The organism is Cupriavidus sp. IK-TO18, assembly GCF_015549295.1.
Taxonomy (GTDB): domain Bacteria; phylum Pseudomonadota; class Gammaproteobacteria; order Burkholderiales; family Burkholderiaceae; genus Cupriavidus; species Cupriavidus oxalaticus_A.
Genome location: NZ_JADGMP010000012.1, coordinates 228,739 through 284,167 on the forward strand (window position 1 = coordinate 228,739; position 55,429 = coordinate 284,167).

Here is a 55,429-nt window from a genome sequence, read left to right on the forward strand (position 1 = left end):
GGCTCCGGGTTGGGTTGGTTGGGGATGCGAGGCTGATTATGAGCGCGCACGCGCCATGACCGCCAGCGGTTTGCTCCCCTACCCCGCGCGCGGGAGAGCGGAGCGTATGCGAGGGGCGGAAGCAAGCTCTGATGACTGCGCAGTCCCGGCGCCCTATCCCTCCTCCCACCGCAATTTCCCCAACGCCGCCACCAGCGATACCACCACATCGTCCTCCAGCGCCTGCCGCCGCCACATCACCCCCACCGGCGGCAAGTCCCAGCTCAGCGCATGCGGCAGGACCGCCGCGCCCCCGCCTTCGACCAGCTCGGCAGCCACCGCGCGCGGCACGATGGTGGTAGCCGCCGCGTGGTTGCGCAGCAGCGTGGCCATGGTCTTGATCGAGTAGGTCTCGACGATCGGCACCGGCTGCGCCACGCCGGCCACCGCGAAGATGGTGTTGATGGTGCGCCGGATCGGCGTGTTCGGCGGCGGCAGGATCCAGTCGCGCTCGGCCAGCCGGCGCCAGTCGAGCGGCCCGCGCCCGAGCCGGCCGGCGGCCGCGGCGGGCACCACCAGCGCGGGCTCTTCGCGGTAGAGCGGCTGCTGGGCGATGTCCGCGCCGGGCGCGTAGAAGGTCCGCGCCACCACGCAATCCAGCTCATGTTCGCGCAGCGCCGCCACCAGCTCGTCGGTGGTGCCCTCGCGCACCAGCACCGAAACCCGCGGCGACTGGGTCAGGCCGAAGCTGCAGGCCGCATCGAGCACGGTGCGGCTGATGAACGGGATCACGCCGATGCGCAGCCGCCCCGACATGCCGGCGCCGATCGCCGCCAGCTCGCGCCCCAGCGCATCGGTATCCGCCAGCGTCAGCCGCGCATGCGCCAGCACCGCGCGGCCCGTGGGCGTGGGCTCCAGGCCGCGCCGGGTGCGGGTGAACAGCGGCACCATGAAGATGTCCTCGATCTCGCGCAGGGTCTTGGTGACGGCGGGCTGCGACAGGTTCAGCTCGGCCGCCACGCGCGACACCGAGCGCTGGCGCTCCAGCGCCAGCAGCAGCGGCAGGTGCCTGAGGCGCAGGCGGGAGACGAGGTTGTGGACCAGCTTGTCGGAGGCGGCTATGGGCACAGGAATCCTGCAACGGGGGCGCTAATGTCGTATTACCAAATGGTAATGCAACGATAACCAATCAGACTCTCGCGGTTATTCCACAATCCTATACTGGCTCGCATCACCGGAGTTGCAACCCATGTTCACTACCCGCCCCGAAATCGTCGGTACCTTTGGCGTTGCCGCCTCCACCCACTGGCTGGCCACGCAAACCGCCATGGGCGTGCTCGAACGCGGCGGCAATGCCTTCGATGCCGCGGCGGCGGCCGGCTTCGTGCTGCAGGTGGTCGAGCCGCACCTGAACGGCCCCGGGGGCGAAGTACCGATCCTGTTCTGGAGCGAGCGCGAGCGCCGCATGCGCACCCTGTGCGGACAGGGCCCGGCACCGGCGCTTGCCGATCCCGCCGCGTTGCGCGCGCAGGGCCTGGAGCTGATGCCGGGCATCGGGCTGGTGCCCGCCGCCGTTCCCGGCGCCTTCGGCGCGTGGCTGACGATGCTGCGCGATCACGGCACGTGGTCGCTGGCCGATGTGCTGGCGCCCGCCATCGGCTACGCGCGCGACGGCTTCCCGCTGGTGCCGCGCATCTCGCGCGCGATCCTGGCGGTGCAGGCGCTGTTCCGCGACGAATGGCACAGCTCGGCGGCCACCTGGCTGCCGGACGGCAAGGTGCCGCGCCCGGGCAGCCTGCACACGTTGCCGGCGCTGGCCGATACCTACACCCGCATCGTCGAGGATGCCCAGCGCCGCAGCGACAGCCGCACCGGCCAGATCGACGCCGCGCTGGATTGCTGGTACCGCGGCTTCGTCGCCGAGGAAATCGACGCCTACTGCCGCAACACGCCGGTGCGCGACACCACCGGCGACAAGCACACCGGCCTGCTGCGCTACGACGACATGGCCGGCTGGAGACCCGGGGACGAGGATCCGGTCACGCTCGACTTCGGCCGCTACACGGTGGCCAAGTGCGGCATCTGGAGCCAGGGTCCGGTGTTCCTGCAGCAGCTCGGCATGCTGCGCCACGCCGGGCTGGCGCAGCATGCGCCCGATTCGCCCGAATTCGTGCACCGCATTGCCGAAGCCACCAAGCTGGCGATGGCCGATCGCCTGGCCTGGTACGGCGATCCCCGCTTCACGCAGAGCCCGCTTGCCACATTGCTCGACGACGGCTACCTGGCCGCGCGCGCGCAGCGCATCGGCGAGCGCGCGGCGCTGGCGATCGATCCCGGCACGCTCGATCGCATGGCGCCGCGCCTGCCCGACCTGGGTGTCGCCGAGCGCACGCTGCGGCAAGCCGACGTGCGCTTCGGCGTGGGCGAGCCGACCTTCGCCGAGCTGCCGCCGGTAGCCGAATGGGCCGAACGCGAACTCTTTGTCGGCGACACCTGCCATATCGACGTGATCGACCGCCACGGCAACATGGTCGCCGCCACGCCGTCGGGCGGCTGGCTCTCGTCGAGCCCGACCATCCCGGCGCTCGGCTTCGCGCTCAATACCCGCCTGCAGATGACCTGGCTGGAGCCCGGCCTGCCCAACACGCTGGCCCCCGGCAAGCGCCCCTGCACCACGCTGTCGCCGTCGCTGGCGCTGCGCGACGGCGAGCCGTATATGGTGTTCGGCACCCCGGGCGGCGACCAGCAGGACCAGTGGTCGCTGGCATTCTTCCTGCGCCATGCGGTGCATGGCATGAACCTGCAGGAAGCAATCGATGCACCCGCGTGGCATATCGACCATTTCCCGGGCTCGTTCTGGCCGCGCCAGACCGTGCTCAACCGCATCAGCGTGGAATCGCGCTTCCCGGCGGCAACGCTGGCGGCGCTGCGCGGACGCGGGCACGAAGTCCGCGTGGGCGAACCCTGGTCAGAAGGCCGCATGTCGGCATGCTCGCGCGAACGCGACGGGCGCGGGCGGCTGGTGCTGCGCGCCGGCGCCAATCCGCGCGGCATGCAGGGCTACGCAGTGGGTCGCTGACGATTCAAATCATGACAGCGGACCGCACCAGGTCCGCGCCAGTCCCAAGGAGGAAGGAAAATGCGCGCAGTACTGAAAACCCTGCTGGGCGGCGTGGCCGCGCTGGCGATGTGCCTGGCGGCCCCGGCCGGCGCCAGCGAAGCCTGGCCGCAGAAGCCGATCACGCTGATCGTGCCCTGGGCCGCCGGCGGCTCGACCGATATCCTGGCGCGCGTGCTGTCCGAGCACCTGACGCGCTCGCTCGGCCAGCCGGTGATCGTCGACAACAAGCCGGGCGCGTCCGGCAACATCGGCTCGGCCATGGTGGCGCGCGCCAGGCCGGACGGCTACACGCTGCTGGTGGGCTCGATGAGCACCCACGCCATGAACCCGGCGCTGATGTCCAACATGCCGTTCCGCGGCGTGGACGACTTCACGCCGCTGGGCCTGCTGGCTTACGTGACCAACACCATGGTGGTCCACCCCTCGGTGCCGGCGCAGAACGTGAAGGAGCTGGTGGCCTACGCCAAGGCCAATCCGGGCAAGCTCGCCTACGCCAGCGCGGGTCCGGGCTCCACCAACCACCTCAGCGCGGTGCTGTTCGAGAAGATGGCCGGCATCCGGATGCTGCACGTGCCGTACAAGGGCGGCGCGCCGGCGGTGGTCGATACCGTGGCCGGGCAGACCCAGCTGCTGTTCTCGGCGGGCACGCAGACGCTGCCGCACGTCAAGGCAGGCAAGCTGCGCCTGCTGGCCGTGACCGAGAGCAAGCGCTCGCCGCTGCTGCCCAACGTGCCGACCGTGGCCGAGACCCTGCCCGGCTATGAGCTGGCAGTCTGGTATGGCGCCTTCGGGCCGAAGGACATGCCCGCCGAGCTGACGGCACGGCTCAATCGCGAGATCAACGCCGTGATGGCGCTGCCTGAAGTGAAAGCCAAGATGAACGCCATCGGCGTTGAAACCGCGACCTCCACGCCGCAGCAGTTCGCCACCATCCTGCGCCGCGATGCCGACCGCTACGGCAAGCTGATCCGCGAGCTGGGCATCCAGGGGGAATGAAGTGAGCCAGGCAACGCACCCGGCCCCGCAAGCCGGCGCACCGCTGGAAGACGCCGGCTCGCTGATCGCGCAGGTCAACCTGCTGTGCGACGCGCTGCGGCAGGCGCGCGGCCCCGCCGCGGCGCTCGACGCGATCGGCGCAGCCACGCTGCGCACGCTCGGCCCCGGCCTGCTGACGATCAATGCCTGGCATGCGGAGACGGCGCGGATCGAACGTCTGTGGTCATCCGACACCGCCGCCTATCCGGTCGGCGGGCACAAGACCAAGGGCGACAGCCCGTGGCGCCGGCAATTGCTGGAGCGCGGTGAGGTCTTTGTCGGCGAGGGCGATGAAGCGCTGGCGGCGGTGTTCGATGACGTGCAGGTGATCCGCAAGCTCGGGTGCACGGCGGTGGTCAATGTGCCGCTGGGCTATCAGGGCCCGGTGATCGGCACCTTCAACTACCTGGCCGATCGCGCCATCTGGTCGGCGGCGGAGGTTGCGGCGCTCAGGCTGCTGGCGGCGCTGGCGGTGGCGCCGGTGCAGGCGCTGACCGCTGCGCGCCGCTGACGGAAGCGTCCGCCCACGCCGAACGCTACTCTGCGGTATGATTCCCCCGCCGCGTTGAAAGCACAACGAAGCACAGCGCGGCAACGTTCTCAGGGCAGGGTGAAAGTCCCTACCGGCGGTGAAGGCGTCTGACGCACAAGCCCGCGAGCGCCCGGCATGCCCACATGCCGGGGTCAGCAGATTCGGTTCAAATCCGAAGCCGACGGTGATAGTCCGGATGAAAGAGAGCGAGCAAAAATGCCCCCGTCTTCACGGGGGCAAGTCTCGTGCGCCCTGATTCTGGCCAACTCCATCCGTACAGGAACACCATGAATCAGCCTGTCTCTGCATTCCAGCGCGCCACCGCACCCGCGGCCGGCTTTTCCCTCCCCGAAGGCAAGCGCATTGCCTACATCCATGCCCAATGGCATGCCGATATCGTCCATCGTGCGCGCGACGCGTTCGTGGTCGAAATGGCAAAGCTCGGCGTCGCCGCGGATGCCATCGACATCTACGATGTCCCCGGTGCCTTCGAAATCCCGCTGCATGCGCAACGGCTTGCCAGGTCCGGCAAGTACGCCGCCATCGTCGCCAGCGGCTTTGTCGTCGACGGTGGCATCTACCGGCATGAATTCGTCGCCGATGCCGTCATCAGCGGCCTGATGCGCGTCCAGCTCGACACCGAGATCCCTGTGTTCTCGGCCGTGCTGACGCCGAAGAGCTTCCATGAGCACGACGAGCACCATCGCTTCTTTGCCGAGCATTTCGTGGTCAAGGGCCGCGAGGCGGCGCAGGCCTGCGTCCGCACGGTGGCGTCGCTGCAGAAGCTGGCGGCCTGATGCGTTGAAGGGCTGTGCCGCGCGGTTCATGTCCGCGGCATGTTCAGGAATCATGAACCGCGGGACTTGCTAAACGGCACGGCTCGCCCGCGGCGGCATCCGTTGCCGCCGCTCCCCTCCCCCGGATACTGCCTTCCGCCTCCCCGAGGCGTGTAAACTGCTGGCTTTTTGAATCCGGCGGTATGTCCCAAGAGCCCCGGCGCACAGGTTTCAGCGGTCCGACGCTAGTCCGGCTGCTGGCGCGCCTGACCGACGCCGACGCCCCATCTCCTGCAACGTCACTTTCGGGCCAGCTGAGCCAATGGCTGGGCTGGCCGGATGCGATCGCGTTGTCGGCGGCGCTGAAAGCCGCGCCGGGCGCGGGGCCGGCCGTTGCACGTGCCTCCGGCGCCACCGCCGAAGAGCAGGAGTGCGCACGCGTGCGCGCGGCGCTGAGCGACGCCATCGCGGGGGACAACGCCCTCGCCGCACGCCGGCGCGGGCCGGGGCGACCGTCCGAGGCCGTGGATGCGCAGGTGGACTTCGCCATCTACCGCCACCGCTACGTGTCGCAGCAGCAGTCCATGGAAACCGCGATCGGCGCCTTGCGCGGGCGGTTGCGGGCGGCGTTGTCGACGCGTGCGCCGGACATGGCCCGGCTGGCCATGGTCGATGCAGTAATGGAGCGCGTGCTGGGCGCGCGCGAGCAAAGCGTGCTCGGCAGCGTGCCGACCCTGCTGGAAGGGCATTTCCAGCGTTTGCGCCAGGCGGAAGCCGCGGCGCTGGCCGAGGCCCAGGCCGCCACAAAGCCGGCCGCCGCAGCCCCGGTCGCGCCCGGCGCGTGGCTGGCCGTGTTTCGCAAGGATATGCAAAGCGTATTGCTGGCCGAGCTGGAAATACGCTTCCAACCCGTCGAAGGATTGCTCGCCGCGCTGCGCGGCAGCTGACCAGGACCCCATGAACCGATACTTCTTCCATCTTGTTGTTTTCCTGGCGGGCCTGGCGGCCGTGTGCTGGATCGCCGCAGGCTATGCCGGCTCGAATGCGCTGGCGTTGTCGGTCACGCTGCTGATCGGCGCCTGCTACGTGGCCGGCGCGCATGAGCTGCTGCGCTACCGGCAGGGCACGCTGGGGCTGGCGCAGGCGGTGCAGGGGCTGTCCGAAGCGCCGGCAAGCCTGGATGGCTGGCTGGAGCGCCTGCCCGCGGGACTGCGCAACGCGGTGCGCCTGCGCGTCGAGGGCGAGCGCGTAGCGCTGCCGGGGCCGGCGCTGACGCCGTACCTGGTCGGCCTGCTGGTGCTGCTGGGCATGCTCGGCACGTTCCTCGGCATGGTGTCGACGCTGCGCGGCACCGGCATGGCGCTGGAAACCGCGACCGACCTGCAGGCGATCCGCGCGTCGCTGGCGGCGCCGGTGAAGGGGCTGGGCTTCGCCTTCGGCACCTCGGTGGCCGGCGTGGCCACGTCGGCCATGCTGGGGCTGCTGTCGGCCCTGTGCCGGCGCGAACGCGTGCAGGCCGCGCAGGCGCTCGATGCGCGCATCGCCACCACGCTGCGCCCCTATTCCCGCAGCCACCAGCGCGACGAGTCGTTCCGGCTGCTGCAGCGCCAGGCCGATGCCATGCCGGCGCTGGTCGACCGGCTGCAGGCCATGATGGCGACCATGGAGCAGCAGAACCAGGCCATGGCGGAGCGCCTGGCGGCCAGCCAGGAAGCCTTCCACGGCAAGACCGAAACGGTGTACACGCAGCTGGCCGCCGCGGTCGGGCAATCGCTGAAAGACAGCGTTGCCGACAGCGCGCGCGCCGCCGGCACGGCGATCCAGCCGGCCGTGGAAGCGACCATGGCCGGCCTGGCGCGCGAGACCGCCGCCATGCGCGACGCCGTCACGCAGTCCGTGCAGCAGCAGCTCGAAGGCATCTCGGCACGCTTCGAGACCTCGACCGCCGGCGTCGCCGGGATCTGGAACGAAGCGCTGGCCAGCCAGCAGCGCAGCAATGAAGTCCTGACGGGCGAACTGCGCGGCGCGCTCGACGGCTTTGCACAGGCATTCGAGCAACGTTCGGCCGGCCTGGTCGAGCAGGTCGCGGCACGGCTGGAAACAACCTCCGCCAGCACCGCGCGGGCGTGGACCGAGGCCCTGTCGCAGCAGGCCCGCACCGGCGAGAAGCTCGCCGCCGACAACCAGCAGGCGCTGGCCGCCGCCACGGCGGCATTCGAACAGCAGGCGGCGTCGCTGGTGTGCACCGTGGGCCAGTCGCACGCCGACCTGCAGGCGGGCCTGGCATCGCATGACGAGCAGCGCCTGGCTGCGTGGGCCGGCACGCTCGGCAGCATGACCGAGGCGCTGCGCCAGCAGTGGGACCAGGCCAGCGCGCAGGCCGCGAGCCGCCAGCAGGAAATCAGCGAGACGCTGGCGCAGACCGCGCGCGAGATCGCCGCGCAGGCGCAAGCGCATGCCAGCGGCACCATCGCCGAGATCGAGCGGCTGGTGCAGGCCGCCGCCGACGCGCCCAAGGCCGCCCTCGCGCTGCAGGCGGAACTGGCCGCACGCGACGAACAGCGTCTGGCCGCATGGACCGATTCGCTCGGCGCCATGGCTACCGGCTTGCGCGAGCAATGGGAACAGGCGAGCGTGCAAACGGCGCATCGCCAGCGGGAGATCTGCGCGGCGCTGGCGCAGACGGCGAACGACATCTCCGCCCAGACGCAGGCGCATGCCAGCGGCACCATCGCCGAGATCGACCGGCTGGTGCAGGCCGCCGCCGACGCCCCCAAGGCCGCGCTGGGCATGCAGGCCGAGCTGAGCGCGCGCGACGAACAACGCCTCGCAGCCTGGACCGACGCGCTTGGCAACATGGCCGCCGGACTGCGCGGGGAATGGGAACAGGCGAGCGCACTGGCCGCGAGCCGCCAGCAGGAAATCTGCGCCGCGCTGGCGCAGACTGCCAGCGACATCTCGGCGCAGGCGCAAGCCCACGCCAGCGGCACCATCGCAGAGATCGAGCGTCTGGTGCAGGCCGCCGCCGACGCGCCGAAGGCCGCGCTGGCCCTGCAGACCGAACTGAGCGCGCGCGACGAGCAACGCCTCGCAGCCTGGACCGAAGCCCTCGCCGCGATGGCCGCCACGCTGCGCCAGGAATGGCAGCAGGCGGGCGCGCAGACCGCCACCCGCCAGCAGGAAATCTGCGCAGCACTGGCGCAGACCGCGCAAGCGATTTCCACCGAAACGCAGGCGCACGCCAGCGGCACGCTGGCCGAAATCGAGCGCCTGGTGCAGGCCGCCGCCGAGGCGCCCAGGGCCGCCGCCGCCCTGCAGGCCGAGCTGGCCGCGCGCGACGAACAGCGCCTGGCCGCCTGGACCGGCCACCTCGACAGCATGGCCGGCTCGCTGCGCCAGCAATGGGAACAGGCCGGCAGCCACAGCGCCAGCCGCCAGCAGGAGATCTGCGACACGCTGGCGCAGACCGCGCGCGACATCACCGCGCAGGCCGAGGCGCACGCCAGCAGCACCATCGCCGAAGTCGCGCGCCTGATGCAGGCGTCCGCCGAAGCGCCCAGGGCCGCGGCCGAAGTCATCGCCGAACTGCGCCAGAAGCTCACCGAAGGCATGGCCCGCGACAACGCCATGCTGGAAGAGCGCAGCCGCATGCTGGAAACGCTGGGCACGCTGCTCGACGCCGTGAACCACGCCTCCACCGGCCAGCGCGCCGCGGTCGACACGCTGCTCGCGACCACGTCCGAGCTGCTGGAGCGCGTCGGCGGCCGCTTCACCGAGCAGGTAGAGTCCGAGACCGGCCGCCTGGCGCAGGCCGCGGCGCAGGTCACCGGCAGCGCCGTCGAGGTGGCGAGCCTGGGCGAAGCCTTCGGCGTGGCGGTGCAGATGTTCAGCGCCTCCAACGACAAGCTCTCCGAACAGCTGCAGCGCATCGAGGCCGCGCTCGACAAGTCGATGGCGCGCAGCGATGAGCAGCTGGCCTACTACGTGGCGCAGGCGCGCGAGGTGGTCGACCTCAGCATGCTGTCGCAGAAGCAGATCCTGGAAGACCTGCAGCATCTGGGCGGCCGGCAGGCACCGCGCGCAGAGGCGGCATGAAGGACGACTACATCGACGCCGGCGCCGAGCCGACGGTGCCGGCCTGGGCGGTCTTCGGCGACCTGATGTCGGTGCTGCTGGGCGCGTTCGTGCTGGTGCTGCTAGGCGTCATCGGCGTGCAGCTCGAACTGTCGGCGCGGCTTGAGGACGAGGTGCGGCAGCGGCAGGAAGAAGCGCAGCGCCGCCAGACGCTGGAGCAGGCGCTGGCCGGCCCGCTCGCCGCCGGGCGCGTGACGCTGGTGAACGGGCGCATCGGCATCAGCGGCAGCGTGCTCTTTGCCTTGAACTCCGACCAGCTGCAGCCCGAGGGCCGCGAGCTGTTGCGCAGCCTGGCCGCACCGCTGTCGGCCTACCTGCGCACGCGCGACGAGATGCTGATGGTCAGCGGCTTCACCGACGACCAGCAGGTACGCGAGGGCAACCGCCGCTTCGCCGACAACTGGGAGCTGTCGGCGCAGCGCGCGCTGACCGTGACGCGCGCGCTGATCGATGCCGGCGTGCCGCCCGCTTCGCTGTTCTCCGCGGGCTTCGGCTCGCAGCAGCCGGTCACGGCCAATACCGATGCCGGGAGCCGCGCGAAGAACCGGCGCGTGGAAATCGCGCCGGTGCCGCGCGTGACCATGGGGACGGGGAAGCCGCGTGACTGAAGACGTCGCCGCAAGCGCACGCGCGCAGCTCGACGCCTGGCGCGACAGCGATGCCGCCGGCGTCGACCCGGTGCGCTTCCGGCTGATCGATGCGCTGGCGCGGCGCTCGGCCGGCCATGACGGCGCGGTGCGGCAGATGCTGGATGCGCGGCTGGCGGCGCTGGTCGACAGCTACCGCGAAGCCGTGGCGCAAGACGCTGCGCGGCGCGAAACGGCCGCAGCAACCGAACAGGAAGCCACCGCAAATCCGATCGGCACGCTTGCCGGACTGGTCGGCTACATCAAGGCTAATACGCGCGCTGCAGGGATCGCGTCCGCACCGAGCGCCCCTGCGCCGCGCGCCGCTGCACCGGCGCGCGCCGTGCGTCCCGAACCCGAGCCGGAACTGGTCGACTATTTCCGCGACACGTGGTCGCGCGTCAGCGTGAGCCGGCAGTTGCGGCAGTCGCAGGCGCAGTTGCCGGGCAATGCCGGACCGCTCAATTCCGACCACCTCGTGCATCGTGCGCTGACGCTGATGCATGAGGTGTCGCCAGGCTACCTGGAGCAGTTCTTCTCGTATGTCGAGGCGATGGCGTGGCTGGAGCAACTGCATCGCGGCGGCGCACCGGCCGAGAACGAAGCGGTGCGGGCCACCAGCGCGAAGAAGACCACCCGCGCCAGGCCGCGCAAGGCGGCGGGCTAGTCCGCCGTCCCTGGCGCGATCGCAAACCCGTAGAGCGCCGCGGCATTGCGCCAGCGCAGCGCTTCATTCAGCGAAGCCTCCGCCGGCGCGGTTCCGGGCCAGCGGCTGGTTTCCCCGCACTCCCCCGCCCGCTCCCCGGCTTCATGATTGGTCCACGGCCAATCGCTGCCCCAAAGCAGCCGGTCGGCACCGACCACTTCCAGCCAGCGCTGCGCCAGTTCGCGCCACGCCCCCGGCGCCACCAACCGGTATGGCGCGCTGAACTTGACCCACACCTGCCGACGCGCTCGCACCGCCGCGGCCACGCTGAACACCGGGTCCGCCACGCCCGCCGCGCCCGGCCTGCCAAAATGGTCGAGCACCACCGGTACGCCTGACTCGCCCAGTACGCCATCCAGCGCGGCCAGCACCGCGCTGCCGTCGCCGTTGTCGGTATGGAGCTCGACATGCCAGCCCAGCGCGGCGATACGTGCGAACAATGCGCGCCACGGCGCTGTGCCGATGCGCTGCCAGCCGGGATCGCGATAGAGGTTCAACCGGATGCCGCGCACGCCGGCGTCGTCCAGTTCGCGCAATGCCGCATCGGATACGTCGGGATCGACCACCGCGACGCCGCGCAGCCGCGCCGGCATGGCGCGCAGCGCCGCCAGCAGCGCGGAGTTGTCGGTGCCGAGGAAGCTGGTCTGCACCACCACCCCGAACGGATCGCCAAGCGCCCCGGCCAGCAGCCGCCAGTCCGGCAGCGTGGCGGCATACGGGGGCCGGTAGCGAGCGGAGGGCGCTGCCGGGCCGGCATCGAAGGTATGGAAGTGGCAGTCCACCACCGGCGTTTCGGGTTGATTCATCTGTCTGCCCTGCTGTGTCCGCGGGTAATTCCGGATAGGGGAAGCAAGCCCGCGTCAGTATTCTAGTCCTCTAGAGGACATGGACAACAATTTAGCACGGCTCCAGACCGACGGACAACCGATGGCGGACATTGACCTGCTTCAGAAAATCACCAGCGCGGCCGGCCTGAGCCGGTATGGCCAGATCGCCGCACAGCTCCAGGCGCGCATTGTTTCTGGCGACTGGCCGCCGGGCGAGGCGATACCCGCCGAGGGCGCCCTGGCGAAAGAATTCGGCATAGCGCTGGGAACGATCCGACAGGCAATCGCCGTGCTGGTGCAGGAAGGGCTGCTGGAACGCGTGCAGGGCCGGGGCACCTTTGTGCGCAAGGGCCTGACCGGCGCCAGCCCGATGCGTTTCTTCCGCTTCGGAGGCGCCGACGGCGACGCCAAGGTGCCGCGCTCGGAAATCCTGTCGTGCCGCGCCGTGCGCCTGGACAAGGCCATGGCGGAGCGCTTCGAACTGCCATCCGGAGCGCGCGGCCTGGCGATCACGCGCCGCCGCTGGCTGGACGACAAGCCGCGCCTGCTGGAATCGATCTGGCTGCCGCTGCCGCGTTGCGAAGCGCTGCAGCAGTTGCCGGTATGGGAATGGGGCGACCTGCTGTATCCGCTGCTCGGCAGCCAGTGCGGCATCACCGTGCACCGCGCGGTCGACGAGGTCACCTTCCGCACGCTGGCGCATGACGAGGCCGAGTTGCTGGAACTGCCCGATGCGCACCCCTGCGCGGTGGTGACCCGGCACGCCTTCGACCTGCGCGGCACCTGCATCGAATACCGGCTGACCCGGGGCGATGCCTTCGCTTTTCGCTATACCGCGGACATCCGCTAACCGATCCCGATCCTGATCCGCATCCGAGGAGACCGTTTCATGCATTCCATCAAGGCGCTGGGCGCGGCCATCGGCGCCGCCGGCATCCTGCTGCAACTTGCGCCGGCGCAGGCCGCCGAGAGCGCCGCCACGTGGCCGTCGCGGCCCATCACGATCGTCGTCACGTATCCGCCGGGCGGCGGCGCCGACCTGATGGCACGGCTGATCGCGCCGGGCCTCGGCCGCGAGCTCGGCCAGTCGGTGGTGGTGGAGAACCGCCCCGGCGCCGGCGGCCAGATCGGCGCGGCCTATGTCGCCAAGGCGGCGCCCGACGGCTATACGGTGATGGTCGATGCCTCTTCCTACGCCGTGAATCCCAGCCTCTACGCCAGGCTGCCCTACGACCCGGCCAAGGCGTTCAAGCCCGTCGGCGTGCTGGCGCGCTATCCCAACGTGCTGGTTTCCACTGCCAGCTTCCCGGCCACCAAGGTCGGCGACGTGCTGGCGATGGCGAAGCAGAACCCCGGTTCGGTAGCGTTTGCCTCATCCGGCAATGGCTCGGCGCAGCACCTGGCGGGCGTGCTGTTCGAACAGCGCGCGGGGGTGGACCTGCTGCACGTGCCTTACAAGGGCGGCGGCCCGGCCATGACCGATGTCATCGCCGGGCAGGTGCCGCTGTTCTTCGCCAATGTTGCATCGAGCCTGCAGCACATCAAGGCCGGCAAGCTCAAGCCGCTGGCGGTCACCAGCCACCAGCGCACCAACGCGCTGCCGGGCGTGCCGACGATGCAGGAGGCCGGCGTGCCCGGCTATGAAGTCTATGAGTGGAACGCAGCCTTCCTGCCGGCTGCCACGCCCGAACCGATCGTCGCCAAATTTGCCGAGGCGTTGCACAAGGTGATGCACAGCCCCGAGACGCGGCAGCGCGTGACCGAACTTGGCGGCGAGGTGGTGGCCGCGCCGCCGGCACAGGCGCAGCAATTCATCGACGGCCAGGCCCGGCTGTGGGCCAAGGTGATCAAAGACGGCAACGTCAAGCCTGAATGATCGCCGGCATCGCCAGCCGCGGCGCAATCGCCGCAATCACTACGACCGGATACCCACGGAGACCCGCATGACCCGCGTCAACCACACCCGCCGCCAGTTGCTGCAAGCGACCGCGGCACTGGGCGCCAGCGCCCTCTTCCCCACGCTCGCCCGCGCCCAGGCGTGGCCGGCCAAGCCGGTCCGGCTGGTAGTGCCGTTCGCGCCGGGCGGCAGCTCGGAAATCGTCGCGCGCTCCACCGCGGCGGAACTGACCAAGCTGCTGGGCGTGTCGGTGTTCGTGGAAAACAAGCCGGGCGCCGCCGGCAATATCGCCATGGGCGAAGTGGCGCGCGCCGAAGACAACCATACGCTGATCCTCGGCCATATCGGCACGCTGGCGGTGAACCCGTTCATCTTCCCCAAGCTGCCCTACGACCCGATCAAGGACTTCCGCCCGATCTCGCTGCTGTCCAAGGTGCCAAGCCTGTACGTGGTGCATCCCGACGTGCCGGCGAAGAACCTGAAGGAATTCGTGGCGCTGGCCAAGAGCAAGCCGGGCAAGCTCAACTACGGCTCGGCCGGCAATGGCAGCGCCGGGCACCTGGCTTTCGAGTACCTGAAGGCGGCGACCGGCACCTTCATCACGCACGTGCCGTACCGCGGCAGCGGCCCGCAGATCACCGACCTGCTCTCCGGTCGGCTGGAAGCGGCCGCCGTGGGCGCGCCGGCAATCCTGCAGTTCATCAAGACCGGCAAGGTGCGCTGCATCGCCACCGGCACCACGCAGCGCATTCCGCAGCTGCCGGATGTACCGACCGTGGCCGAGCAAGGGTATCCCGGGTTCGAGATGACGCAGTGGTATGGGCTGCTCGCGCCCGCAACGCTGCCGCAGGCGGCCGCGGACAAGCTGGCGGATGCGACCATCAAGGCCGTCAAGAGCCAGAGCTCGGTCGAGCGGCTGAGCGCGGACGCGGCCATCGTGGTGGGCAATACGCCGGCGGAGTTTGCACGGTTTATCGCGCAGGAGCAGCAGCGCTGGAAGCCGATCATTGCGCGGGCGCAGATCAAGCCGGATTGAGTGGCTTCCGGAGGATGCTATGTTTGCTCCCTCTCCCGCTTGCGGGAGAGGGAGCAAACCGCGGGGCAGCATCTATTCGATCGTCACCTTCCCGTCCTTCACCAGCTTTGCGAACTTCACCGTCTCATCCTGGATGCGGCGCGCGAATTCCTTCGGCGTGCTGGTCATCGGCTCGGCGCCGATGGCCTGCATGCGCTGCTGGAAATCCGGCGATTTCACGATCCTGACGATCTCGGCGTTGAGGCGCGTCACGACCGGCTCCGGCGTGGCGACCGGCGCCATCACGCCGAACCACGTGCCGATGTCGAATCCCTTCAGGCCGGCCTCTTCCAGCGTCGGCACGTCGGGCAGTACGGTCGAACGCTTCGCCGTGGTCACCGCCAGCGCACGCAGCTTGCCCGACTTGATGTGCTGCAGCACCGGCGTCAGCGTGTCGAACGACATGGTCACCTGCCCGCCAAGCAGGTCGGTGGTCAGCGGACCACTGCCCTTGTAAGGCACGTGCAGCAGCGGCGCGCCGGTGGCGGCCTGGAACTGCGTGCCGATCAGGTGCTGCGCGGTGCCGTTGCCGTTGGAACCGTAGGCAAACTCGGGCGAGGCGCGCTTGGCCAGCGCCACCAGTTCGCTGACAGTCTTCGCCGGCGTCTTCGCGGCGTTGATCACCAGCACATTGGGCACCATCGCCACCGGGGCCACCGGCGCGAGGTCTTTCTCGAAGCTATAGGGAAGCTTCTTGTACACGCTGGTGGCGATGGTGTGGTGCACCGCGCCCATCAGCAGCGTGTAGCCGTCCGGCTTGTTCTTGGCGACATAGTCGGCGCCGACCGTGGCGCCTGCGCCAGGCCGGTTCTCGACGATCACCGGCTGGCCGAGGCTTTTGGAAAGCTGGTCGCCCAGCGCGCGCGCCAGCACGTCGGTGGTGCCGCCCGAAGGGAACGGCACGACCAGCGTAATTGGCTTGGCCGGCCAGGCTTGCGCCATGGCGCCACCGCTGAGGGCGAGGCCGGCGGCGGCCAGGGTCAATGCCGATACGCGGCGCAGAAAGTCGGTTGCATGCATGTCTTGTCTCCTGTCTGATGGATTTTCAGCAAGCCTTCATGGCTTGTCTGTCGGTTGCTGCTTCGGGCACTAGCGCAGTTGTCGCAGCGCACTGCTGCCGGCGAAGGCCGCGGCGCAGCCCAGCTCCGCTTCGATGCAAAGCAGCCGGTTGTACTTGGCCACGCGGTCGGAACGGCTGAGCGAGCCGGTCTTGATCTGCGTGGCCGCGGTGCATACGCTCAGGTCGGCAATGGTGGTGTCCTCGGTCTCGCCGGAGCGGTGCGAGATCACCGACGCATAGCCGGCACGCTCGGCCACGTCGATGGCCTGCAGCGTCTCGGTCAGCGTGCCGATCTGGTTGGGCTTGATCAGGATCGCGTTGGCAACGCCCTGCGCGATGCCTTCGGACAGGATCGCGGCGTTGGTGACGAACAGGTCGTCGCCTACCAGCTGCACCTGCGCGCCGAGTTTCTCAGTCAGAAGCCGCCAGCCCCGCCAGTCCTGCTCGGCCATGCCGTCTTCGATGGTGACGATGGGATACTGGCGCACCCAGCCGGCCAGCAGGTCGACAAAGCCTTCGGCGTCGTAGCTGCGGCCTTCCGACGCCAGCACGTAGCGGCCCTCGGCATGGAACTCCGAGCTGGCCACGTCCAGGCCCAGCGCGATATCGCGGCCGGCCCCGAAGCCGGCGGCCTCCACCGCTTGCAGGATCACTTCCAGCGCATGCTCGTTCGAGGCCAGGTCCGGGGCAAAGCCGCCCTCGTCGCCGACCGCGGTGGAAAAGCCGCGCTCGCGCAGCACGCGCTTGAGCGTATGGAACACCTCGGCGCCCCAGCGCAGCGCTTCGGAAAAACTGGGCGCGCCCACGGGCAGGATCATGAATTCCTGCATGTCGACGCTGTTGTCGGCATGCGCACCGCCGTTGATGATGTTCATCATCGGCAAGGGCAGGCGCGTCTCGGCGCGCCCTGCCCCAAGCGAGCGGTACAGCGGCACGCCCGCCGACGCCGCAGCCGCCCGCGCGGTGGCGAGCGAAACCGCGAGCAACGCATTGGCGCCGAGGCGCGACTTGTCGGCGGTGCCGTCCAGCCGGATCAGGCACGCATCCACTTCGGCCTGGTCCGCTGCCTGCATGCCGGCGAGCGTGCGGGCGATATCGACATTGATATGCTGCACGGCCTTGCGCACGCCCTTGCCGAGATAGCGGCGCGGATCGCCGTCGCGCAGCTCCAGCGCCTCGCGCGAGCCGGTGGAGGCGCCCGACGGTGCTGCCGCGAACCCTTGCGCGCCATCGGCCAGCAGCACGCGTGCGGCCACGGTGGGATTGCCGCGCGAGTCGAGGATCTCGTAGCCGAGGATTTCCTTGATGACAGCCATCTCGCTCCCCCTACCGGACCTGCGCGATGCGCAGCAGGTTGGTCGTGCCCGCGACGGTAAAGGGCAGCCCCGCCGAGATCACGATCGACTGGCCGGCCGCGCCGAACTGCTCCTTGAGCACGGTGCGGCTGGCCACTTCGGTCATCTCCACCACGTCGACCACTTCATGGCAGAGCACCGCGTGCACGCCCCACGCCAGCGCGAGGCGGCGCGCGGTGGCAAGCCGCGGCGTCATGCCGAGGATCGGCACCTCGGGCCGTTCGCGCGCCATGCGCAGCGCGGAATAGCCGGAGCTGGTATAGGCTACCGCCGCGGGCGCGCCCAGCAGGCTGGCCACGTGCCGCACGGCGTAGCCGATGGCGTCGGCAGCGTCGGCACGCGGTGCCGAATGCGAGGCCTGGATGGCTTCGTGGTAGTGCGGGTCGGATTCGGTGCGGGTGATGATGCTGTCCATCATCTTCACCGCTTCCACCGGATAGCGGCCCGACGCCGATTCCGCGGACAGCATCACTGCGTCGGCGCCGTCATAGATGGCGGTGGCGACGTCGGATGCCTCGGCGCGGGTCGGCACCGGTGCGGCCACCATCGACTCCAGCATTTGCGTGGCCACTATCACCGGCTTGCCGGCCTTGCGGCAGGCGCGCACGATGCGCTTCTGCAGCGACGGCACCTGTTCGGCAGGCATTTCCACGCCGAGGTCGCCGCGTGCCACCATGATTGCGTCGGACGCCTCGACGATCGCCTCCAGGCTCTGGATCGCGGCCGGCTTCTCCAGCTTGGCGACGATGCCGGCGCGGCCGTCGACGATCTGGCGGATCTCCTCGATATCCTCGGCGCGCTGCACGAACGACAGCGCCACCCAGTCCACCCCGAGCGACAGCCCGAAGTCCAGGTCGGCGCGGTCCTTTTCGGTCATGGCCGACAGCGGCAGCACCACGCCCGGCACGTTGACGCCCTTGCGGTCGGACAGCGTGCCGCCGTTGACGACCACGGTCTCGGCATAGTCGGCGCCGCAGCGCTCCACGCGCAGCCGCACCCGGCCGTCGTCGACCAGCAGTTCCGCGCCCGGCTGCAGCGCCGCGAAGATCTCCGGATGCGGCAGGCTCACGCGCTGCGCGCTTCCGGGCACGGACGCATCCAGATCGAGCCGGAATGCTGCCTGCGCCGCCACTTGCACCGGACCCTCGGCAAAGGTGCCGATGCGCAGCTTGGGACCCTGCAGGTCAAGCAGCACGCCGATCGGGCGGCCGCGTTCCTGTTCGATCGCGCGGACGGCGTGCAGGCGCTGCTTGTGGTCTTCATGCGAGCCATGGCTGAAGTTGAGCCGGAACACATCGGCTCCCGCATCGAACAGCTGGCCGATGGTGGCCGGATCCGAACTGGCGGGCCCGAGCGTGGCCACGATCTTTGCGTTGCGAAGGCGTCTCATGTGTTGGCTCCGGAAGCGCGCGTCAGCACGATCGCGCGGAAATCATTGACATTGGTCAGCGTGGGGCCGGTCACGACCGCGTCCCCCAGCGCCTCGAAGAATCCATGGCCGTCGTTGGCGGCCAGCGCGTCCTGCGGGTTCAGGCCGGCGCGCCATGCGCGCTCGAGCGTGTCAGGGCCGATCACCGCACCGGCGATCTCTTCCTGCCCGTCGACGCCGTCGGTGTCGCCGGCGATGGCATGGATGCCGGCCTCGCCGCGCAGGGCCAGCGCCAGCGACAGCAGGAACTCGACATTGCGGCCGCCCTGGCCGTTGCCGCGCACGGTGACCGTGGTCTCGCCGCCGGACAGCAGCACGCACGGCGCGGCAAAGGGCTGGCCGTGCCTGGCCGCCGCCAGCGCGATGCCGCCCAGCACCTTGCCAACCTCGCGGGCCTCGCCCTCGATGGCGTCGCCGAGCACATGCACGGCATAGCCGGCGTCGCGGCCCGCTTGCGCAGCGGCCTGCAGCGCCAGCCGCGGCGTGGCGATCCACTCGGTGCGGATGCGCGGCAGGCGCGGGTCGCCGGGCTTGGGCGTCTCGGCCGCGTCGGACTGCAGCGCGGCCAGCACGTGGGCAGGCAGGTCGATGGCGTAGCGCCTGACGATGGCCAGCGCATCGGCGCACGTGGTCGGGTCGGGCACGGTCGGGCCGGAGGCGACGTCGATGGCGTCGTCGCCCGGCACGTCGGAAATCAGCAGGTTCAGCACCTGCGCGGGGTAGCACGCGGCGGCCAGCCTGCCGCCCTTGATCGCGGACAGGTGGCGGCGCACGCAGTTCATCTCGGAGATTGTCGCCCCCGACTTGAGCAGCGCGCGGTTCACCTGCTGCTTGTCGTCCAGCGTGATGCCGGCCAGCGGCAGCGGCAGCAGCGACGAGCCGCCGCCGGAGACCAGGCAGATCACGAGGTCGTCCTCGCTGAGGCCGGACACCAGTTCCAGCATGCGGCGCGAGGCGGCCAGCCCGGCATCGTCCGGCACCGGGTGCGCGGCTTCGACGATCTCGATGCGCGCGCAAGGCACCGCGTAGCCGTAGCGCGTCACCACCAGCCCCTGCAGCGGGCCTGGCCACGCTGCTTCCAGCGCTGCGGCCATGGCCGCAGAGGCCTTGCCGGCACCGATGACGATGGTGCGGCCGCGCGGCGCTGCGGGCAGGTGGCGCGCCAGCGTGCGTGCCGGCTGCGCGGCGGCGATGGCCGCGTCGAACATGCGCCGCAGCAGCACGTCGGGATCGATCGTTGGCATGGTCACGGCGCGCTCATGGATCATGGCTGTTTCCTGCTGATTCGGTGTTTCGTAAGGCAAACGCTCCCCCCGGCACAGCTCTGGGCGTGCTGCTTGTGGCGGAAGGCGGTGCGGCTATGCCGCTGGTTTGCTCCCCTCTCCCGCGCGCGGGAGAGGGGAGCGTTCACGACGGCTAGCGGCTAGCGGTTGGCGCGCGAACGCTCAGGCTGCCCTGGCCTGCTTGCCGGACAGCAGTTCGCACACGGCTTGCGTCACCTGCGCGGTGGTGGCCTTGCCACCCAGGTCGCCGGTATGCAGCGCCGCGTTGGCGGTCACCGCCTCGACCGCCTCCATCACACGCTGGGCCGCGGCGTGCTCGCCCAGGTGTTCCAGCAGCATCACCACCGACCAGAACGTGCCGACCGGATTGGCCAGGCCCTTGCCCATGATGTCGAAGGCCGAACCGTGGATCGGCTCGAACATCGACGGATAGCGGCGTTCCGGGTCGATATTGCCGGTTGGGGCGATGCCCAGGCTGCCGGCCAGCGCCGCGGCCAGGTCGCTCAGGATGTCGGCGTGCAGGTTGGTGGCAACGATGGTGTCGAGCGACTTCGGGCGGTTGACCATGCGCGCGGTGGCGGCATCGACCAGTTCCTTGTCCCAGGTGACGTCCGGGAAATCCTTCGCCACCTGCACCGCGACCTCGTCCCACATCACCATGGCGTGGCGCTGCGCGTTGGACTTGGTGATCACCGTCAGCTGCTTGCGCGGACGCGATTGCGCCAGCTTGAAGGCGAAGCGCAGGATGCGTTCGACGCCGACGCGGGTCATCATGCTGACATCGGTGGCGGCCTCGATCGGATGGCCCTGGTGCACGCGGCCGCCGACGCCCGAGTATTCGCCTTCCGAGTTCTCGCGCACGATCACCCAGTTCAGGTCTTCCGGCGCGCAGCGCTTGAGCGGCGCGTCGATGCCCGGCAGGATGCGGGTCGGGCGCACGTTGGCGTACTGGTCGAAGCCCTGGCAGATCTTCAGGCGCAGGCCCCACAGCGTGATGTGGTCGGGGATATGCGGGTCGCCGGCCGAGCCGAACAGGATCGCATCCTTGTCGCGCAGCGCGTCCAGGCCATCGGCGGGCATCATCACGCCGTGCTGGCGGTAGTAGTCGCCGCCCCAGTCGAAGTCTTCGAACTCGAAGCGGAAATCGGCGCCGGCGGCGGCCAGCGCTTCCATCACCTGGCGGCCCGCGGGTATCACTTCCTTGCCGATGCCATCGCCGGGGATGGTCGCGATGCGGTAGGTCTTCATCTCTTGTCTCCTGGTCAGAATCCGTGTGAATCCGTGTGTTTGCACGATTGCGTGGAATGGATTCTGGGCCGTGGACAAGGTTTTGGATCGCTTGTAAAGTTAAACCATTCTTAACCTGAGATTAAAGCTGGCATGGCATCGTCCGCAGGGATCCAGCCGTCGGAACTGGGCTTTTTCACGTCGGTGGCCACCGCCGGCAGCCTGAGCGCGGCCGCGCGCGACCTTGGCATCACAACCGCGGCGGTCAGCAAGCGGCTGGCACAGATGGAGGCGCGAATCGGCATGCCGCTGGTCACGCGCACCACCCGGCGCATGAGCCTGACGCCCGAGGGCGAGGTCTACCTGGAGCACGCGCGGCGCATCCTGAGCGAGATCGAGGACCTGGACCAGCTGCTGACGCGTTCCAAGGGCAAGCCGAGCGGCCTGCTGCGCGTCAATGCCACGCTGGGGTTCGGCCGCATGCACGTGGCGCCGGTGATTTCCGAGTACGTCGCGGCCTATCCCGAAGTCGACGTGCAGCTGCAGCTGTCGGCCGACCCGCCACCGCTGAACGAAGACGCGTTCGACGTCTGCATCCGCTTCGGCCAGCCGCCCGATGCACGCATCGTGGCGCGCAAGCTGGCGCCCAACCGGCGCCTGCTATGCGCGTCGCCCAAGTACCTGCGCGATCACGGCATCCCCAACACGCCGGCCGACCTGCGCCGCCACAACTGCATCGGCATCCGGCAGGGCAGCGACGCCTATGGCGTGTGGCGCCTGACCACCGGCAAGGGGGCCAAGGCGCGTACCGAAACCGTGCGCGTGCGCGGCAACCTGACCACCAACGACGGCGAGATCGCGGTCAACTGGGCGCTGGAAGGCCACGGCATCCTGATGCGGGCCGAATGGGATATCGAGCGATTCCTGCGCAGCGGACGGTTGGTGCAGGTGTTGCCGCAGTACGCCACGCCGGAGGCCGACATCTACGCGGTCTATCACCAGCGGCATCAGCTGTCGTCGCGGCTCCGGCTGTTCGTCGAGTTCATGGCGGCGAAGTTCAGCGAGTTCGGCGAGCCGGCAAAAGTGCCGGCATGACTGTCGCTGCATGCAGCATTTACAACCCGGCGCTGCCTGGTGCGCCGAAAGCAAGGCCTGCGTGGATGGTGCGTTTCCTGCATGGCGCTGTACTCCACGTGCTGCGATCCAAACGGACAGGAGGCCACCGCCATGAGCATCTTCAAGGACATCCTCAACAAGCTGCTGGGCCGGGCCAAGCCGGCTGCCACGACTTCGGGCACCCCCGCCGGCACATCCGCCGGCACAGCGGCTGGCACGCCGACCTCGGCAGGCGCGGCACCCGCGCCGTCGAGCCCGTCGCCCGCGTCGGCAGGCGCCACCACGCCCGCAGGCAGCGCTGGCCAGGCCGCGGCCAAACCCACGCCGCTGTCGGGCGTCGACGTCGAATCCATCATGGACAACCTGGTCAGGGAGAGCGGCCAGACGCTGAACTGGCGCACGTCCATCGTTGACACGATGAAGGCGCTGGGCATCGACAGCAGCCTCGAGCACCGCAAGGAACTGGCGCGCGAGCTGCACTACAGCGGCGACATGAACGATTCCGCCGGGATGAATGTCTGGCTGCACAAGCGCCTGATGCAGGAGCTTGCGGCCAACGGCGGCAAGCTGCCGGCGGACTTGTCGTAAGGAAATCCGGGAAGCGTTGGCGGCTGCCTCAGGAAAGGGCCGGCGGCCGCCTCAGCCGCCGATGCCCGCCCAGCGCAGGTGCTTGTCCCAGTCGGCGTCGCCGATCACGCCGGATACGCCCTGCCGCTGGCCGTCGGCCCGATAGAAGTACGTGCGCGGCATCTCCCCCATCCAGTCGGGATCGACCGAATAGCGCAGCCTCTCCTGCGGCTCGTTGCCGAACATCCACGCGTCGCGCGTCAGGTTGACGCGCTTGAGCAGCTGCTGCACCTGCGGCAGCGCGTCGGGCCGGTCCATGGCCAGCGTGACCACGCGCAGGCTGCGATGCTTCGCCTGCAGCTTGCCGATGGCTTCGAAATTACGCTTGCAGTAGACGCAGTCGAGCGACCACACCACCAGCACGAAGGGCTTGCCCTGCTGGCTGGCACTGAGCTGCGCGGCACTGGCGGATTCGAACACCGATACGCGTTCGGCCGCGTGCGCCATGCCGGCGACGCCGAGCGCGATCGTGGCGCCCGCCAGCGCGGCGATGAGTTTGCGACGCAATGTCATGCGCCCTCCTGCGCCAGCGGGAAGACCTGGAAGCCTTCGGCCTCGGTGCGCCACAGCACGTAGGCGCGGCCGCCGTGCTGCAGCAGGTGCGGCTGGTCCGAATCGCGCGCGGTGCCGGCAACCTGGCGCGTCTGCCAGGTCTTGCCGCCGTCCTGCGACAGCATCGCCGAGAGCCGGGTCTGCTGGCCGTCGAACGATTTCCACGCCACCACGATGGGATGGTCGTCGAGCGCGACGATATCGGCATGCTGCGCGCGCGGGTCGTCCAGCGGACGCTGCGCCTGCAGCTTGCCGTCCCGGAAGCGGCCGACCGATACCGTCGGCTTGCCTGCCTTCACGTTGAACCAGACCATGTGCAGCATGCCGTCCGGCGCCACCGCGGCGCCCGGGCCGTGGTGCGGGCAGGCGTCGATGCGCCAGTCGTCGAAGGTCGCGCGCTGCATCGGCGCGGGCGTGCCGTCGGCGCCGAGCAGTGCCACCGCGTGGTCGCGCGCGTTGGGCGGGAACACGTGGCGCCACAGCGCCAGCATCTTGCCGTCCGGCGTCGGCGCGAGCGCGATGCGGCAGCATTCGCAGGACTGGTCGGCGATCTTGTAATCGCCCTGGAAGCTCTTGCCGTGGTCGGCCGATACCGCGTAGTAGATCGCAGCGCCGGCATAGGGCTGCCTGCGCGCTTCGGCGGCGACCACGTCGCGCTTGTCGATCCAGCTGACGAAGACGCGGCCGGCCGGGTCCACCGCGATCGCGTCGAAGCGGTGCGCGATCTGGTCGCGGTTGGCATGCACGGTCACCGGCGCGGCAAAGGTCTTGCCGCCGTCGGCGGAGCGCGCGAAGCGGATAAAGCCGGTATAGGGCTTGGGCAGCGGCTGGGTCCAGGTGACGTAGATCTCGCCGTCGCGGCCGGTGGCAACCTTGGGCCGGCTGTCGTGGTCAGCAGCCACGGCTTCGGGCACGCGGTTGACGTGCTGCACCGGCCCGAAGCTGCGACCCTGGTCGGCCGACGCGCGCACGGCCACGTGCTGGCCGTCCTTGTAGGCGATCCACAAGCGGCCGTCGCGATCGAAGGCGGCGCCGGTGCCGAGTTCGCTCATCGCCTTCGGCGCCGCGCTTTGCGCACCGTGGCCGGCATGGTTGCCATGGGACTGCGCCATCGCGGCGAACGCCGTGCAGGCGATCACGCCGGCGGCAAGGAAGCGGAAGCTGCGGGGCAAGCGCTGCAGGGGAATGGTCAGGATCGGACTGGTCACTGCACTCAGAAGGAAAGCTTGGCCTCGGCGTAGAACGTCCGGCCCGGGTACGGGTGGTAGACGAAGTAACGCTGGTCGGTCAGGTTGTCGATGCCAAGCCCGAGCCGCACGTTCCTGGCGGGCTTGTAGGTCACCTTGACGTCGAAGGTCAGGAAACTGCTGGTGCCGCCGAAGGTGTCGGGATTGACGTCGCTGTTATCGAGCGTATTGTACTGCCGCCCCGAATAGGTCATCGCCAGCGTGCCGGCCCATGCCGGCGTAAAGCGGTAGGTGCCGACCAGGTTCGCGCGCCACTGCGGGATGCGATAGAAATACTTGCCCACCGATGCCGGGTTATTGGCATTCTCCAGCGTCTTGGAATGGTTGTACGCGCCGCTGGCCGACAGGTCGAAGCCGCTGGTCAGCACGTCGCGCCCGTCGTAGGCAAGCTCGATGCCACGCGTACGCACGCGGTCCACGTTCTGGAAACTGGTGACGGTGGGGAACACCGTGGTATTGGTCTGGCTGACCAGCGCATCGCGGATGTCGTCTTCATACACCGACACGCGGAAGTACGAACGGTCGACCGTGCGTTCGAAGGTCAGGTCCTTCGAGAAGGAGCGCTCCGGTTTCAGGTTGGGATCGTTGTTGATCAGCGAGGTGCCGGTGATGCGGCCCTGGAACAGCTCGGCGACGGTCGGGTAGCGCCAGGCCTGGCCGAGCGACAGCCGGCCCAGCCAGTCCTGACCGATGGCCTTTTCCAGCGCCAGCTTGGGCGACCAGTTGGACTCGCTGCGCACCGGGTAGGCGACATCTACGCCTGGCTGGCTGCGGCTGCCGTCATAGGCGCGCCAGTGCTCCCAGCGCACGCCCGGGATCAGCTTCCAGTCCTCGGCGAAGTACCACGCGTCCTGCGCGTACAGCGCCTGCGTCTCGGTCTTGCCGGCAAAGGCGTTGTTGAACGCGGAGATGGTGGCGGCCTGCCAGTCCGAGGTGTTGTAGGTGGTGTTGCTGAGCCTGTAGTTGTCGTAGTGGTAGCCGAGGGTGACCCAGTGGCCGCCCTTGAGCTGCTGCGGGCGGTAGTCGGCCTTCAGGTCGAGCGTGCGCCAGCCGGTGCCGTCGCCATAGGTCACCGTGCCCGGGCCATTGCCCGCGGTGCTGGCGGTGCGGCTGATGTCCTTGGTGACATCGAACAGCGATGCCACGCCGGAGAAATTCCACCCGGTCTCGTTGCGCGTGCGCAGCGACAGGCCGTAGAGCCAGCGCGCGTCCTCGCCATTGCCCGGCGCAAACGCGTTGGCGGGGATCACGTAGCGGAGGCCGCCGATATTGACCGGGCCGCTCGACACCACGTTGCCGTCGGCATCGCGCAGGTAGCTGCCGGTGGCGCTGGAGCGGTCCTGCTGCCAGTAGGCGGCGGTGAATTGCGCCTGCAGGGTATTGGTGATGTCGTAGCCGAGCTTGAGCTTGAGCTGGTCCTGCACGGTGTGCGTGACGCCCTCGCTGTTGACGCCCATCACGGTGCGGTCGGCGCCGGTCTGGTCCTGGTCGAAGTAGGCGCCGGTCACGGGCTTGTCGGCCGAAGTCGCCCGCACGCTGGAGCGCGCCGCGGTGTAGAAGCTCAGCGGCTGGCTCTTGCTGTCCTGCCGGTCGACGCTGACCAGCCACGAGAACGGCCCGGCGCGGTCGCCCACGTAGGCGTTGGCGTGCACGCCGTTGAAACTGTCGTGCGTGCCGTACAGGTTGAAGCGCTGCGTGAATAGCTGCACGCTGGCATCGCCCTCGAACTTCTCCGGTGTGCGCGTACTGATCAGCACGGTCGCGCCCAGCGAATTGCCCGGGTACAGCGCCGAATACGGGCCATACAGCACGTCGACGCGCTCGATCTCGGCGGCGTTGACCAGCGACCAGCGCGGCGGGAAAGTGAAATCGGAGCCCAGCAGGTTGGAAAGCAGCAGGCCGTCGGCATAGACCAGCCCGCGCGCCGACTGGCGCGAGCTAGTGCTGCGCACCGAGATGATCGAGTTCATATCGCCGATGAAGCGCTTGCGCACGGCGAGGTTGGGCGCGTACTTGAGCGCGTCTTCGGTGTTGACCACGTTGAAGTCCGCCATGCGTGCGGCGCTGATGCCATAGGCGGGCGATGGCGTATTGGGCGGCGTGGCCGGCGTTTCGCCGCGCCCGGTCTTCGCCGAGACCACGACTTCCTGCAAGGGCTGCGGCGCGCTGACGGGTTCATCCGGCTGCGCGCCGGCGATGCCGGGGCCCATCAGCGCGGCCGAGGCGGCCAGCGCAATCCGATTTCTTCTCACTGGAATACCTTTTCTGTTCTTCTGGCTCGCCCGACCGGTGCGCCGTATCCGGCTCGTGCTACGGCGCACTTCCTCCGCGTAGCGAGTGCTGACATTCTAGGGGGCGGGTCGGCTTGACGCAGTGCGACATAGCGCCGCGCCGGTAAAGAAGCGACTCGACCCATCCATGCGAACACGACTGGCTCTATTCGCGTTTACCCGCATATCCACTTGCGGCCTTTGTCTCTAGATTTGCGCGGATTGGCGTTCGCGCCAACGTGATGCTGGGAGAGACTGATCCGGCGGCAGCCGCCGCGGACAGCGCCGAAGGAGCAACCGCCCCGGAAACTCTCAGGCAAAAGGACCGGTATCACGCGTCACAGCACTCTGAAGAATGCCGCCATCGTCAGCCGGCATACCGAAGGAGCAAGCGGCCCCCGCCACCGGTACCCCCGGGCACCACCGGCGGCTGTCGTGAATCTCTCAGGTCAGGAACAGAGGGGGCGTCCGCCACGCATGTCGCGTGCGGGCTCCCACCCCGACGTTTCTGGACTGCCAGATCATGAAGACAATCGCCGTCATCGGCGGTGGCATCACCGGTGTCACCACGGCCTACGCGCTCGCCCGGCGCGGATTCTCCGTCACCCTGTTCGAGCGCCACCGCTACGCCGCGATGGAAACCTCGTTCGCCAACGGCGGGCAGCTATCCGCCTCCAATGCCGAGGTGTGGACGCACTGGTCCACCATCATCAAGGGCCTGAAGTGGATGCTGCGCAGCGACGCCCCGCTGCTGGTCAACCCGCGCCCGAGCTGGCACAAGCTGAGCTGGTTCGCCGAGTTCATCGCCTCGATCCCGCATTACCGCCGCAACACCATCGAGACCGCGCGCCTGGCCATCGCGGCGCGCGAGCACCTGTTCGCGTGGGCGGCGCAGGAAGGCATCGACTTCGACCACAAGCGCGAAGGCATCCTGCATATCTATCGCGACAAGGCGGGCTTCGAGCACGCGGGCCGCGTCTCGGCGCTGCTGGCGCAGGGCGGGCTGGAGCGCCGCGCGGTAACGCCGGCGGAAATGCGCGCAATCGAGCCGACGCTGGCCGGCACCTACTACGGCGGCTATTTCACCGAAAGCGATTCGACCGGCGACATCCACAAGTTCACCAGCGGCCTGGCCGCCGCCATCGAGCGCATGGGCGTGCACTGCCGCTACGGCGAGGACGTGCGCAAGGTCACCACCGATGGCCGCAGCGCCAGCGTGACCGTGCAGGAAGGCGCGGACAGCGCCACCTCGACCTTCGACGGCGCGGTGATCTGCGCCGGCACCGCCAGCCGCGCGCTGGCCGCCGGGCTGGGCGACCGCGTCAACATCTATCCGGTCAAGGGCTATTCCATCACCGTCAACCTGAACGACGCGGGCAGCCGCACCGCGGCGCCGACCGTCAGCCTGCTCGACGATGAAACCAAGCTGGTCACCAGCCGCCTGGCCGACGACCGCTTCCGCGTGGCCGGCACCGCGGAGTTCAACGGCTTCAACCGCGACATCCGCGCCGACCGCATCCGGCCGCTGGTGGAATGGGTGCAGCAGTGCTTCCCCGGCGTCAGCACGCGCAGCGTGGTGCCGTGGGCGGGGCTGCGGCCGATGCTGCCGGATATGCTGCCGCGTGTTGGGCGGGGGCGGGCCCGGTGCGTGTTCTACAACACCGGGCATGGGCACCTTGGCTGGACGCTGTCGGCGGTGACGGCGGATATGGTGGCGGGGGTGGTGGCGCAGGCGCTGGTTGAGCCGAAAGTCTCGGGCGTGGGCTCGCTGGGACTTGCCAAGGCTTGAGATTGCCAGTTGAGCGCCTCGCTATTGCCAGCGCTGGCCCTCTCCCCCAGCCCCTCTCCCGCTCGTGGGAGAGGTACGGGGGAGAGGGCGGGAGCCTCCACGGAGTGAAGCGCCATCGCCCGCCGTGAACCGCTCAGGCCGGCGCAAACACCGGCACCGGCGCCCCATCCACGCTGGGCGCGAACCTGACCTTCACCTTCTGCCCGATGCGCACCTCATCGAGATCGCAATCGACGATATGGGTCATCATGGTCACGCCCTCGTCCAGCGTCACATAGGCAATGCAATACGCCTGCGGGCCAGCCTTGCGCGTGACGCTGTACGAGTAGATGGTGCCGCGGCCGCTGGCGGTCTTCCAGACCGTATCGCCCATGCAGAACGGGCACAGCGTGCGCGGATACCAGTGCGTCTTGCCGCATGACTGGCAGTGCTTGACCAGCAGCCGGCCTTCGCGCGCGGCCTGCCAGAATTCGATGTTGTCGGGCTGTTCGTCCGGGGCCTTGTAGGCCATGGGAGTGTGCGGGGTCGTCATGTCAGTTGCTCCGGCGATCGTTCATTATTCGCGCTCGAGGATCAGGGTGGCGCTGCCGTGGCGCGAGCCCAGGTAGCCGCCGGTGCCTTGCGCCAGCGCCAGGTCGCAGTTCTTCACCTGCACCGCCGGATGCGCCTCGCCGCGCAGCTGGCGCACGGCCTCGATCACCTTGGTGATGCCGCCGCGGTTGGCCGGGTGGTTGTTGCACAGGCCACCGCCATCGGTATTGAACGGCAGCTTGCCGACGCCCGAGATCAGGTTGCCGTCGGCCACGAACTTGCCGCCTTCGCCCTTCTTGCAGAAGCCCAGGTCTTCCAGCTGCATCAGCACGGTGATGGTGAAGCTGTCGTAGATCGAGGCGTACTTGATGTCGGCCGGGGTCACGCCGGCTTCAGCGAACGCGGCCGCGCCGGAAAACTTCGCGCCCGACCAGCTCAGGTCGACCTCGCCGCCGAGCTGGCCCTTGACGTATTCACCGGCGCCGATGATCTTCACCTTCGGGCGCCTGAGCGTGGCCGCGATCTCGGGCCGCGCCACGATCAGCGCGCCGCCGCCGTCGGACACCACGCAGCAGTCGAGCTTGTGCAGCGGGTCGGCGATCAACGGCGAGTTCAGCACCTCTTCCACCGTGACCACGTTGCGTAGCATCGCGTGCGGGTTGTGCTGCGCGTGGTGCGACGCCGCCACCTTGACCCATGCCAGCTGCTCGGGCGTGGTGCCGTACTCGTACATATGGCGCATCGCCACCATCGCGTACAGGTTGACGGTGACGGGATTGAACGGCGCCTCGAACGGGGCGTCCGGCAGGTTGGCGCCCCAGTTGCGCGCCTGCGTGCCGGTCGAGCCTTCGGAGCGCGGCCGGCCCGCCAGCGTGATCAGCGCCACGTTGCACTTGCCGGCGGCAATGGCCTGCGCGGCGTGCGAGACATGCACCAGGTAGGCGGAGCCGCCGGTGTCGGTGGAGTCCACGTGGCGCACCTTCAGGCCGAGGTAGTCGACCATGTTGGTGGCGCCCAGCCCCGGCGCATCGCCGGCGCAGAAGTAGCCATCCACGTCCGCCAGGGTCAGGCCGGCATCGGCCAGCGCGCCGCGCGCGGATTCCGCGTGCAGCTGCGCCACCGACTTGTCCGGCGCCTTGCGGGTCGGGTGCTCGTAGGCCCCGACGATATATGCCTTGCCTTTGATGCTCATGGGAGTCTCGTCCTGCTTGGGATTGATATTGGGGAACTTCAGAAGCGCATCTGCACCAGCCAGGTCGCCACCATGGCCGGCCGCTCGCTGCCTTCGACCTGCATCTCTACTTTCCAGTGGCAGCGCACTTCACCGGGGCGGACTTCGTCGAGCTGCTGCAGCGTGAACGCGCCGCGCACGCGCGCGCCGGCCGGCACCGGGCCGGTGAAGCGCAGCCGGTCGAAGCCATAGTTCAGCGCCAGCTTGCGGCCCGGAAAGGTAAAGCACTGCCCGAACGCCGCCGACACCATCGACACGATCAGGAAGGCGTGCGCGACCGTGCAGCCGTATGGCGAATCCGCCGCGGCGCGCTCGGGGTCCACGTAGATCCACTGCCGGTCATGCGTCAGCTCGGCGAAGGTATCGATGGCGTCCTGCCCGATGGGGAAATACTCGCTCACGGCGGCGGGCGCGGCGCAAAGCGCGCGCAGGTCGTCGAGCGATGCAATGCTGTGCATGAGGCTCCTGTCGGTCCAGGCCTGGTCAGGCGCGGCGGGCGCGATCGGCGCGATCGGCCTGCGCCCGGCCGGCTGTCTCCGTTGTGTTCCTTGAGTGTTCCTTGATACGGAATCTGTTGCTGCACGGCAGCTTGCAATCGAGTGTAGCGACGCCGCGGAACCGGCGTCCAATATCGTTTGCCGCGCGATCGATAAGCGCTGTTTATCGACCCACCCGGCGCGCGCGGTTGCCCGGGGGGCGCGCGGCGCACTAAGATGTGGCTCCCGCATCCCCGCTGACCCCATGGAACTGCGCCGCATCCGGCACTTCGTCGTGCTGGCCGAGACCCTCAATTTCCGCCGCGCGGCAGAGCGCCTGCATATCGCCCAGCCCGCGCTGACGGTCTCGATCCAGAAGCTCGAGTCGGAGCTCGACGCCACCCTGTTCGTGCGCGAGCCGCGCGGCGTCACGCTGACCGAGACCGGCCGCGCCGCGCTGGCCGAGGCCCGGCGCATCCTGTTCCACGCCGGCCAGTTCAGCGAGCTGGTGCAGTCGGCCAGCAGCGGCATGGCCGGCATCTTGCGGGTGGGCTTTGTCGGCACCACGACCTCGCACCTGCTGCCACGGCTGGTGACGCGCTTCCGCAATGAATACCCCGGCGTCGAACTGGTGCTGCGCGAAGCGACCTCGACCCGCATCATGCAATGGCTGGAAGACGAGGCGCTGGACGTGGGCCTGGTGCGCACGCCGCTGCTGACGCCGGGCAATACCGCGCTGGCGCTGCTGGAGCGCGACCGCTTTGTCGCCGCCCTGCCGCGCAGCCACCCGCTGGCGGGCAAGCCCGCGCTGACGCTGGCCGACCTCGCGCAGGAGCGCTTTGTCATGTACGAGCAGGCCGAAGCGTCGGGCCTGCGCAGCGCCGCGCTGTCGGCGTGCCAGGTGGCCGGCTTCCAGCCGCGCGTCACGCAGGAGGCCACGCAGGTGCAGACCGTGCTGGCGCTGGTGGAGAGCGGGCTGGGCGTGGCCCTGGTGCCGTCGATCATGCAGCGCTTTGCCAACGACCGCATGGTGATCCGCGACCTGGCGGGTTATCCGGACAGTGCCGGTATCGGCCTGGCGCTCACCTGGCTGCCGGCGCACGACACCCCGGTGGTTCGGCATTTCCGCGAGGTGGCGTTGTCGGAATTCGCGGTGGATGGCGGCAACGAGGAGCGTGGCGCGCCGTAGCCCGCAGCAGGCTATTCGCCCTCTTCTTCCGCCAGGCTCAAGGTCAATCCGCCCGCCGGCAGCGGCAGCGCCGTGCGGTACCGCACCTGCTTCAGCGCGAAGCTCGACCGGATATTGGACACGCCAGGGATCTTGGTCAGCTGCTCCAGGATAAAGCGCTCCAGGCTCTGCATGCTGGGCACGACAACGCGCAGCAGGTAGTCCGCATCGCCGGTCATCAGGTAGCACTCCATCACTTCGGGCCGCTTGTCGATTGCCGCCTCGAAGCGGCGCAGCGCGTCTTCCACCTGTTTTTCCAGGCTGACCTGGATAAACACATTGATGCGCAGGCCCAGCGCCTCGGCATTCAGCAATGTGACCTGCTGCTTGATCAATCCCATTTTCTCCAGCGCCTTGACGCGGTTGAAGCAAGGCGTCGGCGACAGGTTCACGGCGCGCGCCAGCTCGGCATTGGTGATGCGGGCGTTCTGCTGCAGCTGGTTGAGGATGGCGATATCGATGCGATCGAGCCTGAGCGAGGTGTCGTTCATGATGTAACAATTCCGGATTTTGGCATCTATTGAGAATTTTTATACTGTGTTACCCGCTTCTGGCAAGGAAATTCAGACACATTCTCTGCGGCTCCAGGCGTAATCTTGTTGGCATCGGCGAGCGTGACTGACATGCCGCCACAGACAAGCAACATGGACAGGAGCGGTGCCATGACCAACCTGGCAAACGGTGTGCAATCGATGCTCGCGCTGCCTTCGGCCAACGAGGACAGCGATCCCCAGGAAACGCGCGAATGGCTGGACGCACTCGAAGGCGTGCTGGCGCATGCCGGCAGCGCGCGCGCCAGCTTCCTGCTGCGGCGCCTGGCGGCGCATGCCGCAGCGCAGGGCCTGCCGCCGCCCGGCGCCGGCCCGAGCGCCTATGTGAATACCATCCCCGTGCAGGCGCAGCCGCCCTACCCTGGCGACCTGGAGATCGAAGCCCGGCTGGGCGCCGCGCTGCGCTGGAATGCGTTGGCCATGGTGGTGCGCGCCAACCGCGCCTATGGCGAACTGGGCGGCCATATCGCCAGCTATGCCTCCGCGGCCGATCTGTTCGAAGTCGGATTCAACCACTTCTTCCGCGGCGACAGCGCCGAACAGGGCGGCGACCTGGTCTACTTCCAGCCGCACTCGGCCCCCGGCGTCTACGCCCGCGCCTACCTGGAGGGTTTCCTCGACGAGACCCACCTGCAGCACTACCGGCGCGAGATCGGCGGGCCGGGCCTGTGCTCCTACCCGCATCCCTGGCTGATGCGGGACTTCTGGCAGTTCCCGACCGGCTCGATGGGCATCGGCCCCATCAATTCGATCTACCAGGCGCGCTTCATGCGCTACCTGCAGAACCGCGGGCTGCAGCCGGCGTCGTCGCGCAAGGTCTGGGGCTTCTTCGGCGATGGCGAGATGGACGAGCCCGAGTCGATCGGCGCATTGTCGCTGGCCGCGCGCGAGCAGCTCGACAACCTGGTCTTCGTCATCAACTGCAACCTGCAGCGGCTCGACGGGCCCGTGCGCGGCAACGGCCGCATCGTCGATGAGCTCGAAGCGCTGTTCGCCGGCGCCGGCTGGAACGTGATCAAGGTGCTGTGGGGCTCGGACTGGGACGAGCTGTTCGCCCGCGACCGCTCCGGCGCGCTGGTGCGGGCCTTCGCGCAGACCGTCGACGGCCAGTTCCAGACCTTCTCCGCCAACGACGGCGCCTACAACCGCGAGCATTTCTTCCAGCAGAACCCCGAGCTCGCCGCACTCGCCGCGCACCTGAGCAACGACGACATCGACCGCCTGCGCCGCGGCGGCCACGACCTGCGCAAGCTGCACGCCGCCTACACACGCGCCATGGGCCACCGCGGCCAGCCCACCGTGATCCTGGCCAAGACCATGAAGGGCTTCGGCATGGGCACGGCTGGCCAGGGGCGCATGACCACGCACCAGCAGAAGAAGCTGGAGCTGGAAGACCTGAAGGCCTTCCGCGACCGCTTCCAGCTGCCGCTGTCGGACGACGACGTCGCCAACCTGCGCTTCTACAAACCCGCCGACGACAGCCCGGAAATGCGCTACCTGCACGCACGCCGGGCCGCGCTCGGCGGCTACCTGCCGCGGCGCCGGCAGGCCGCGACCACCGCGCTCACGGTGCCGCCGTCCGGCCAGTGGGCCGGCTTCGCACTGGCCGCGGACGGCAAGGAAATGTCGACCACCATGGCCGTGGTGCGCATGCTCGGCAGCCTGCTCAAGGACACCGCGCTGGGGCCGCGCATCGTGCCGGTGGTTGCTGACGAGGCACGCACCTTCGGCATGGCCAACCTGTTCCGGCAGGTCGGCATCTATTCGCCGCTGGGCCAGCGCTATGAGCCGGAAGACCTGGGTTCGATGCTGTACTACCGCGAATCCACCGGCGGGCAGATCCTGGAAGAAGGCATCTCCGAAGCCGGCGCGATCTCGTCATGGATCGCCGCGGCCACCGCCTACAGCGTGCACGACCTGCCGATGCTGCCCTTCTACATCTACTACTCGATGTTCGGCTTCCAGCGCATCGGCGACCTGATCTGGGCCGCTGCCGACCAGCGCGCCCGCGGCTTCCTGATCGGCGCCACCTCGGGCAAGACCACGCTCGGCGGCGAGGGGCTGCAGCACCAGGACGGCACCAGCCACCTGGCCGCGTCGACCATCCCCAACTGCCGCGCGTGGGATCCCGCCTTTGCCTATGAAGTGGCAGTGATCGTGGAGCATGGCATGCGCGAGATGGGCGAGCAGCAGCGCGACGTCTTCTACTACGTCACCGTCGGCAACGAGAACTATGCGCAGCCGTCGATGCCGCAGCCGGCCGATGCCGTGCGCGACGGCATCCTGAAGGGCATGTACTCGCTTACGCCCGAACGGCGCGATGCCAGCCAGGTCGACCTGCTCGGCGCGGGCGCCATCCTGCCCGAGGTGATCGCCGCCGCGCGCCTGCTCGAAGACGACTGGGGCGTGGTGGCGCAGGTCTGGAGCGTGACCAGTTTCACCGAGCTGCAGCGCGACGCGATCGCCGTGGAACGCAGCAACCGCCTGAACGACCAGCATGCCCGCTCGTATGTCGAAACAGCGCTGGCAGGGTCGAACGGCCCGGTGATCGCCGCCACCGATTATGTGCGCGCGGTGCCGGAGCTGATCCGCGCGTGCGTGCCGGGGCGCTATGTCACGCTGGGCACCGACGGCTTCGGGCGCAGCGACACGCGGCAGGCGTTGCGCGCGTTCTTCGAGGTGGACCGCCATTCTGTCGTGGTCGCGGCGCTGCGGGCGCTGGCCGATGACGGCAAGCTGCCTTCCGATGTCGTGCGCGCGGCGCGGGAGCGCTATGGCAAGTCGGGGGACAAGGCCGCGTCGTGGCAGGCGTGACACGCCGCATGCCCTGACCTTCTCGGTCAGCAGGCTTGCGTCACCGGCCCCGCAATGCCGCGGCGCGCCCGTTTTCCGGGTTGCCGTTCGCAGACAAGGTGTTCATCAAGGGGCAGCAATCCTCGGTGCCATTGGCGTGGCATTGTCCGATCAGGATCTTTAGTTCCGCGCGCATCCCGCGCAAATCCCTCAGCCTTTCCTCCACCAGGCTGAGCTTGCGCTCGGCCAGTGCTCGGGCCGTGCTGCACCGGCCATGCTTCTGCTGCAGCAGTCCCCGGATCTCATCCAGCGTGAACCCGAGCGACTGTGCCTGGCGGATGAAATGCATCCGCTGCAGGCTCTGTTGCGAATACTGGCGAATTGCGCCATGGGCGCGCTCTGGCACCGGCAGCAGCCCGCAGCGATGGTAGTACCGTACCGTCTCCACGCCAACGCCAGCCGCCTTGGCCAGCTTCCCGATCGTCAGTGTTTGCTCCATCGCTTGACTCCGTACCTTGGTACGGACCTAGCCTATGCCAAACCCGCCTTTAAGTGAAGGGGATTGCATTTCGACCGCAGAATGACGGCGGCCGCCTTACGTAGCGGTATCTCTAAAAAGGTCATCATGCAATCGCGCATCATTCGTGTTCTGCCCGCGGAACATGGCTGGACATTGGAATTCAGCGGCCTCGATATCAAGCCCCAGCGGTTTCCGACCATGGAAGCGGCAATCGCGGCCGGCTGGAACGTGGCCAGGCGGCATCAGGCCGAATTGCATATCCATCGTCTTGACGGGGATGTGCATCTGCGCAGCCCGTTCGGCGACAAGCAACAGAAGCCGGAGCAGTGATGCCGCGCAGCGGCGGCGGCCGCGTGCGTGATGCAAGGCCATATCACTAGCGTGCGCCGGAAAGCGAGCCTTTTGCACAGATCTCGCGAGGAAAGGTCAGCAGTCGATACGTGGCCTTGATCAAGCGGCACGCCGCCAGGCGAAGCGCGCTCCGCATGTCCCAAATTAACAAACGAATGTCCCCGTAAAGCAAGCGGGTCCGCTTCGATCGCCCGATACTCCATCTCCAAGCAGGCCCTGAACCTGTACGCAGATCCAATCACTGCTGGAGACATGACATGGAGATCAGGCAGATCACCCCGGCCATCGGTGCCGAAATCACGGGCATCCATCTCGGCGACGCGGCGCGCGATCCCGCGCTGTTCGCCGACATCAAGGCAGCGCTGCTCAGGCATCGCGTGCTCTTCTTCCGCAAGCAGGACATCACGCGTGCCGAGCACGTGGCGTTCGCCAGCGCCTTCGGCAAGCTGGAAGACCACCCCGTGGTCGGCAGCGATCCGGATCATCCTGGCCTGGTGCGTGTCTATCGCAGCGACAACCCGCACAGCTACGAGAACAACTACCACTGCGACGGCCTGTGGCGTCCCAATCCGGCCATGGGCGCGGTACTGCGCTGCATCGAATGCCCCGACATCGGCGGCGACACCATCTGGGTCAACATGGTGAAGGCGTATGAGGAACTGCCCGACGACATCAAGGCGAAGGTCGACGGGCTTCGTGCCCGCGCCAGCATCGAGCAGAGCTTCGGCGCGGTCATGACGCCCGAGGCGCGCGCGAAGCTCGCGCAGGACCATCCGCCCGTGGAGCATCCGGTCGTGCGCACGCACCCGGAAACCGGCGAAAAGGTGCTGTTCGTCGGTGCCGGCTTCTCGACCTACTTCACCAACTACAGCACGCCGGCCAATGTGCGGCACGGCATCGACAAGGCGCCCGGCGCGGCCCTGCTGCTCAACTACCTGATCAGCCGCGCCACCATTCCCGAATACCAGGTGCGCTGGTCGTGGCAGCGGGGCGACGTCGCCGTGTGGGACAACCGCTGCACGCAGCACTACGCGCTCAACGACTACTTTCCCGCGCCGCGCAAGATGGAGCGCGCAGCCATCGTCGGCGACATCCCCTACTGAACCGAAGCCGCCTTCCGACCCGGAGACTCCCCATGAACTTCCTCGACGGCCACCTCTTTCCCGAAAACCAGCAGCCGCTGATCATCACGGCCGCACCGTATGCCCCCGGCTGGCTGCCTTCCGATTTCCCGGAAGACATTCCGGTCACCATGGAGGCACAGATCCAGAAGGCCGTGGACTGCTACAACGCCGGCGCCACCGTGCTGCACCTGCATGTGCGCGAACTGGACGGCAAGGGCTCCAAGCGCCTGTCCAAGTTCAACGAACTGATTTCCGGCGTGCGCGCCGCGGTGCCCGACATGATCATCCAGGTGGGCGGCTCGATTTCCTTCGCGCCGGAGGATGAAGGGCAGGCAGCCAAGTGGCTGTCGGACGACACCCGCCACATGCTGGCCGACCTGGATCCCACGCCGGACCAGGTCACGGTGACGGTCAATACCTCGCAGATGAACGTCACCGACCATGCGGAAGACGCTGACTTCCACGGCACCTCGCGCCAGGACATGGCGCTCTTCGACGCCTACAAGAACATGACGGTGCCCGCCAATCCGGGCTGGGTGGAAGAGCATGTGCGCCGGCTGACCGCCGCCGGCATCCAGAGCGAATTCCAGTGCTACAACATCAACAGCCTGGAGTCGGTGGAGCGGCTGATGCGGCGCGGTTTCTACAAGGGCCCGCTGAACATCAACTGGGTGGCGATCGGCGGCGGCATGGACACGCCCAGCGTCTACAGCCTGGCCAACTTCATGCGCGCGGTGCCGGACGGCGCGGTGGTGACGGTCGAGAGCAATGTGCGCAACGTGCTGCCGGTCAATACCATGGGCATTGCCATGGGCCTGCACGTGCGCTGCGGCACCGAGGACGTGCTGTGGAACCCGCGCCGCACCGCAAAGCAGGGATCCGTGGACCAGATCGAGCAACTGGTGCGCATCTCCCGCGAACTGGGCCGTGACATCGCCACCGCCAAAGAGGCGCGCGAGATCTGCCGGATCGGCGTGTTCTACGACACGGTGGAAGAGTCGCTGCGGGCCAACGGCTTCGCGCCCAACCGCAACGGCGCTACCCAGGGCTTCCTGCGCAAGACCCAGTAAGCCGCACTCCCCCGCCGACACGGCCCGCCGACAGGGCCGAGGGGACACAGAGAAACGGAGACAAACATGAAACGCTTCCCCCAGACCCGGCGCCGCGCGGTCGTGCTCGCGCTTGCCCTCGGCGCACTGCTGCCGGCCGCCCAGGCGGTGCGCGCCGCGCCGGCCACCGAGTGGCCGACCAAGCCGGTGCGGATACTCGTCGGCGCGCCCCCCGGCGGCACCGCTGACATCCTGGCACGGCTCTTTGCCCATGAACTGCAACGGCCGCTCGGGCAGCCCGTGATCGTCGACTACAAGTCCGGCGCGGCGGGAACCATCGCCGTGCAAAGCCTGCTGTCCGCGCCGCGTGACGGCTATACGCTGCTGCTGATCCAGAAGGGCATCGCCTCGGAGGTGCCGCAAGCGATCAAGGTGTCCTACAACCCGTTCAAGGACATCGTCCCGCTGGTCCAGCTCACGCGCCAGGGCCTGGTCCTGGTCGGCAATCCCGGTCTTCCCGCGAAGAACCTCGCCGAGCTGGTCACGTACGTAAAGGCGAATCCGGGCAAGGTCGATATCGCGAACTTCGGCATCGGCCTGCGCGGCCACACCATCGGCGTCCAGTTCAACCGGCTGGCGGGGCTCGATACCGGCGCGGTCAGCTACAAGGGCTCGCCGCCCGCGCTGCAGGACATCATGGGCGGGCAGGTTCCGCTGATGTTCGACGGTCCGGCGACGTCCATGCCGTTCATCAAGGCGGGCAAGCTGCGGGCCTTCGCGGTGGCCTTCCCGCAGCGGCTCGCCGCGCTGCCGAACGTTCCCACGTTTGCCGAGCTGGGCTATCCCGACCTGAGCGAGGTGGGCTGGATGGGGCTGTGGGCGGCGCCGGGCGTGCCGCCGGCAGTGGTCGCCAAGGTGCGCGAGGCCACGCTCGCGGCCATGAAATCGCCCGCGCTGCAGCGCAAGATCGAAGAGCTGGGCATGGAGATCGGCACGCCGGCCACTACGGATGAGCTTGCCAGAGACGTGCGCGAGTCCTACGAGCGCCAGGGCAAGCTGCTGCGTTCGATTCAGTTCAAGCCGGAATGACGGCAGCCGGGGCGCCTGCCTCGGCCCTGCCAGCACAATCCCTGTCAGGAGACAGCATGAAAGCAGTACGAGTACTACCGCGCGCGGAGGGTGGCCAGCTGGCCGTGCAAGATATCCCCACGCCGCAACCCGGCCCCGGCGAGGTGCTGGTGCGCGTACGCGCATCCGGCATCAACTATGGCGAAATCAAGTACATGCGGGAACACCGCACCGGTGCCCCGATGACCGCCGGCGTGGAATTCGCGGGCGAGGTCGCCAGCGTCGGCGCGCAGGTCCGCGGCTGGCGCGAAGGTGACCGGGTGATGGGCCATGGGCGTGGCTGTCATGCCCAGTACGTCATCGCGGCGCCGCTGGCGCTGATGCCGGTGCCGCCGGAGGTATCGTGGGTCGACGCGGCCGCATTCCCCAATGTGTTCATCACCGCCCATGACGCGCTGGTCAGCAACGGCGAGCTCAAGGCCGGCGAGACGGTGTTCATCAACGGCGCCTCGGGCGGGGTCGGCATGGCCGCGGTGATGGCCGCCTCCGCGCTTGGCGCGAAGGTGATCGCATCGTCGCGCTCGGCGGCCAAGCTGGAGCGGCTGGCAGGCTATGGCGTCGATGTCGGCGTCAATGCATCGAGCGAATCGCAGGTCGAGGCCATCATGGCCGCCACCGACGGGCGTGGCGTCGACGTCATCATCGATACCATCGGCGGCACGGTCTTCGAAGACCACATCAAGAGCCTGGCGGTCAAGGGCCGGCTGGTGAACCTGGCGCGCCTCGGCGGCGCCAGTACGGCCCAGGTCGATCTCAACTTGCTATGGCTTAACCGGCTGAAGCTGATCGGCGCCACCTTCCGCACGCGCACCGAGGCCGAACGCCTCGCCTGCGTGCAGGCCTGCGCGCGCGACCTGATGCACTTCTTCCGCGAAGGCAAGCTGCGCCTGCCGATCGACCGCACCTTCCAGATGGATGCGATCGGCGAGGCCTATGCCTACATCGAGCGCAGCCAGCATATGGGAAAAATCGTGCTTATTGCCGACTGACGGCAGTTCCCGCGCGCCGGCGCCCCGTGCCGGCGCGCTCCGCTGCTGGCTGGCCACCCGACACGGCTGCCTGCAAGCGCCATTGCGTGACGCTGCAGCCGAAGCTCGCGCGAAACCAATGGCTGAAACTGCTCTGGTTCGAGAATCCCAGCAGCCCCGCGATCTCGCCGAGCGGCAGGTCGCTCTCCTGCAGGTGCCGTTTGACCAGCTCGGTACGAACCTCGTCGAGCAAGTCCGAGAAGGTCAGCCCATCGACGATGAGATGGCGATGCAGCGTGCGGCGGTCCACCCGAAGATGCCGCGCCACCTGCTGGGCGGTACAGCGTCCGCCGGGCAACAGCGCCATGATCAGCTCGCGGCACGCCTCGCGCATGCCCTCGCCGCGCTGGCGCAGCGATGCCTCGAGGTAGTCCCGTGCCAGCTGGATGGCCCCGGAATGGTCGGGCGTGCGCGGCGTGTCCAGGTCGGCCGTCGCGCAGACCATGCCATTGAACGACTGGTTGAACATCGGGTTGCGGCCGAAGAATGCGCGGTGCGCCGCCATATCCGCCGGCGGCCGGTGCGTAAAGCAGACCTGCTGCGGCCGCCACTGCGGCCCGATCAGCTCGCGCAGGATCCGGAACATCATGGCGACGCTCAACTCCATCGCCTGCCGCGTTGGCGCGCCCGGCCCCGGCAGCAGGTCTTCGCGGATGACCACGGTCTGCCCGGTCTCCTCGATGCGCATGACCAGCGAAGTGCTGATCAGCTTCAGGTAGCGGCACAAGGCATCGAGCGCCTGCCTCGGCGATGGCTCCTCCTTCAGCACCAGGCTGATCGGCCCCAGGTTGGAAAGCGTGCGGCGCGCCGCCAGCCGCAGCGCAAAATCCTCCGTACCGGTGGCGCTGGCGGCCAGCTCCAGCAACTCGCGCAGCGCCTGGCTGGGAATCAGCGCCTGCGGGTCCCTGAGCAGCCGCGCGGACAGCCCGGCCTTGCGCAGCAAGGCCCCGGGATCATGCCCGAGCGACTCCGTCAGCTCGATGAAGCCACTCAGGCTGGCGCTGCGGACAAGTCTTCCGACGTTTTGCATGGCGAGGACCCGGCGCGCGCGGGGACTGCGCCGGGGCATTCGTGTGAGTCGATGGGGGCGCTGCGGGACGGGGGTCGCGCACGCGGGTGCGTGCAGTATGCCTCAAACGGAGGCCTGGGACCGGCGAGTGGGGAGCGTTGGAGATTTCAAGACACGCGATCAAGGCACGGGACCAAGGCACCAGATCAGGAGAGATCGCATGGTCGGACCGGCACATGGCACCGGTCCGTTTTGCCTGAGGTCAGTCAGACTGGTACTTGGGCGAGCGCGGCCCGTAGAGAATGCCGGCAGGCTGGCCGGCAGACAGCAGCCGGTAGCTGGCGGTGCCCGCCACACTGTAGCTGGCATCGAACGTGTGGTTCATGACCTGCGTCACCGCCGCATTGATGAGCATGCCGATCAGTCCGCCGCCACCGCTGGAGCTGTCGGTGGCTGACACGGCCGTACCGCTCCACAGGACGTCGCCCGTCTTGAGATCGACCAGCTTGGCGTTGGCGGCCACGCGGGTCACGCTGCTGATGATCTGGTATTTCGAACCATACTCGGTGACGGTCACGTACAGCGCGGCGTCGGCCCCGAAGATCTGGCGCAGCTTGGCCACCGGCACGGAATGGATGTCAGCCGGCACGGTCAGGCCGTTCTGCCGGAACGTCTCTTCAACCACTGCGACCGGCAACACGTAGTAGCCCGATTCCGCCAGCGGGACCGTCGCTTGCGACAGCATGGCATAGGTGGCCTTGACGTCCGGCGACTCGTTCAGCGGCGGCAGCACCACGATCGAGCGGGGACGGCTGGCCTTGAACGCGGAGTAGTCCACCTGCTTGTTCTGCACCGCGCAACCGGCGAACAGCAGCACGACACCCACGCTGGCGATATAGGTCAGGATCCGGCGGATCATTTGGCACTCCCTGCCGCGGGCGCGGCCTTGGCGGCGTCCGCCTTGATTTCAGTGCGGCTGTCGCTCTTGACGTTACGCAGCAGGAAATCCATGTACGGGGTGGCTTCGGGGAAAAGGGTTTTCTCGGTCTGGAATGCGCTGACCATCTGGTCCGGCTTGCCAAGGTTGAGGTACAGCATGCCAAGCTGGGCATGGTAGCCCGGCGGCACGGCGCCGCCCTTGGCCTGGATCTTCTGCAAGCCCGCTTCCAGCGCCGTAACTTGCGCCTCCCGGGACTCGCCCTTGAAATATTCGTAGACCTGGGCCTGGTACCCCTCCCACTGATACATGGGCTGTGGGGCCGCGCAGCCGGCAAGCAGGATACTGCCAGCGACAGACCATAACGCTGCCCTGCGCAGCGTGACCGTTTGCATCATCATTGTTTTCATTTTGGTAATGGAATGGTTATCTCTGACCCGGGTTCCACGCCCCGTTCTCGATGGCAGCCACGAGGTTGTTGATGGCCTCGCGCATGGCCAGGTCCATGACCTTGCCGTTCAGCGTCGAGTCATAGCTGGCGGTGCCGCCGAAGCCGATCACTTCGCGGTTCGACAGCGTGTATTCACCCGCGCCCTGGGTTGAATAAACCACTTCCGAGGTCGAGATGTTGATGATGTTCAGGTTGACCTTGGCATAGGCCACCTGGGATTTGCCCCGGCCAAGGATGCCGAACAGCTGCACGTCGCCGACTTCCTTGCGGCCAAATTCGGTGATGTCGCCGGTGACGACAAAGTCCGCCCCCTTCAGGCGCTGCGCCTGGTTCTTGATGGTTGCCTCGCGCCTGATCTCGTCCAGGTTTTCACGCTCCAGCACGTTGAAGCGGTTGGTCTGCTGCAGGTGGGTGACCAGGCTGGTCTTGGCCTGGCCGCTCAGGCGATCGATGCCGTCCGAAAAAACACCACGCATGTAGTTCGAGCGGTTGTCGAACTTGCCTACCGCAATAGGCGTGCGCACGCCGTTGTACGGGCGGCTGGCGCTTTCCACCTTCTGGACCGGCAACGCGGTCGAGGATTCGGTGGCGCAGCCAGCCATGCCAAGCGCGGCAACGACGGCGAGCAGGCAGCAAGTCTTGGTTTGTTTCACTGATTTCTCCTGGTTTGCAGTGGGGACGCGGCGGCTATTATGGCGCGGCGGCGCCCGGGCCGCGACTGGTGGCACAGCCGGCGGCGTCATTCCGGGAGGAAAGAGGGAGGGAGGTGTATCCGGCCAGCTACAGCGACCGGCCGCAGGAGGGAGCTGGAGGTAGAGAAGCCCCTGCAATGGCGGGGTTCAGGCTGCGGCCGGGGCCAGCGCGGGGGAATCGGTGAGGCCTTGCGCAACGCCGCCGAAGGGCGTTCGCGAGCAGGTTGCTGGCGAGGTTCTCGCACCTGGTGGACGACGGGATCACCGAGTAGCCGAGTTGCAGCGCCCAGGCCAGCACTACCGGGCCGGCGTCGCCTGGTGCCGCTGCGCGATCGCGCCGATCACCGGGTACGCCAAGCACCTTGCCGCACGCCAGTGTGCCCGCTTTACTTTCGCTCAAAAAGTGGTCTATAAACCAGACTGTCTTGATTTCAGATCAACAATGAACATCACGCTCGACGAAATCCAGGCGTTTGCGACCGTGGTCGACACCGGCTCGATCACCGCCGCCGCGCAGCAGCTGGACCTGACCGTGTCGGCCACCAGCCGCACGCTCGCGCGGCTCGAGGAAAAGCTGAAAACCACGCTGCTGCGCCGGACCACGCGCCGCCTGGAATTGACCGAGGAAGGCCGGGCATTCCTGCAGAATGCGCGGGCGATCATCGACTCGGTCGAAAGCGCCGAGGAACAGATGCTGGCGCGGCGCGAGAAGCCGTCCGGGCGCTTGCGGGTCGACGCCGCGACGCCGTTCATGCTGCACGTGATCGTGCCGCTCGTGCGCGGCTACCGCGAGCGCTATCCGCAGGTGGAACTGGAGCTGAACAGCAACGAAGGCATCATCGACCTGCTCGAGCGGCGCACCGACGTGGCGATCCGGATCGGCCGCCTGAAGGATTCGACGCTGCATAGCCGGCTGATCGGCAATAGCCGGGTGCGCATTCTCGCCAGTCCCGCCTATCTCGACGCACATGGCCATCCGCGCAAGGCCGACGACCTTGGCGGGCATGCTCTGCTCGGCTTCAACCAGCCCGAGTCGCTGAACGTGTGGCCGATACTTGGCGCGGACGGGGAACCGTACCGGATCGCGCCGGCCGTGTGGTCGTCGAGCGGTGAAACGCTCCGGCAACTTGCGCTCGACGGCTCAGGCATCGTCTGCCTGTCGGATTTCATGACCGCGCAGGACCGCGAGTCCGGGCGCCTCGTGCAGGTCCTTGCGCGCCAAACGCAGGACGTGCGGCAGCCGGTGCATGCGGTCTACTACCGCAACACGGCGATTTCATCGCGGATCGCGTCGTTCGTCGAGTATCTGATCGAAGTGCTCGGCAGCGGAAGCGCCGCGCGCGGGGCGCCGGCGTGGACGGACCGGTAACCTCGCGCTCAAGCCCGGTGGCACCCTGGCTGGCCCAGTTGTCGTACTCAGCCTGGCCGCCGAACCGGCCGGTATACTTCCGGCCTTCACCAGGTACCCAAGGATTATCCATGAGCGCGTTACCCTCCTGCCCGAAATGTCATTCCGAGTTCACCTATGAGGATGGGGGTCTCTATATTTGCCCGGAATGCGCTCATGAATGGTCGGCGCAGGCATCGGCACCGGCCGAAGCGGAAGCCCGGGTTTATCGCGATTCAGCCGGCAACGTATTGCAGGATGGGGATACCGTCACAGTCATCAAGGATCTCAAGCTGAAGGGATCGGCCGGTGTGGTCAAGATGGGCACCAAGGTGAAGAACATTCGCCTGGTTGACGGTGACCACGATATCGACTGCAAGATCGATGGCTTTGGTGCCATGAGCCTGAAATCGGAGTTCGTCAGGAAGGTGTGACGGGATCGAGATTGCGCTTCGCCCGCAAGGCGCGGAGACCGATGCCTATCTGGGGCTCATCAATGCCATCGATCCCGACAGGAGGTTTCCTCCGATGCATGACCAACGTGTCGACGATGGCACCCGAGATGCCCCTGCCGCGGCTTCCGCGCTGCTGACGAAGCTCTCGCCGGTCCAGCATGAAGCACTGGCTGTCTGTCGGGAACAAAGTATGGAAAGCTCAGCTTTTGGCCCCTATCAATCAGCCTGAAACCGTTGTGCCGTATGGGTTTCCGGGAAACCTTCCAACTCATCGGGAGGTTCGCTTTTCGGGCCAATTTGCCGAGAGTTCACGCATGCTGGCACCTGAGCCAGAACGGGAACATAGTTTGGAAAACCTGGCGACACCTTCACGGGTACAGACTTCCGGACCACCCGTCTTGCACTGCCGAACGGCAGCTTGCGCTCCCCAACTTGCTTTGCTTTCGGTGCCGTCGATTATCAGCGCAAGCTTCCAACGTCGGCCACGATCGGAATATAGCGGAAAGGAGACGCGGCGTCCCTCCTTCGCCGGCGCGGCCTGGGTCTCGCGAGGGGGCGGCCATCAGGAAGGGTAGCAGAACATTGATGGCTTGATCGCGGCGCAGAACACTACTGGCCCCCAGCCACCTCACCCCTCGCTCTGCGCGGCATGGCCGACCGTATCAATCGCTCTAGCCGGGCCAGCGTCGCTGTGGCGGCTTTGCGCTATTGCCGGTTCCCACGGGTCTGAGTTCCCCCTCCAATGGCAATGCATCCGGATCCAGCAGATGCTCTCCCTCGGTGGCCTTCTCATAGAGATGATCTCGTACGACCTGGCCGATCGCGATTCGACACAGCACTTCGGAGGTCTGGTCAGTTGCCGACGGCAGATTGCTATCGGTGCTTCGTACGGTAAAAGAACGTCTTCCCGTGCCGATAAAGCTGGTGAACTGGATGCCCCCGGCATGAGTGCTGTCGCGGAAGCTGACAGACACGTGATAGGCAAGGCCCTTGCCATCGGCGAACAGCATGCAGAGAAAACTGGATGGCGAGGTTGCGTTGTGCATGACTGGCGATCCTGGAGTTTCGGGGGAGTCTCCGACTTCAAGACCTGTTTCCGACTCTACTCCTTCCGCACCCATCACGGTGAACCAATAAAGAAAAAGCCCCGCCGGCTTTCCTGGCGGGGCTTCTTGCGCACCTTGAACGGTCGGCTTAGATCGGTTCGATCTTGGTCGCGGCCGGGCCCTTCTGGCCTACGCCAGCCACATAGCGCACTTTCTGGCCTTCCTGGAGCGACTTGAACCCGTTCCCCTGAATTTCGGAAAAATGAGCGAACAGGTCGTTTCCGCCTGCATCAGGCGTAATGAAGCCAAAACCCTTTGAATCGTTAAACCACTTTACAGTACCGGTTTCCATGTGAGGACCCCTTAAGAATTCTCGCCGAGCCGAAAAAGCGGGCGAGGCATGACAATCAAGGAGGAAACATGGAGAGAAAGTGGCGCCGCCGGGGCGTGTACCTAACGCTTCGAGGTTACGCTTGAAGATCCTGCATTTATTCTTATACAGGCATGCCGCATCGCGGTCAATGAAGATCTCACGGCGATCGATACGTACTCGCCAGGTCCGTCACAAGCCAATGCGCTGAAGACGTCCGAGAAAGAGTGCCGGATTGTTCCGCGATGCATGCTACAGTGGTACGCCTTCAGCACAAGAGGTCGGTATGTTTCTCTGCGCAAACTGTCTCGCTGTGGCGAGTGACGCCTCCGGTGCCCCTGGACATCTCGGGTTGCGCATCATCGATACCCGTCGAAGCAAGATGCCTCGGTCGGTCACGAGCACGATCAGTACATTCCGCTGCTCGGACTGCAGCGCAATCTGGAGCTACCGTGAAGCAAAGGACAGCGGTCCGCAAGGCTGGTCGCTGGTGCCGTGCGAAAAGACCGGCGATGGTGGCTGATACGCCGAGCCACATGCTGCAGACTTGCACAGATACGGAGAGACATGACCGGTCTCTTGCACCGTCTACACTCCCGCCATCACAACCTTTTGGGTCGTCGTGCCTTGGGTGACTGCACAAGCCTGTAGTCGATGGACGCCAACGCCAACACATATTTTTCAGGCAAGGACCGCGATCGAACTGGGCGGCGCTGAACCGCGGTGCATTCCGACTATGCTGTTGAGCGAGCAGAGGGGGACCACCGAATCATGATCGAGCCAATCCTGCTGGCCGTCACGTGCGTTGCCACATTCGAAGCTCAACAGGCAAAGACCAACGCCACCGGCTTTTTCTTCAAACGAGGCCAGCGACTGTTCATTGTGACAAGCCGGCACGTGCTGATCGACGAGCCGACAAGACACTTCCCGACCGGATCGAGACAGAGCTGCACGTCAATCCGGACAACTTGGCGGAGTCCATCGGCTTCTCAATTCCACTGTATCGCGACGGCAAGAGTGTTTGGCGCGATGGGCTCGATGGCGGCGGCGGCATCGACGTGGCCTTGATCGAACTCGACCGTACCGTTCTGCCGTCGAGCGGTCTACCGTGCCTTTACGCCGGCCCACCTTTACCGGCCACACGAACGCATCGAAGCAGGCACTCCGGTGCTGAGCGTCGGCTTCCCGCTGGGTTTCCATGACACGCTTCATCATCTGCCCGTCGTACGCCAGGAAGTCATCTCGTCCTCGTTCGGCATGCGCTTTCAGGGGCATGGCTACTTCCTGACCGATGCGAGGACGCATCGCGGCACAAGTGGAGCACCGGTGGTCATGCGCATACCCAGGATCGATGCATCCACGCGCGCGCTGCCGGGGATGCTGCTCGGCACCCATTCGGCCAGACTGGACGTGGGCTCGCGGGACTTTGAACTGGACGAAGCCTTGGGCTTGAATTCCGCCTGGTATGCCGACATCCTACTGCCCCTGACCGAGGCATGATCCGGTAAGGCGATCGGACCTGATGGATTCGGCACTCCATGGAATTACCCCGGATGCGCGGTACCCGCCGGCCTAGGACGCACCCTCCAGGCAGGAAATCCCCGCAGGTGGTACCATGCGTTTGTGTCGACACCAGTCGATGCCCAATGCGCCGTCCGCCAGACATCATCATTAGAAGAGTATTAGCGGCAGCACGGGCGTACACCCGAACCTTTCGCGGCAACAATCGGCCGCAATCATCTCCGACCCGCGGCGCGTCCGCTCCGTAGCCAGCGCGCATGTACTAGGCGTACTGGCTAGCGCAAGCACGGTCAATCCCACGCCAGTTTCTCCGCCTGCGATGGCACGCGGGACGCGACACTGGCTTTTGCAATGGCAACCGATCGCCGGGCACGCACGTACCACACCAAATGGGAACGCTGGACATGCCCTCCGGAATCGAGCGCCTTCCGAACAAGCAACAATTTGAATCCCAGCATTACTCCGTTCACCGTTTCGGTTTACCCCATCCAACAAGAGCCCGGCGTCTGGTTCGCGAACTACATGATCTCCGAGTATAAGGACGGCGCTGAACGCATCGTCGCCAACGTCTCGATGCGGCATGCCACGCACCATACGGAAGCCAAGGCCAGGCAAGCCGCCCGTAGCGCAGGGGAAAGCGCAGTGGCACACATACGCCTGCAACCATCCCCGCATCGGCAAGCTGCAACCCATTCCACGCTACCGCGTGGCACTCGCTGAATCAGAAAGGAGCGTCCTTGGCTAAAGAAGAACTGGTGGAATTTGGCGGAAAGGTTTCGGAAGTCCTTCCGGATAACCGCTTTCGTGTCACCCTGGAGAATGGCTTCGAGGTTTGGGCCTATTCGTCCGGGCGGCTCAAGAAGAATCGCATACGTATTCTTGCCGGGGATCGTGTCACGCTCGAAATGTCGCCATACGATCTGACAAAGGGACGCATCAACTATCGCCACAAGTTCTGAGCGAATGCGGCGTTTCCACGTTCCCGAAATGGCGACCACCGTTGACACCACCTCGGTATAGGACCATCTTTGTCTTCGTCCAGGTACACGAGAGCGCAACCTCTGGATCCACATAGCACTCCAATCTACGCAGCAACAATACATGGCGTAAGCCAATAGGATCCGAGGTGCGAGATGCAACGAGACAAGTCTTTGCTGGACAGAATCCTCTTGGCGCTACGAGCCGAGATCCAGGCCTCGATGACCGACGTCCAGCTTGGCAAGGCTCTTGCAATGTCGACCCTTCCAGGCTAGCCCACCATCTCCTGCTCCTGCAGGACCATAGACTGGTGGAGAAGACCCCAAATATGGCGTGGCGCCTGACGTGGAACGGCCACGATCGAGCAGACGCCAGCCTGAAGTCTTAGCTCGCTGGCGCCAGGCGTGGTTACTGAACGACGCGCGGAACGGCTGCTTTGGCAGAATATCCCCATGAGCCAGCATCCCTTTGCAACCGCACCGGCCGTTACCGTGTAGCGATATCCAACCCTGGCGCGAACCGTCGCTTGGCGCCAGCGCTGTGCATGATCCGCATGGGTCATGGCAACCGCTCCGCAGGTCATGGCGCTCTCGAGCGGCTCTCCTTACAAGACAGCGTCATGCCGATCCGAGTGCGCAGAACAATACTACGCCGCCTTGGGTAGACCGCTTGCAGATTCGCGCGATAGTCTCATTGACTACGGTTGGAAAGCTCCGTATAACTACTGAGCAGGATCTTCAAGCAGCCATGCCACCTGCGTTGAAACGTCGGCCTCTACGGGGCGACCGTCATCAATGCCGCCTCCTTGATCTTCTCGCTGCGCCCTACTTACTGAGGCGTAGATTGCCGCAAGACACAACGCGAAGCGTGCGAATCCATATGCCAGCCAGGGTCTGCGAGAGCCCACTTCTTTTCTATTGAGCCATTCCTCATCGGGGATCGCTGAACCACTGACTGTAGAGAAACGCTATTCGTTTACGAGGGGGGGCGTGTGTTGGCAGTTTACTCTTCCAGTTTTATCCTACTTGTCCTCTCTCAGCTATTTGATTGGCGACAACGACGAAGCGAAATACCGAGCAGAATTCTCCATTGGCTCAGTGTGTTCGCCTATTCCACATCATTACTGGTGATGGTATGTGCTGTTGCAAAGATGCTCACTGACGAGCGTTCGCCATGCAAGCACGAATGAGTTGGCTGTGCCAGGAGTATCGAGGCATGTACATACACGTCGCGGCATTCGAGTCTCCCCGCGAGTGTGTTCGAACTGGCGCTCCCGGGCCGAAATGGCGCTATATGATGGCCATCCGTTACACAGCGAATCGGGACGATCGAATGCTCTGTGAATCATTCGACGAAGAGGATGATTACTACACGCGCGCGGCCGCGGAGCAGGCTGCCGTCCACTATGGAAAATTCGCTGTCGATATTATTCATGACCTGATCTGAGGCGTCGCCGCGTATCGCCATGGAAAGGTAAAAATTCCATGAGCGTTCACAGCGAATAAGAATTGTCGTGCACTAGCGGCCTTTATTTAGATCGAATATGAAGAACGTAAAGTAATGCCATAGTGGATAGTCAAAAATCCTGATGAAATACCTTAACGCCATCACGAAAAGCGCATACGGGAACAAACCATACTTGGAGTGAAATGATGGACAACTATCCTGCAGCAAACTGTAAGGGCTTTGATATCTACCCGTTGGTCTATAAATTCGACGCACCTCGCAAATGGCACGAGCGCCGGCCAGACCGCTCATACAGTGCGTCCGTGGTCATCTGTCGGGAAGGTCAGCCACCTAGTGGAAATAACGCGCGGGTGTTCCACGTTCCAGATATGCACTGGGCTGACTTGGGATTGGCGAAGCGTGCCGCCGTACGACACGGCGAACACGTTATCGATGGCCTGGTCGCAGGTGAGTCGATCGTCGGCCTGTGATCGTAAACGCTGAGACCCTTCTTCGGACATACACTTGCCTACAGACAGGCTAAGGTCACTCGTACGGCGGCCGTAATGCGTTATTTTCCCTCGTCCGGCACGTTGTACAGCTCGCGCAGCCGGCTGGCGAAGGGGCGGATCGCCTCCAGGCACGCGGCGCTGTTGCCGCCTTCCATGGTTGACAGACTCCAGTTGCAGCCCCCGGCATCTGCGGCATGCCAGAACACGTCGCCAAAGCAAGCGCCCTCGCATTCTGTAAATTTTTCCTGTTCCGCACGAAGCATGGCGCGTAGTTCGGCCTTGTTCTTGAGCTGTCTCGACATGATGTCCCCCTTCTCTTTCGATCAGAGCCCATGGCATGGCCGCCGAGACTACCTCGCCTTGACGAAGGTGGGCAAGCCGTCGATTGCGTCCCTGGCCGATGACAAGGCCAGTGCGATGGCAGTGTGCGGCGCGCTGGCGAAATGTTGGATCATGGGTGGCAGCCGTCTGCGGGAACCCATTCCTGAACTGACTTGCGTGATCGTTACGGTAGCGAGGAAGCGCAGGTGGACCAGGTCGCCACCGGGGACTGCACCGGATACGTGACGCACCCTCGCAGATACCCTGAAGCCTTTGTAGATTGCGTTGTTCTGAGACATGTCGGTCTCCTTTCATCACCGAGCATACGCGGATATGCCGGGATGTGTCCGATTTACTTTCGGCGACAAGGTAGCAATGTCATCGCGAGCCTTTGCGTCTCCATAGTCAAACGCCGCATCGAGGCTGTGGAAGTAGCCGGTACCGTCAATGAGATCGTAGGAATGTACGCTGAGAAGATCACCTCTGACGGGCCGGCGGTCCGTACGAGCGATCGAGTAGCGTACTACGTAGCCAATCGCTCCGACCAACTGGGTGGGACCGAGGTGTTGCTCAGCCTCGATCAACACTTCGTATTCACCGATCGTGACGCGTCTTTGCATATCTGACCTCAACTCCCGGCCTCCGTTCATTCATCCGGTCCAAGAACAACGTCCACGGCGGCCCGCCCTGCCAGTTCCGCCACGAGGTAAGCCCAACGTCTGGAATAAGGCCCGCCAAAGACTTTGATTCGCTTGCCAAACGCCGCGACGCCCGGCGGTCTCATGGGCCCCTCGACCTGGAACCAGACGTCGAACATGTCCTTGGCTGACATATGGAGATCGACATGGATATCGAACCCACGATACTCGGTCACGCGATCCATAGCCATCTTCAATCTTCCTGGAGTGACTTTGTCAACGTAATGCCCTACCCAGTAGGAATCGAAGCTGATCTGAGCCCGGAGCAGCAGGATCCAACCATAGGCACCTGGCGATTTGACAGCCAAATTTCCTGGTGACAGTTCGGGCTTCGCCTTTTCGTTCAGCCTGCGTAACGTACGTATCCGAGGGGGCATCGCCACGGCCGATCCGAAGCGGCAATCATAGCCATCTGAAATTCGGCATCAGGTCACTATGCTCGTCGATCCTGACGCCGCCCAGTTCCTTGATGATCTGCTTCAAGGCCTCCTTCGATTTCGAATCGCAACTGGCTATCATCAGCAACGGGCCCCGTGCAGTTTGCGCATTCTGCCGCCACAACCGAAGGCGACCGATCTTGCCGCCGACCAATCCGCCGGCCCACCAGCCGATCATCGCGCCAAGCATGACAGCGCCAACATACGCAACGGCCGTGGCACCGGCGCCGACGGAGACTCCGTATCGCAAGATGACAAGCGCGCCCACAAACGCGCCGACGAAGATTCCGGCGATCGCCGCCTCTTCGCGGTACGTAGTCTGGCCGATGTCAGTCTGCGGAAATCCCTCAACTGGCTGATTGTCGCGCTGGACAAACCACGGCCCTTTGACGCGTGCTGAGGTACCGGCCAAATCGCCGATTCGCACTTGTGCCAGTCGTGCCGTGGCGATGTCTTTCAGACTGAAATACAACAGCGTACGCATGAAGTTGCCTCACGCAATCTCAGTTTCCATTTCTGGCGAGCCGGCGGATGCTTGCTTGATGACTGCGACCGATGCTCCTGATGGCCCTGGTTCGGGTGCAGGACGGTGACCGCAGGTCTGGCCAGCCTTCGTTGACAGCGCGATCCCAGTCAATCAGCAGCGTGATTGCCTGACGCCATCTGGGCGCTGCCAATCGCATGACTCCGAATCGCTGGGTGTTCCTCTTCTGCGACGTGCCTACATGGCCGTCGCGCAGAAGGCGCGTGACATGTATGATCCGGTAAGTGGTCTCTGTAGATTCTCTCGGCACGATATCTTCCTTCATTGCCTGCCAGGGTGGCATGGTGATGGCAGTGTTGAACAACTGTCACCGTTGTGGGCGCTGATCTTCCATTGCCAACGGGTAATCATTTCCACCCATATCGCATTGCTCAGGATCGTTACGGCATCTTCATCACGATGAGAGCACGACTCCGCCAACGTGAAACGCGGAAGAGCAGCAACGAAGGCGGAAGCCAACTTTGCGATCGGTTTTGCGAAGAAGAGTCTCTCTCCCCAGACATCGATTGGATCGATCCTGGCGAAAGACTGCCTTGCCTGGCTACTGGGGGATTGGGCGAACGGCGGTCGCCGCGTGGCATCTTGCATGAATGTTCCAGGAATCCCCATAAGTGACTTCAGGAGTCACCAGTCCTAAGACGTCATCGAGGGGGAGGGCCCGGAAACGAGTGATAGGCGGACCAGAAGCACTTCGCTTCTGAAACGCTACACCTAGCAGTATAGGGGGGTGATTCACACCGTCCTAACCCGCTTACAAATTGGTCAAGCAGGCGCTGCGTCACGCACCTGCGGTGCCCGCTGGCGCGGACCGCTCGCCCGCTTCTGGCGCTACACTGAATTGGATGGCCAGAGCCGTTCCCGCGGCCGACACCGTCTCCGCCTTCATGTCGACACAAGGTCAGAAATGAACCGCCTTCGGTACTCGGTGAACCTGTCCTATGAGATCCTGGATCCCACGGCAGACTTTCTGTTAATTGTCGAAGCTGCGAAAACTGCAAGACAGTCCGTTGTCTCCGAGCGTCTGGCGCTCACGCCACCGGTTCACGCCGCTCGCCACACGGATCCACTCTGCAACCGCCTGCTCAGAATACATGCGAACAAGGGCCCACTGGCCATCCGCTATGAAGCTGTGGTGGACATCGACCATCGTCTGGACGATGGCATGTCACTAACGGAGGTACCCGTCGCCGAACTCCCCTTCGATGTACTTTCGTACCTGGCGCCGAGCCGGTATTGCGAATCCGATCGCATGATGGAATTCGCCATGCGCGAGTTTGGCGCCATGCGCCCCGGCTATTCGCGCGTGTATGCGATTCGGGAGTGGGTGCGCAACCATGTGCGCTTTCTTTCGCGATCCACCAATGAGCGCACCTCGGCGATCGATACGATTGTCGAGCGCACCGGCGTATGCCGGGATTTTTCCCACCTGATGATCGCGATCTGCCGCGCCCTGAGTATTCCCGCCCGTATGTCCAGCAGCGTGGACTATGGCGCGAATCCCGCCTTGGGTGCGCCGGACTTTCACGCGGTGGTTGAGGTGTTCCTGTCAGGCGGCTGGTACCTGCTTGATCCCTCGGGGGTGTCCATTCCGACTGGCCTGCTGCGGATCGGCACCGGCCGGGATGCCGCCGACATTCCGTTTGCCGCCATATTCGGCAAGGTCGCGTCGGAGCGGCCCTTTATCGAAATCCAGCCGATAGCCGACCCGGCTGCCGGTATTGGCCTGCCACTCGCAACGACAAGCGCCATCTCTACCTGGTAACCGGCATTAGCGCGCTTCGCCTTTCATCCCCTCGATTTCCATGGCGGCGTTCCAATCTTCGTATGCTGCAATCGGTTCCATGGCCTCGTCGACGAACGATGCCGCACGTTCCGCGGCAGCGAACGGTCCCAGAAGAACATCTTCCTGACCGCCATCCTCGGTCTTCGGCGGCAGCAACATGTCTTCGAGC

At 66.4% G+C, this 55,429-nt stretch carries 54 protein-coding genes, 2 pseudogenes and 3 riboswitches (1 of these 59 cut by a window edge); of the genes and pseudogenes, 29 read left to right on the plus strand and 27 right to left on the minus strand.

Annotated elements, in window-relative coordinates; genetic code table 11:
* Positions 1-153 precede the first annotated feature (153 nt).
* Positions 154-1,107, minus strand: a complete 954-nt coding sequence (locus IPF36_RS11055) for a LysR substrate-binding domain-containing protein (protein ID WP_195427974.1) — start codon at positions 1,105-1,107, stop codon at positions 154-156.
* Positions 1,108-1,228: 121 nt separating this feature from the next.
* On the opposite strand from IPF36_RS11055, the gene IPF36_RS11060 reads away from it, so the two are divergent.
* From IPF36_RS11060 to IPF36_RS11095, 8 genes are all read left to right on the plus strand, one after another.
* Complete coding sequence (locus tag IPF36_RS11060) at positions 1,229-3,058, plus strand: gamma-glutamyltransferase family protein (protein ID WP_195427975.1); 1,830 nt, start codon at positions 1,229-1,231, stop codon at positions 3,056-3,058.
* A 60-nt stretch (positions 3,059-3,118) separates the two neighbouring features.
* A complete protein-coding gene (locus tag IPF36_RS11065) occupies positions 3,119-4,096 on the plus strand; it encodes a tripartite tricarboxylate transporter substrate binding protein (protein ID WP_195427976.1) in 978 nt (325 codons plus the stop codon).
* Between the two features lies 1 nt (position 4,097).
* Complete coding sequence (locus tag IPF36_RS11070; RefSeq protein ID WP_346769547.1) at positions 4,098-4,646, plus strand: GAF domain-containing protein; 549 nt, start codon at positions 4,098-4,100, stop codon at positions 4,644-4,646.
* An 81-nt stretch (positions 4,647-4,727) separates the two neighbouring features.
* A riboswitch (FMN riboswitch) is annotated at positions 4,728-4,879 on the plus strand.
* A gap of 75 nt (positions 4,880-4,954) precedes the next feature.
* Positions 4,955-5,464 carry a 6,7-dimethyl-8-ribityllumazine synthase gene (locus tag IPF36_RS11075; RefSeq protein ID WP_135703535.1) on the plus strand — a complete coding sequence of 170 codons (510 nt, stop codon included), beginning with the start codon at positions 4,955-4,957 and terminating at the stop codon, positions 5,462-5,464.
* A gap of 182 nt (positions 5,465-5,646) precedes the next feature.
* Positions 5,647-6,390, plus strand: a complete 744-nt coding sequence (locus IPF36_RS11080; RefSeq protein WP_195427977.1) for a DUF3348 domain-containing protein — start codon at positions 5,647-5,649, stop codon at positions 6,388-6,390.
* Between the two features lie 10 nt (positions 6,391-6,400).
* Positions 6,401-9,538 carry a DUF802 domain-containing protein gene (locus tag IPF36_RS11085; RefSeq protein ID WP_195427978.1) on the plus strand — a complete coding sequence of 1,046 codons (3,138 nt, stop codon included), beginning with the start codon at positions 6,401-6,403 and terminating at the stop codon, positions 9,536-9,538.
* Positions 9,535-10,185, plus strand: coding sequence for an OmpA family protein (locus IPF36_RS11090; protein ID WP_133093371.1), 651 nt, complete (start codon positions 9,535-9,537; stop codon positions 10,183-10,185). Before IPF36_RS11085 ends, IPF36_RS11090 begins: the two co-directional genes overlap by 4 nt.
* The gene (locus IPF36_RS11095) at positions 10,178-10,870 is read left to right on the plus strand and encodes a DUF2894 domain-containing protein (protein WP_135703532.1); all 693 of its coding nucleotides are present in this window, start codon (positions 10,178-10,180) and stop codon (positions 10,868-10,870) included. Before IPF36_RS11090 ends, IPF36_RS11095 begins: the two co-directional genes overlap by 8 nt.
* On the opposite strand, the gene IPF36_RS11100 is transcribed toward IPF36_RS11095, so the two are convergent.
* Positions 10,867-11,715 carry an amidohydrolase gene (locus IPF36_RS11100; RefSeq protein WP_135703531.1) on the minus strand — a complete coding sequence of 283 codons (849 nt, stop codon included), beginning with the start codon at positions 11,713-11,715 and terminating at the stop codon, positions 10,867-10,869. The genes IPF36_RS11095 and IPF36_RS11100 overlap by 4 nt on opposite strands.
* Positions 11,716-11,836: 121 nt before the next feature.
* Here IPF36_RS11100 and IPF36_RS11105 point away from each other — a divergent pair, with 121 nt between their 5' ends.
* The 3 genes from IPF36_RS11105 (at position 11,837) to IPF36_RS11115 (ending at position 14,669) form a co-directional block, all read left to right on the plus strand.
* Positions 11,837-12,586, plus strand: a complete 750-nt coding sequence (locus IPF36_RS11105; RefSeq protein ID WP_135703530.1) for a GntR family transcriptional regulator — start codon at positions 11,837-11,839, stop codon at positions 12,584-12,586.
* A 39-nt stretch (positions 12,587-12,625) separates the two neighbouring features.
* A complete protein-coding gene (locus IPF36_RS11110; protein WP_135703529.1) occupies positions 12,626-13,612 on the plus strand; it encodes a tripartite tricarboxylate transporter substrate binding protein in 987 nt (328 codons plus the stop codon).
* 67 nt (positions 13,613-13,679) lie between these two features.
* Positions 13,680-14,669: a tripartite tricarboxylate transporter substrate binding protein gene (locus IPF36_RS11115; RefSeq protein ID WP_135703528.1), complete on the plus strand. Its 990-nt coding sequence runs from the start codon at positions 13,680-13,682 to the stop codon at positions 14,667-14,669.
* A 72-nt stretch (positions 14,670-14,741) separates the two neighbouring features.
* Here the strand turns inward: IPF36_RS11115 and IPF36_RS11120 are convergent, their stop codons facing one another.
* From IPF36_RS11120 to IPF36_RS11140, 5 genes are all read right to left on the minus strand, one after another.
* Positions 14,742-15,728, minus strand: coding sequence for a tripartite tricarboxylate transporter substrate binding protein (locus tag IPF36_RS11120; protein ID WP_133093377.1), 987 nt, complete (start codon positions 15,726-15,728; stop codon positions 14,742-14,744).
* A 69-nt stretch (positions 15,729-15,797) separates the two neighbouring features.
* Positions 15,798-17,084 (minus strand): phosphopyruvate hydratase, encoded by a 1,287-nt coding sequence (gene eno / locus IPF36_RS11125; RefSeq protein ID WP_195427979.1) that lies wholly within the window; start codon positions 17,082-17,084, stop codon positions 15,798-15,800.
* 10 nt (positions 17,085-17,094) lie between these two features.
* Entirely contained in the window at positions 17,095-18,513 is a 1,419-nt protein-coding gene (pyk, locus tag IPF36_RS11130; protein ID WP_135703526.1) for a pyruvate kinase, read from the minus strand.
* Entirely contained in the window at positions 18,510-19,820 is a 1,311-nt protein-coding gene (locus IPF36_RS11135) for a glycerate kinase (protein ID WP_240745761.1), read from the minus strand. Before IPF36_RS11135 ends, pyk begins: the two co-directional genes overlap by 4 nt.
* A gap of 177 nt (positions 19,821-19,997) precedes the next feature.
* Positions 19,998-21,083 carry a tartrate dehydrogenase gene (locus tag IPF36_RS11140; RefSeq protein WP_133093380.1) on the minus strand — a complete coding sequence of 362 codons (1,086 nt, stop codon included), beginning with the start codon at positions 21,081-21,083 and terminating at the stop codon, positions 19,998-20,000.
* 132 nt (positions 21,084-21,215) lie between these two features.
* Between IPF36_RS11140 and IPF36_RS11145 the strand changes: the two genes are divergently transcribed.
* Positions 21,216-22,157 carry a LysR family transcriptional regulator gene (locus tag IPF36_RS11145; protein WP_133093381.1) on the plus strand — a complete coding sequence of 314 codons (942 nt, stop codon included), beginning with the start codon at positions 21,216-21,218 and terminating at the stop codon, positions 22,155-22,157.
* Between the two features lie 132 nt (positions 22,158-22,289).
* Positions 22,290-22,766 carry a DUF3597 domain-containing protein gene (locus IPF36_RS11150; RefSeq protein ID WP_135703524.1) on the plus strand — a complete coding sequence of 159 codons (477 nt, stop codon included), beginning with the start codon at positions 22,290-22,292 and terminating at the stop codon, positions 22,764-22,766.
* A gap of 51 nt (positions 22,767-22,817) precedes the next feature.
* Here IPF36_RS11150 and IPF36_RS11155 read toward each other — a convergent pair whose 3' ends face one another.
* Genes IPF36_RS11155 through IPF36_RS11165 form a run of 3 tightly spaced genes read right to left on the minus strand, consistent with a single transcriptional unit; the run spans position 22,818 to position 26,856 of the window.
* On the minus strand, positions 22,818-23,318 hold the full coding sequence (locus tag IPF36_RS11155; RefSeq protein WP_135703523.1) for a hypothetical protein: 501 nt from the start codon (positions 23,316-23,318) through the stop codon (positions 22,818-22,820).
* A complete protein-coding gene (locus tag IPF36_RS11160; RefSeq protein WP_195428001.1) occupies positions 23,315-24,538 on the minus strand; it encodes a sialidase family protein in 1,224 nt (407 codons plus the stop codon). The genes IPF36_RS11155 and IPF36_RS11160 overlap by 4 nt, the downstream gene beginning before the upstream one ends.
* 32 nt (positions 24,539-24,570) lie before the next feature.
* Positions 24,571-26,856: a TonB-dependent receptor gene (locus IPF36_RS11165; RefSeq protein WP_135703522.1), complete on the minus strand. Its 2,286-nt coding sequence runs from the start codon at positions 26,854-26,856 to the stop codon at positions 24,571-24,573.
* 254 nt (positions 26,857-27,110) lie between these two features.
* A riboswitch (glycine riboswitch) is annotated at positions 27,111-27,212 on the plus strand.
* Positions 27,213-27,343, plus strand: a riboswitch (glycine riboswitch). It begins immediately after the preceding riboswitch.
* Positions 27,344-27,397: 54 nt separating this feature from the next.
* Between IPF36_RS11165 and IPF36_RS11170 the strand changes: the two genes are divergently transcribed.
* Positions 27,398-28,663: a D-amino acid dehydrogenase gene (locus IPF36_RS11170; protein ID WP_195427980.1), complete on the plus strand. Its 1,266-nt coding sequence runs from the start codon at positions 27,398-27,400 to the stop codon at positions 28,661-28,663.
* 133 nt (positions 28,664-28,796) lie between these two features.
* On the opposite strand, the gene IPF36_RS11175 is transcribed toward IPF36_RS11170, so the two are convergent.
* Genes IPF36_RS11175 through IPF36_RS11185 form a run of 3 tightly spaced genes read right to left on the minus strand, consistent with a single transcriptional unit; the run spans position 28,797 to position 30,883 of the window.
* A complete protein-coding gene (locus IPF36_RS11175; protein WP_135703520.1) occupies positions 28,797-29,195 on the minus strand; it encodes a Zn-ribbon domain-containing OB-fold protein in 399 nt (132 codons plus the stop codon).
* Positions 29,196-29,219: 24 nt separating this feature from the next.
* Positions 29,220-30,386: a thiolase domain-containing protein gene (locus IPF36_RS11180; protein ID WP_135703519.1), complete on the minus strand. Its 1,167-nt coding sequence runs from the start codon at positions 30,384-30,386 to the stop codon at positions 29,220-29,222.
* Positions 30,387-30,424: 38 nt separating this feature from the next.
* Entirely contained in the window at positions 30,425-30,883 is a 459-nt protein-coding gene (locus tag IPF36_RS11185; protein WP_135703518.1) for a MaoC family dehydratase, read from the minus strand.
* A gap of 283 nt (positions 30,884-31,166) precedes the next feature.
* Between IPF36_RS11185 and IPF36_RS11190 the strand changes: the two genes are divergently transcribed.
* Entirely contained in the window at positions 31,167-32,090 is a 924-nt protein-coding gene (locus IPF36_RS11190) for a LysR family transcriptional regulator (RefSeq protein WP_133093389.1), read from the plus strand.
* A gap of 11 nt (positions 32,091-32,101) precedes the next feature.
* On the opposite strand, the gene IPF36_RS11195 is transcribed toward IPF36_RS11190, so the two are convergent.
* Positions 32,102-32,620: an Lrp/AsnC family transcriptional regulator gene (locus IPF36_RS11195; RefSeq protein WP_133093390.1), complete on the minus strand. Its 519-nt coding sequence runs from the start codon at positions 32,618-32,620 to the stop codon at positions 32,102-32,104.
* A gap of 171 nt (positions 32,621-32,791) precedes the next feature.
* Here IPF36_RS11195 and mdeB point away from each other — a divergent pair, with 171 nt between their 5' ends.
* Positions 32,792-35,494: an alpha-ketoglutarate dehydrogenase gene (gene mdeB / locus IPF36_RS11200; RefSeq protein ID WP_135703516.1), complete on the plus strand. Its 2,703-nt coding sequence runs from the start codon at positions 32,792-32,794 to the stop codon at positions 35,492-35,494.
* A gap of 40 nt (positions 35,495-35,534) precedes the next feature.
* On the opposite strand, the gene IPF36_RS11205 is transcribed toward mdeB, so the two are convergent.
* Positions 35,535-35,972 (minus strand): MerR family transcriptional regulator, encoded by a 438-nt coding sequence (locus tag IPF36_RS11205; protein WP_133093392.1) that lies wholly within the window; start codon positions 35,970-35,972, stop codon positions 35,535-35,537.
* A 63-nt stretch (positions 35,973-36,035) separates the two neighbouring features.
* On the opposite strand from IPF36_RS11205, the gene IPF36_RS11210 reads away from it, so the two are divergent.
* The 5 genes from IPF36_RS11210 to IPF36_RS11230 all read left to right on the plus strand — a co-directional run bounded on the left by IPF36_RS11210 (position 36,036) and on the right by IPF36_RS11230 (position 40,634).
* Entirely contained in the window at positions 36,036-36,323 is a 288-nt protein-coding gene (locus tag IPF36_RS11210; protein WP_240745760.1) for a DUF2188 domain-containing protein, read from the plus strand.
* A 278-nt stretch (positions 36,324-36,601) separates the two neighbouring features.
* Positions 36,602-37,447 carry a TauD/TfdA family dioxygenase gene (locus IPF36_RS11215; protein WP_133093393.1) on the plus strand — a complete coding sequence of 282 codons (846 nt, stop codon included), beginning with the start codon at positions 36,602-36,604 and terminating at the stop codon, positions 37,445-37,447.
* 32 nt (positions 37,448-37,479) lie between these two features.
* The gene (locus IPF36_RS11220) at positions 37,480-38,538 is read left to right on the plus strand and encodes a 3-keto-5-aminohexanoate cleavage protein (protein WP_133093394.1); all 1,059 of its coding nucleotides are present in this window, start codon (positions 37,480-37,482) and stop codon (positions 38,536-38,538) included.
* A 66-nt stretch (positions 38,539-38,604) separates the two neighbouring features.
* The gene (locus IPF36_RS11225) at positions 38,605-39,606 is read left to right on the plus strand and encodes a tripartite tricarboxylate transporter substrate binding protein (RefSeq protein WP_133093395.1); all 1,002 of its coding nucleotides are present in this window, start codon (positions 38,605-38,607) and stop codon (positions 39,604-39,606) included.
* A 56-nt stretch (positions 39,607-39,662) separates the two neighbouring features.
* Entirely contained in the window at positions 39,663-40,634 is a 972-nt protein-coding gene (locus tag IPF36_RS11230) for a zinc-binding dehydrogenase (protein ID WP_133093396.1), read from the plus strand.
* On the opposite strand, the gene IPF36_RS11235 is transcribed toward IPF36_RS11230, so the two are convergent.
* The 5 genes and pseudogenes from IPF36_RS11235 to IPF36_RS11255 form a co-directional block, all read right to left on the minus strand.
* Positions 40,621-41,703, minus strand: coding sequence for an AraC family transcriptional regulator (locus IPF36_RS11235; RefSeq protein ID WP_133093397.1), 1,083 nt, complete (start codon positions 41,701-41,703; stop codon positions 40,621-40,623). The two genes, IPF36_RS11230 and IPF36_RS11235, sit on opposite strands and share 14 nt — an antisense overlap.
* A 241-nt stretch (positions 41,704-41,944) precedes the next feature.
* The gene (locus tag IPF36_RS11240; protein ID WP_195427981.1) at positions 41,945-42,601 is read right to left on the minus strand and encodes a DUF799 domain-containing protein; all 657 of its coding nucleotides are present in this window, start codon (positions 42,599-42,601) and stop codon (positions 41,945-41,947) included.
* Positions 42,598-43,020, minus strand: a complete 423-nt coding sequence (locus tag IPF36_RS11245) for a DUF4810 domain-containing protein (RefSeq protein ID WP_255519744.1) — start codon at positions 43,018-43,020, stop codon at positions 42,598-42,600. The genes IPF36_RS11240 and IPF36_RS11245 overlap by 4 nt, the downstream gene beginning before the upstream one ends.
* Before the next feature lie 25 nt (positions 43,021-43,045).
* Positions 43,046-43,672, minus strand: coding sequence for a CsgG/HfaB family protein (locus IPF36_RS11250; RefSeq protein WP_133093421.1), 627 nt, complete (start codon positions 43,670-43,672; stop codon positions 43,046-43,048).
* A gap of 292 nt (positions 43,673-43,964) precedes the next feature.
* Positions 43,965-44,141 (minus strand): annotated as a pseudogene (locus IPF36_RS11255) (aldo/keto reductase); the annotation flags it as partial.
* Between the two features lie 63 nt (positions 44,142-44,204).
* Here IPF36_RS11255 and IPF36_RS11260 point away from each other — a divergent pair.
* Complete coding sequence (locus tag IPF36_RS11260) at positions 44,205-45,131, plus strand: LysR family transcriptional regulator (protein ID WP_135703514.1); 927 nt, start codon at positions 44,205-44,207, stop codon at positions 45,129-45,131.
* A gap of 110 nt (positions 45,132-45,241) precedes the next feature.
* Positions 45,242-45,583, plus strand: coding sequence for a zinc ribbon domain-containing protein YjdM (locus IPF36_RS11265; RefSeq protein WP_133093400.1), 342 nt, complete (start codon positions 45,242-45,244; stop codon positions 45,581-45,583).
* A 692-nt stretch (positions 45,584-46,275) separates the two neighbouring features.
* Here IPF36_RS11265 and IPF36_RS11270 read toward each other — a convergent pair.
* Together IPF36_RS11270 and IPF36_RS11275 are read right to left on the minus strand one after the other, a co-directional pair.
* Positions 46,276-46,650: a hypothetical protein gene (locus tag IPF36_RS11270; RefSeq protein WP_195427982.1), complete on the minus strand. Its 375-nt coding sequence runs from the start codon at positions 46,648-46,650 to the stop codon at positions 46,276-46,278.
* A gap of 148 nt (positions 46,651-46,798) precedes the next feature.
* On the minus strand, positions 46,799-47,002 hold the full coding sequence (locus tag IPF36_RS11275; protein ID WP_010812830.1) for a cold-shock protein: 204 nt from the start codon (positions 47,000-47,002) through the stop codon (positions 46,799-46,801).
* A gap of 789 nt (positions 47,003-47,791) precedes the next feature.
* On the opposite strand from IPF36_RS11275, the pseudogene IPF36_RS11280 reads away from it, so the two are divergent.
* The 5 genes and pseudogenes from IPF36_RS11280 to IPF36_RS11295 all read left to right on the plus strand — a co-directional run bounded on the left by IPF36_RS11280 (position 47,792) and on the right by IPF36_RS11295 (position 51,456).
* Positions 47,792-48,520: pseudogene (locus IPF36_RS11280) on the plus strand (serine protease).
* 465 nt (positions 48,521-48,985) lie between these two features.
* Positions 48,986-49,261 carry an isochorismatase gene (locus IPF36_RS34605; RefSeq protein WP_135703999.1) on the plus strand — a complete coding sequence of 92 codons (276 nt, stop codon included), beginning with the start codon at positions 48,986-48,988 and terminating at the stop codon, positions 49,259-49,261.
* Positions 49,262-49,278: 17 nt separating this feature from the next.
* On the plus strand, positions 49,279-49,500 hold the full coding sequence (gene infA / locus IPF36_RS11285) for a translation initiation factor IF-1 (RefSeq protein ID WP_135703512.1): 222 nt from the start codon (positions 49,279-49,281) through the stop codon (positions 49,498-49,500).
* A 1,234-nt stretch (positions 49,501-50,734) separates the two neighbouring features.
* Positions 50,735-50,965, plus strand: coding sequence for a hypothetical protein (locus IPF36_RS11290; RefSeq protein WP_240745759.1), 231 nt, complete (start codon positions 50,735-50,737; stop codon positions 50,963-50,965).
* A 206-nt stretch (positions 50,966-51,171) separates the two neighbouring features.
* On the plus strand, positions 51,172-51,456 hold the full coding sequence (locus IPF36_RS11295) for a hypothetical protein (protein ID WP_135703998.1): 285 nt from the start codon (positions 51,172-51,174) through the stop codon (positions 51,454-51,456).
* An 80-nt stretch (positions 51,457-51,536) separates the two neighbouring features.
* On the opposite strand, the gene IPF36_RS11300 is transcribed toward IPF36_RS11295, so the two are convergent.
* From IPF36_RS11300 to IPF36_RS11315, 4 genes are all read right to left on the minus strand, one after another.
* Positions 51,537-51,779, minus strand: a complete 243-nt coding sequence (locus IPF36_RS11300) for a hypothetical protein (protein ID WP_135703509.1) — start codon at positions 51,777-51,779, stop codon at positions 51,537-51,539.
* A 48-nt stretch (positions 51,780-51,827) separates the two neighbouring features.
* Entirely contained in the window at positions 51,828-52,097 is a 270-nt protein-coding gene (locus IPF36_RS11305; RefSeq protein WP_135703508.1) for a GTP cyclohydrolase, read from the minus strand.
* A gap of 347 nt (positions 52,098-52,444) precedes the next feature.
* A complete protein-coding gene (locus IPF36_RS11310; RefSeq protein ID WP_135703506.1) occupies positions 52,445-52,681 on the minus strand; it encodes a hypothetical protein in 237 nt (78 codons plus the stop codon).
* 217 nt (positions 52,682-52,898) lie between these two features.
* A complete protein-coding gene (locus tag IPF36_RS11315; RefSeq protein ID WP_135703505.1) occupies positions 52,899-53,417 on the minus strand; it encodes a hypothetical protein in 519 nt (172 codons plus the stop codon).
* Positions 53,418-54,381: 964 nt separating this feature from the next.
* On the opposite strand from IPF36_RS11315, the gene IPF36_RS11320 reads away from it, so the two are divergent.
* Positions 54,382-55,239: a transglutaminase family protein gene (locus tag IPF36_RS11320; RefSeq protein ID WP_135703504.1), complete on the plus strand. Its 858-nt coding sequence runs from the start codon at positions 54,382-54,384 to the stop codon at positions 55,237-55,239.
* Between the two features lie 6 nt (positions 55,240-55,245).
* On the opposite strand, the gene IPF36_RS11325 is transcribed toward IPF36_RS11320, so the two are convergent.
* On the minus strand, positions 55,246-55,429 hold the 3' portion of the coding sequence (locus tag IPF36_RS11325) for a hypothetical protein (protein ID WP_135703503.1). 134 nt of this gene lie beyond the right edge of the window; the window shows 184 of its 318 coding nt (coding positions 135-318); its start codon lies off the right edge, out of view; the stop codon is at positions 55,246-55,248.

Coding starts and splice junctions, on each gene's coding strand:
- IPF36_RS11310 (WP_135703506.1), bottom strand. CDS start 52,681: ATGGATCGCGTGACCGAGTATCGTGGGTTCGATATCCATGTCGATCTC.
- IPF36_RS11135 (WP_240745761.1), bottom strand. CDS start 19,820: ATGATCCATGAGCGCGCCGTGACCATGCCAACGATCGATCCCGACGTG.
- IPF36_RS11080 (WP_195427977.1), top strand. CDS start 5,647: ATGTCCCAAGAGCCCCGGCGCACAGGTTTCAGCGGTCCGACGCTAGTC.
- IPF36_RS11205 (WP_133093392.1), bottom strand. CDS start 35,972: ATGGAGCAAACACTGACGATCGGGAAGCTGGCCAAGGCGGCTGGCGTT.
- IPF36_RS11090 (WP_133093371.1), top strand. CDS start 9,535: ATGAAGGACGACTACATCGACGCCGGCGCCGAGCCGACGGTGCCGGCC.
- IPF36_RS11075 (WP_135703535.1), top strand. CDS start 4,955: ATGAATCAGCCTGTCTCTGCATTCCAGCGCGCCACCGCACCCGCGGCC.
- IPF36_RS11170 (WP_195427980.1), top strand. CDS start 27,398: ATGAAGACAATCGCCGTCATCGGCGGTGGCATCACCGGTGTCACCACG.
- IPF36_RS11220 (WP_133093394.1), top strand. CDS start 37,480: ATGAACTTCCTCGACGGCCACCTCTTTCCCGAAAACCAGCAGCCGCTG.
- IPF36_RS11300 (WP_135703509.1), bottom strand. CDS start 51,779: ATGTCGAGACAGCTCAAGAACAAGGCCGAACTACGCGCCATGCTTCGT.
- IPF36_RS11105 (WP_135703530.1), top strand. CDS start 11,837: ATGGCGGACATTGACCTGCTTCAGAAAATCACCAGCGCGGCCGGCCTG.
- IPF36_RS11230 (WP_133093396.1), top strand. CDS start 39,663: ATGAAAGCAGTACGAGTACTACCGCGCGCGGAGGGTGGCCAGCTGGCC.
- IPF36_RS11185 (WP_135703518.1), bottom strand. CDS start 30,883: ATGCACAGCATTGCATCGCTCGACGACCTGCGCGCGCTTTGCGCCGCG.
- IPF36_RS11245 (WP_255519744.1), bottom strand. CDS start 43,020: ATGATGATGCAAACGGTCACGCTGCGCAGGGCAGCGTTATGGTCTGTC.
- IPF36_RS11060 (WP_195427975.1), top strand. CDS start 1,229: ATGTTCACTACCCGCCCCGAAATCGTCGGTACCTTTGGCGTTGCCGCC.
- mdeB (WP_135703516.1), top strand. CDS start 32,792: ATGACCAACCTGGCAAACGGTGTGCAATCGATGCTCGCGCTGCCTTCG.
- IPF36_RS11155 (WP_135703523.1), bottom strand. CDS start 23,318: ATGACATTGCGTCGCAAACTCATCGCCGCGCTGGCGGGCGCCACGATC.
- IPF36_RS11180 (WP_135703519.1), bottom strand. CDS start 30,386: ATGAGCATCAAAGGCAAGGCATATATCGTCGGGGCCTACGAGCACCCG.
- IPF36_RS11175 (WP_135703520.1), bottom strand. CDS start 29,195: ATGACGACCCCGCACACTCCCATGGCCTACAAGGCCCCGGACGAACAG.
- IPF36_RS11215 (WP_133093393.1), top strand. CDS start 36,602: ATGGAGATCAGGCAGATCACCCCGGCCATCGGTGCCGAAATCACGGGC.
- IPF36_RS11195 (WP_133093390.1), bottom strand. CDS start 32,620: ATGAACGACACCTCGCTCAGGCTCGATCGCATCGATATCGCCATCCTC.
- IPF36_RS11265 (WP_133093400.1), top strand. CDS start 45,242: ATGAGCGCGTTACCCTCCTGCCCGAAATGTCATTCCGAGTTCACCTAT.
- IPF36_RS11100 (WP_135703531.1), bottom strand. CDS start 11,715: ATGAATCAACCCGAAACGCCGGTGGTGGACTGCCACTTCCATACCTTC.
- IPF36_RS11190 (WP_133093389.1), top strand. CDS start 31,167: ATGGAACTGCGCCGCATCCGGCACTTCGTCGTGCTGGCCGAGACCCTC.
- IPF36_RS11305 (WP_135703508.1), bottom strand. CDS start 52,097: ATGTCTCAGAACAACGCAATCTACAAAGGCTTCAGGGTATCTGCGAGG.
- IPF36_RS11065 (WP_195427976.1), top strand. CDS start 3,119: ATGCGCGCAGTACTGAAAACCCTGCTGGGCGGCGTGGCCGCGCTGGCG.
- IPF36_RS11320 (WP_135703504.1), top strand. CDS start 54,382: ATGAACCGCCTTCGGTACTCGGTGAACCTGTCCTATGAGATCCTGGAT.
- eno (WP_195427979.1), bottom strand. CDS start 17,084: ATGGCTGTCATCAAGGAAATCCTCGGCTACGAGATCCTCGACTCGCGC.
- IPF36_RS11250 (WP_133093421.1), bottom strand. CDS start 43,672: ATGGCTGGCTGCGCCACCGAATCCTCGACCGCGTTGCCGGTCCAGAAG.
- IPF36_RS11275 (WP_010812830.1), bottom strand. CDS start 47,002: ATGGAAACCGGTACTGTAAAGTGGTTTAACGATTCAAAGGGTTTTGGC.
- IPF36_RS11150 (WP_135703524.1), top strand. CDS start 22,290: ATGAGCATCTTCAAGGACATCCTCAACAAGCTGCTGGGCCGGGCCAAG.
- IPF36_RS11270 (WP_195427982.1), bottom strand. CDS start 46,650: ATGCACAACGCAACCTCGCCATCCAGTTTTCTCTGCATGCTGTTCGCC.
- IPF36_RS11140 (WP_133093380.1), bottom strand. CDS start 21,083: ATGAAGACCTACCGCATCGCGACCATCCCCGGCGATGGCATCGGCAAG.
- IPF36_RS11315 (WP_135703505.1), bottom strand. CDS start 53,417: ATGCGTACGCTGTTGTATTTCAGTCTGAAAGACATCGCCACGGCACGA.
- IPF36_RS11240 (WP_195427981.1), bottom strand. CDS start 42,601: ATGATCCGCCGGATCCTGACCTATATCGCCAGCGTGGGTGTCGTGCTG.
- IPF36_RS11225 (WP_133093395.1), top strand. CDS start 38,605: ATGAAACGCTTCCCCCAGACCCGGCGCCGCGCGGTCGTGCTCGCGCTT.
- IPF36_RS11115 (WP_135703528.1), top strand. CDS start 13,680: ATGACCCGCGTCAACCACACCCGCCGCCAGTTGCTGCAAGCGACCGCG.
- IPF36_RS11085 (WP_195427978.1), top strand. CDS start 6,401: ATGAACCGATACTTCTTCCATCTTGTTGTTTTCCTGGCGGGCCTGGCG.
- IPF36_RS11290 (WP_240745759.1), top strand. CDS start 50,735: ATGTACATACACGTCGCGGCATTCGAGTCTCCCCGCGAGTGTGTTCGA.
- IPF36_RS11145 (WP_133093381.1), top strand. CDS start 21,216: ATGGCATCGTCCGCAGGGATCCAGCCGTCGGAACTGGGCTTTTTCACG.
- IPF36_RS11235 (WP_133093397.1), bottom strand. CDS start 41,703: ATGCAAAACGTCGGAAGACTTGTCCGCAGCGCCAGCCTGAGTGGCTTC.
- IPF36_RS11295 (WP_135703998.1), top strand. CDS start 51,172: ATGGACAACTATCCTGCAGCAAACTGTAAGGGCTTTGATATCTACCCG.
- IPF36_RS11110 (WP_135703529.1), top strand. CDS start 12,626: ATGCATTCCATCAAGGCGCTGGGCGCGGCCATCGGCGCCGCCGGCATC.
- pyk (WP_135703526.1), bottom strand. CDS start 18,513: ATGAGACGCCTTCGCAACGCAAAGATCGTGGCCACGCTCGGGCCCGCC.
- IPF36_RS11260 (WP_135703514.1), top strand. CDS start 44,205: ATGAACATCACGCTCGACGAAATCCAGGCGTTTGCGACCGTGGTCGAC.
- IPF36_RS11120 (WP_133093377.1), bottom strand. CDS start 15,728: ATGCATGCAACCGACTTTCTGCGCCGCGTATCGGCATTGACCCTGGCC.